Annotated in this window: 39 protein-coding genes and 1 pseudogene (1 of these 40 only partly in view); 17 read left to right on the plus strand and 23 right to left on the minus strand. The window is 71.7% G+C overall.

Features of this window, described 5'->3' with window-relative positions:
- From ACSDR0_RS29110 to ACSDR0_RS29130, 5 genes are all read left to right on the plus strand, one after another.
- Nucleotides 1-35, plus strand: the 3' end of a protein-coding gene (locus ACSDR0_RS29110) for a LysR family transcriptional regulator (RefSeq protein WP_435292089.1). Its footprint begins 865 nt before the window's first position; the window shows 35 of its 900 coding nt (coding positions 866-900); its start codon lies off the left edge, out of view; the stop codon is at nucleotides 33-35.
- Nucleotides 36-121: 86 nt separating this feature from the next.
- Nucleotides 122-1,036: a 5-dehydro-4-deoxyglucarate dehydratase gene (gene kdgD / locus ACSDR0_RS29115; protein ID WP_435292090.1), complete on the plus strand. Its 915-nt coding sequence runs from the start codon at nucleotides 122-124 to the stop codon at nucleotides 1,034-1,036.
- 6 nt (nucleotides 1,037-1,042) lie between these two features.
- Nucleotides 1,043-2,374 (plus strand): enolase C-terminal domain-like protein, encoded by a 1,332-nt coding sequence (locus ACSDR0_RS29120; protein WP_435292091.1) that lies wholly within the window; start codon nucleotides 1,043-1,045, stop codon nucleotides 2,372-2,374.
- Nucleotides 2,375-2,393: 19 nt separating this feature from the next.
- Nucleotides 2,394-3,536: an L-talarate/galactarate dehydratase gene (locus tag ACSDR0_RS29125; protein ID WP_435292092.1), complete on the plus strand. Its 1,143-nt coding sequence runs from the start codon at nucleotides 2,394-2,396 to the stop codon at nucleotides 3,534-3,536.
- Nucleotides 3,533-5,047: an aldehyde dehydrogenase (NADP(+)) gene (locus ACSDR0_RS29130; RefSeq protein WP_435292093.1), complete on the plus strand. Its 1,515-nt coding sequence runs from the start codon at nucleotides 3,533-3,535 to the stop codon at nucleotides 5,045-5,047. The genes ACSDR0_RS29125 and ACSDR0_RS29130 overlap by 4 nt, the downstream gene beginning before the upstream one ends.
- Nucleotides 5,048-5,219: 172 nt before the next feature.
- Here the strand turns inward: ACSDR0_RS29130 and ACSDR0_RS29135 are convergent, their stop codons facing one another.
- From ACSDR0_RS29135 to ACSDR0_RS29145, 3 genes are all read right to left on the minus strand, one after another.
- A complete protein-coding gene (locus ACSDR0_RS29135) occupies nucleotides 5,220-5,618 on the minus strand; it encodes a hypothetical protein (protein ID WP_435292094.1) in 399 nt (132 codons plus the stop codon).
- Between the two features lie 172 nt (nucleotides 5,619-5,790).
- Complete coding sequence (locus ACSDR0_RS29140; protein WP_435292095.1) at nucleotides 5,791-6,393, minus strand: PadR family transcriptional regulator; 603 nt, start codon at nucleotides 6,391-6,393, stop codon at nucleotides 5,791-5,793.
- Nucleotides 6,394-6,650: 257 nt separating this feature from the next.
- Nucleotides 6,651-8,081, minus strand: a complete 1,431-nt coding sequence (locus ACSDR0_RS29145) for an aldehyde dehydrogenase family protein (RefSeq protein ID WP_435292096.1) — start codon at nucleotides 8,079-8,081, stop codon at nucleotides 6,651-6,653.
- A gap of 275 nt (nucleotides 8,082-8,356) precedes the next feature.
- Between ACSDR0_RS29145 and ACSDR0_RS29150 the strand changes: the two genes are divergently transcribed.
- The 7 genes from ACSDR0_RS29150 (at nucleotide 8,357) to ACSDR0_RS29180 (ending at nucleotide 16,228) form a co-directional block, all read left to right on the plus strand.
- Entirely contained in the window at nucleotides 8,357-9,733 is a 1,377-nt protein-coding gene (locus ACSDR0_RS29150) for an MFS transporter (RefSeq protein ID WP_435292097.1), read from the plus strand.
- Nucleotides 9,734-9,824: 91 nt separating this feature from the next.
- Nucleotides 9,825-10,598 (plus strand): AraC family transcriptional regulator, encoded by a 774-nt coding sequence (locus ACSDR0_RS29155; RefSeq protein ID WP_435292098.1) that lies wholly within the window; start codon nucleotides 9,825-9,827, stop codon nucleotides 10,596-10,598.
- A 302-nt stretch (nucleotides 10,599-10,900) separates the two neighbouring features.
- Complete coding sequence (locus ACSDR0_RS29160) at nucleotides 10,901-11,959, plus strand: iron-siderophore ABC transporter substrate-binding protein (RefSeq protein WP_435292099.1); 1,059 nt, start codon at nucleotides 10,901-10,903, stop codon at nucleotides 11,957-11,959.
- The gene (locus tag ACSDR0_RS29165; protein WP_435292100.1) at nucleotides 11,956-12,999 is read left to right on the plus strand and encodes a FecCD family ABC transporter permease; all 1,044 of its coding nucleotides are present in this window, start codon (nucleotides 11,956-11,958) and stop codon (nucleotides 12,997-12,999) included. The genes ACSDR0_RS29160 and ACSDR0_RS29165 overlap by 4 nt, the downstream gene beginning before the upstream one ends.
- 58 nt (nucleotides 13,000-13,057) lie before the next feature.
- The gene (locus ACSDR0_RS29170; protein ID WP_435292101.1) at nucleotides 13,058-14,110 is read left to right on the plus strand and encodes a FecCD family ABC transporter permease; all 1,053 of its coding nucleotides are present in this window, start codon (nucleotides 13,058-13,060) and stop codon (nucleotides 14,108-14,110) included.
- On the plus strand, nucleotides 14,107-14,952 hold the full coding sequence (locus ACSDR0_RS29175; RefSeq protein WP_435292102.1) for an ABC transporter ATP-binding protein: 846 nt from the start codon (nucleotides 14,107-14,109) through the stop codon (nucleotides 14,950-14,952). The genes ACSDR0_RS29170 and ACSDR0_RS29175 overlap by 4 nt, the downstream gene beginning before the upstream one ends.
- A gap of 292 nt (nucleotides 14,953-15,244) precedes the next feature.
- On the plus strand, nucleotides 15,245-16,228 hold the full coding sequence (locus ACSDR0_RS29180) for a tetratricopeptide repeat protein (protein ID WP_435292103.1): 984 nt from the start codon (nucleotides 15,245-15,247) through the stop codon (nucleotides 16,226-16,228).
- Nucleotides 16,229-16,395: 167 nt separating this feature from the next.
- Here ACSDR0_RS29180 and ACSDR0_RS29185 read toward each other — a convergent pair whose 3' ends face one another.
- Nucleotides 16,396-17,064: a GAP family protein gene (locus tag ACSDR0_RS29185; protein WP_435292104.1), complete on the minus strand. Its 669-nt coding sequence runs from the start codon at nucleotides 17,062-17,064 to the stop codon at nucleotides 16,396-16,398.
- A gap of 82 nt (nucleotides 17,065-17,146) precedes the next feature.
- Between ACSDR0_RS29185 and ACSDR0_RS29190 the strand changes: the two genes are divergently transcribed.
- Nucleotides 17,147-17,800 (plus strand): TetR/AcrR family transcriptional regulator, encoded by a 654-nt coding sequence (locus ACSDR0_RS29190; RefSeq protein WP_435292105.1) that lies wholly within the window; start codon nucleotides 17,147-17,149, stop codon nucleotides 17,798-17,800.
- 264 nt (nucleotides 17,801-18,064) lie between these two features.
- Here the strand turns inward: ACSDR0_RS29190 and ACSDR0_RS29195 are convergent, their stop codons facing one another.
- Entirely contained in the window at nucleotides 18,065-18,724 is a 660-nt protein-coding gene (locus ACSDR0_RS29195; RefSeq protein WP_435292106.1) for a response regulator, read from the minus strand.
- Nucleotides 18,712-19,983 (minus strand): sensor histidine kinase, encoded by a 1,272-nt coding sequence (locus ACSDR0_RS29200; RefSeq protein WP_435292107.1) that lies wholly within the window; start codon nucleotides 19,981-19,983, stop codon nucleotides 18,712-18,714. Before ACSDR0_RS29200 ends, ACSDR0_RS29195 begins: the two co-directional genes overlap by 13 nt.
- Nucleotides 19,984-20,149: 166 nt before the next feature.
- On the opposite strand from ACSDR0_RS29200, the gene ACSDR0_RS29205 reads away from it, so the two are divergent.
- Nucleotides 20,150-20,389, plus strand: a complete 240-nt coding sequence (locus ACSDR0_RS29205) for a hypothetical protein (protein ID WP_435292108.1) — start codon at nucleotides 20,150-20,152, stop codon at nucleotides 20,387-20,389.
- 319 nt (nucleotides 20,390-20,708) lie between these two features.
- Nucleotides 20,709-22,265, plus strand: coding sequence for an alpha/beta hydrolase (locus tag ACSDR0_RS29210; protein WP_435292109.1), 1,557 nt, complete (start codon nucleotides 20,709-20,711; stop codon nucleotides 22,263-22,265).
- A gap of 55 nt (nucleotides 22,266-22,320) precedes the next feature.
- Here the strand turns inward: ACSDR0_RS29210 and ACSDR0_RS29215 are convergent, their stop codons facing one another.
- From ACSDR0_RS29215 to ACSDR0_RS29260, 10 genes are all read right to left on the minus strand, one after another.
- Complete coding sequence (locus tag ACSDR0_RS29215; protein WP_435292110.1) at nucleotides 22,321-22,971, minus strand: response regulator transcription factor; 651 nt, start codon at nucleotides 22,969-22,971, stop codon at nucleotides 22,321-22,323.
- Complete coding sequence (locus ACSDR0_RS29220; RefSeq protein WP_435292111.1) at nucleotides 22,956-24,206, minus strand: sensor domain-containing protein; 1,251 nt, start codon at nucleotides 24,204-24,206, stop codon at nucleotides 22,956-22,958. The genes ACSDR0_RS29215 and ACSDR0_RS29220 overlap by 16 nt, the downstream gene beginning before the upstream one ends.
- A 297-nt stretch (nucleotides 24,207-24,503) precedes the next feature.
- Entirely contained in the window at nucleotides 24,504-27,287 is a 2,784-nt protein-coding gene (locus ACSDR0_RS29225; RefSeq protein WP_435292130.1) for a DUF5682 family protein, read from the minus strand.
- Nucleotides 27,288-27,409: 122 nt separating this feature from the next.
- The gene (locus tag ACSDR0_RS29230; RefSeq protein ID WP_435292112.1) at nucleotides 27,410-28,525 is read right to left on the minus strand and encodes an ATP-binding protein; all 1,116 of its coding nucleotides are present in this window, start codon (nucleotides 28,523-28,525) and stop codon (nucleotides 27,410-27,412) included.
- Between the two features lie 9 nt (nucleotides 28,526-28,534).
- A complete protein-coding gene (locus ACSDR0_RS29235) occupies nucleotides 28,535-29,992 on the minus strand; it encodes a vWA domain-containing protein (RefSeq protein ID WP_435292113.1) in 1,458 nt (485 codons plus the stop codon).
- Complete coding sequence (locus tag ACSDR0_RS29240; protein WP_435292114.1) at nucleotides 29,989-31,437, minus strand: hypothetical protein; 1,449 nt, start codon at nucleotides 31,435-31,437, stop codon at nucleotides 29,989-29,991. The genes ACSDR0_RS29235 and ACSDR0_RS29240 overlap by 4 nt, the downstream gene beginning before the upstream one ends.
- Nucleotides 31,437-31,940, minus strand: a complete 504-nt coding sequence (locus tag ACSDR0_RS29245; protein WP_435292115.1) for a hypothetical protein — start codon at nucleotides 31,938-31,940, stop codon at nucleotides 31,437-31,439. The genes ACSDR0_RS29240 and ACSDR0_RS29245 overlap by 1 nt, the downstream gene beginning before the upstream one ends.
- Before the next feature lie 178 nt (nucleotides 31,941-32,118).
- Nucleotides 32,119-32,535 (minus strand): LuxR C-terminal-related transcriptional regulator, encoded by a 417-nt coding sequence (locus ACSDR0_RS29250; RefSeq protein WP_435292116.1) that lies wholly within the window; start codon nucleotides 32,533-32,535, stop codon nucleotides 32,119-32,121.
- Entirely contained in the window at nucleotides 32,457-33,557 is a 1,101-nt protein-coding gene (locus tag ACSDR0_RS29255; RefSeq protein WP_435292117.1) for a hypothetical protein, read from the minus strand. Before ACSDR0_RS29255 ends, ACSDR0_RS29250 begins: the two co-directional genes overlap by 79 nt.
- Nucleotides 33,558-33,639: 82 nt before the next feature.
- Nucleotides 33,640-34,560 carry an AraC family transcriptional regulator gene (locus ACSDR0_RS29260; RefSeq protein ID WP_435292118.1) on the minus strand — a complete coding sequence of 307 codons (921 nt, stop codon included), beginning with the start codon at nucleotides 34,558-34,560 and terminating at the stop codon, nucleotides 33,640-33,642.
- Nucleotides 34,561-34,691: 131 nt separating this feature from the next.
- On the opposite strand from ACSDR0_RS29260, the gene ACSDR0_RS29265 reads away from it, so the two are divergent.
- Nucleotides 34,692-35,513: an NAD(P)H-binding protein gene (locus tag ACSDR0_RS29265; protein ID WP_435292119.1), complete on the plus strand. Its 822-nt coding sequence runs from the start codon at nucleotides 34,692-34,694 to the stop codon at nucleotides 35,511-35,513.
- A 100-nt stretch (nucleotides 35,514-35,613) separates the two neighbouring features.
- Here ACSDR0_RS29265 and ACSDR0_RS29270 read toward each other — a convergent pair whose 3' ends face one another.
- The 3 genes from ACSDR0_RS29270 to ACSDR0_RS29280 all read right to left on the minus strand — a co-directional run bounded on the left by ACSDR0_RS29270 (nucleotide 35,614) and on the right by ACSDR0_RS29280 (nucleotide 38,936).
- Nucleotides 35,614-37,146, minus strand: a complete 1,533-nt coding sequence (locus ACSDR0_RS29270) for a ricin-type beta-trefoil lectin domain protein (RefSeq protein WP_435292120.1) — start codon at nucleotides 37,144-37,146, stop codon at nucleotides 35,614-35,616.
- Nucleotides 37,147-37,302: 156 nt separating this feature from the next.
- The gene (locus ACSDR0_RS29275; protein WP_435292121.1) at nucleotides 37,303-38,145 is read right to left on the minus strand and encodes a hypothetical protein; all 843 of its coding nucleotides are present in this window, start codon (nucleotides 38,143-38,145) and stop codon (nucleotides 37,303-37,305) included.
- Nucleotides 38,145-38,936 (minus strand): MerR family transcriptional regulator, encoded by a 792-nt coding sequence (locus ACSDR0_RS29280; RefSeq protein WP_435292122.1) that lies wholly within the window; start codon nucleotides 38,934-38,936, stop codon nucleotides 38,145-38,147. Before ACSDR0_RS29280 ends, ACSDR0_RS29275 begins: the two co-directional genes overlap by 1 nt.
- A 100-nt stretch (nucleotides 38,937-39,036) precedes the next feature.
- Between ACSDR0_RS29280 and ACSDR0_RS29285 the strand changes: the two genes are divergently transcribed.
- Nucleotides 39,037-39,378, plus strand: a complete 342-nt coding sequence (locus tag ACSDR0_RS29285) for an ArsR/SmtB family transcription factor (protein ID WP_435292123.1) — start codon at nucleotides 39,037-39,039, stop codon at nucleotides 39,376-39,378.
- Between the two features lie 48 nt (nucleotides 39,379-39,426).
- Here ACSDR0_RS29285 and ACSDR0_RS29290 read toward each other — a convergent pair whose 3' ends face one another.
- From ACSDR0_RS29290 to ACSDR0_RS29305, 4 genes and pseudogenes are all read right to left on the minus strand, one after another.
- The gene (locus ACSDR0_RS29290; protein ID WP_435292124.1) at nucleotides 39,427-40,068 is read right to left on the minus strand and encodes a hypothetical protein; all 642 of its coding nucleotides are present in this window, start codon (nucleotides 40,066-40,068) and stop codon (nucleotides 39,427-39,429) included.
- 145 nt (nucleotides 40,069-40,213) lie between these two features.
- Entirely contained in the window at nucleotides 40,214-41,707 is a 1,494-nt protein-coding gene (locus tag ACSDR0_RS29295) for an AI-2E family transporter (RefSeq protein WP_435292125.1), read from the minus strand.
- 111 nt (nucleotides 41,708-41,818) lie between these two features.
- Entirely contained in the window at nucleotides 41,819-43,033 is a 1,215-nt protein-coding gene (locus ACSDR0_RS29300) for a hypothetical protein (protein ID WP_435292126.1), read from the minus strand.
- Between the two features lie 110 nt (nucleotides 43,034-43,143).
- Nucleotides 43,144-43,972 (minus strand): annotated as a pseudogene (locus ACSDR0_RS29305) (phospholipid carrier-dependent glycosyltransferase); the annotation flags it as partial.

The following is a 43,972-nucleotide window of genomic DNA, read 5'->3' on the forward strand; positions in this document are numbered from 1 at the left end:
TCCTGGACGCCGAGGCGCCCGAGGAAACTCCCTGAGCTTTTCGCCGTCGATGCTCTTGAGGTATCGCGCGATACGGAAACACTCTTGGACAAGCATCGTTATTGCTTCCTACCTTGGCCACGTGACGCTGACTCCCCCTGCTGAACTCGCCGGCCGGTTGACCACCGGGCTGCTCTCGTTTCCGGTCACGCACTTCGACGACCGGCTCGCCTTCGACGAGACCAGGTACCGTGACCACCTCGCGTGGCAGGCCGGTTTCGGTGTCGCCGGACTGTTCGCCGGTGGAGGCACCGGCGAGGGCTTCTCCCTCACCTCGGCGGAGATCGACGCCGTGGTCCGTGCCGCGGTCGGCGAGGTCGGCGCCCTGGTGCCGGTCGTCGCCCCCGCCACCGGAGGCACGTCCCAGGCGATCGCCCATGCCGCCGCCGCGCAGCGAGCCGGAGCCGCCGGCCTGCTCCTCATGCCCCCGTACCTCACCGAGGCCGGCCAGGCCGGGCTGATCGCTCACATCAGCGCCGTCTGCCAGGCGACCGACCTCGGCGTCATCGTGTACAGCCGGGCCAACGCCGTGCTGGAGGACGTCACCGTCGCCGAACTCGCCGACCGCAACCCCAACCTCATCGGGCTGAAGGACGGTGTCGGCGACATCGAGCGGATGACGCGCACCTACGCCAAGGTCGGCGACCGGCTCATCTACATCGGTGGCCTGCCGACCGCCGAGACCTTCGCGCTGCCACTGCTCCAGCTCGGGGTCAACACCTACTCCTCGGCCCTGTACAACTTCGTCCCCGAGTTCGCGCTGCGATTCTTCGAGGCGGTCCGCGCCCAGGACCGGACCGTCGTCTACGGGATGATCAATGACTTCATCATCCCGTACCTCGACATCCGCGACCGCGCCCGCGGCTACGCGGTCTCCATCGTCAAGGCCGGTCTCACCGCCGTGGGACGCGACGGCGGACGGGTGCGGCCCCCGCTGACCGACCTGGCGGCCGACGAACGGGCCGACCTCGCCGCCCTGGTTGAAAAGATTAAATAGGCCATCATGAGCACGCGAACCCTCACCATCGCCCTGGTCGAGGCGATCTCCGTCGCCGGGCACGACAGCATGTTGCTCAATCTCAGCGGCGCCCACGGCCCGTTCTTCACCCGCACGATCACGATCATCACCGACAGCGCCGGCAACGTCGGCGTCGGCGAGGTCCCGGGGGGCGAGGCGATCCGCCGTACCATCGAGGCCGCCGGGGAGATGCTCGTCGGCCGGCCGATCGCCGAGTACGGAAGCCTGTTGCGCGACGTCGGAGCCAGGTACGCCGAACTCGACGTGCGGGGGCGGGGCCGGCAGACCTTCGACCTGCGCACCACCGTCCACGCCGTCACCGCGCTCGAATGCGCGCTGCTGGACCTGCTCGGACAGCACCTCGGCGTACCCGTCGCGGAACTCCTGGGCGAGGGCCGCCGGCGTGACACCGTGCCCGTGCTCGGGTACCTGTTCTACGTCGGCGACCGAACCCAGACGGATCTGCCGTATCTCGCCGAGCCGCATCCGGCCGACGACTGGCAGCGCGTGCGCCGCGACGTGGCGCTCACCCCGGACGCGATCGTCGGGCTCGCCGAGGCGGCACAGGCGCGATACGGCTTCACGGACTTCAAGCTCAAGGGCGGGGTCCTCGCCGCGGAGCAGGAGATCGACGCCGTTCGGGCGCTCGCGGCGAGATTCCCGGACGCGCGGATCACCATCGACCCCAACGGGGGCTGGCTCCTCGCCGACGCCGTCGCGCTGTGCCGCGACCTCGGCCACGTGCTCGCCTACGTCGAGGATCCCGTCGGCGCGGAAGGCGACATGTCCGGGCGCGAGACGATGGCCGAGTTCAGGCGCGCGACCGGCCTGCGCACCGCCACCAACATGATCGCCACCGACTGGCGGCAACTGGCTCACGCGGTGCGCGCCGACGCCGTCGACATCCCCCTCGCCGACCCGCACTTCTGGACCATGCGCGGCTCGGTCCGCGTCGCGCAGATCTGCCACGACTTCGGGCTCACCTGGGGTTCGCACTCCAACAACCACTTCGACATCTCGCTGGCGATGTTCACCCATGTCGGCGCCGCGGCGCCCGGGCGGATCACCGCCCTCGACACCCACTGGATCTGGCAGGACGGGCAGCACCTCACCCGTAATCCGCTTCGCATCCACGACGGCCACATCGCCGTGCCGACCGCTCCGGGCCTCGGCGTCGACCTCGACCGGGACGCGGTGGCGGCCGCCCACGAGCTCTACCTTGAGCACGGCCTCGGCGCCCGCGACGACAGCGCGGCCATGCAATACCTGCTCCCCGGATGGCGGTTCGACCCCAAACGCCCCTGCCTGGTGCGCTGACCGAAGCGAAGGATCGAACATGACCGAAGCCCAGGGCGACCGGATCGTCGAGATCGCCCTCTCCTCTGTGACGCTGCCGCTCAAAGCCGCGATCAGCGACGCCAAGGTCCTCACCGGACGGCAGCGCCCCATGACCGAGGTGGCGTTCCTGTTCGCGGAGATCCGCACTGAGAGCGGCGTCGACGGTCTCGGATTCAGCTACAGCAAAAGGGCGGGTGGCCCGGCCCAGTTCGCGCACGCCCGCCAGGTCGCCCCCGACCTCATCGGCGAGGACCCCAGCGACATCGGCCGGCTGTGGACCAAGCTCGTGTGGGCCGGCGCGTCGGTGGGCCGCAGCGGCGCCTCCACACAGGCCATCGCCGCCCTTGACGTCGCGCTCTGGGACCTCAAGGCCAGGCGCGCGGGCCTGCCCCTGGCGAAGTTGCTCGGCGCTCACCGCGACGCCGTCCGCTGCTACGACACCTCGGGCGGATTCCTGCACGAACCGATCGAGCGAGTGCTGGAGAACGCCACCGCCTCGCGCGCGGCCGGGATCGGCGGCATCAAGATAAAGGTCGGCCACCCGTCCTCTTCGGTGGATCTCAGCCGGGTCCGCGCCGTCCGCGAACACCTCGGCGACGACGTCCCGCTCATGGTCGACGCCAACCAGCAATGGGACCGTCCCACCGCCCAGCGGGTCGGCCGGGCACTTGAGGAGTTCGGCCTCACCTGGATCGAGGAGCCCCTCGACGCCTACGACGCCGAAGGCCACGCCGCGCTGGCCCGCTCGCTGGACACCGCGATCGCGTCCGGCGAGATGCTCACCAGCGTCGCCGAGCACTACGAGCTGATCCGCCATGGCGCTGTCGACATCCTGCAGCCGGACGCCCCGCGCATCGGGGGCATCACGCAGTTCCTCCGCCTGGCGACCCTCGCCGAGCATCGCAACCTGACGCTCGCCCCGCACTTCGCCATGGAGATCCACGTCCACCTGGCCGCCGCCTACCCGCACGAACCCTGGGTGGAGCACTTCGACTGGCTGCATCCGCTGTTCGACGAGCGGCTGGAGATCAGAGACGGCCGCATCCACCTGTCCGGACGGCCAGGCCTCGGCGTGACCATCAGCGACCAGGCCCGCGCCTGGACCGTCGACCGGACCGTGATCCAGGGAGCACCCAGATGACCCCCGTCCCCAGCATCGACCCCCGCACCGGCGCGACCGTCGAGGTCGTCGCCGCGGAGACCACCACGGCCGAGGTCGACGAGCGGTGCCGCGCGGCCGCCCGGGCCGCCGAAGCCCTTGAGGCCATGGGCCGAACCGGGCGGGCCACGCTCCTCGGCGCTCTCGCCGACGCCCTCGAAGCCGCGCGCGACGACATCGTCGCCGTCGCCGACCGCGAGACCGGCCTCGGCACCACCCGCCTCGCCGGCGAACTGACGCGCACCGGCTACCAGCTGCGGCTGTTCGCCGACGTCCTGCGGGACGGCGGATACCTTGAGGCCACCGTCGACCACGCCGGTGACACGCCCATGGGGGCTCGGCCCGACCTGCGCCGCATGCTCGTCCCGATCGGGCCGGTCGCCGTTTTCGGCGCGAGCAACTTCCCGCTCGCCTTCTCCGTTCCCGGCGGCGACACCGCCTCCGCCCTCGCCGCCGGCTGTCCCGTCGTCATCAAGGCCCACGGCTCGCACCCGGCGACCTCACAGCTGTGCTTCGACGTACTCTCCGCCGCCGCCGGCAAGGCCGGAGCCCCCGACGGCACTCTCGCCATGGTGCACGGCCTGCGGGCGGGCGCCGACCTGGTCGCGCACCCGGCGATCCGCGCGGTCGGCTTCACCGGATCCACGCCCGGCGCCCGCGCGCTCCTCGCCGTCATCGAACAGCGATCCGACCCCATCCCGTTCTACGGGGAACTGAGCAGCCTGAACCCGGTCATCGTCACCCGCGCCGCCTGCGCCGACCGTGGATCCCGCATCGGGGCGGAACTCGTCGCCGCGTTCACTCTCGGAGCCGGGCAGTTCTGCACCAAGCCCGGACTCGCGTTCGTCCCTGCGGGGCCTGACGGCGACGAGGTGATGGCCGCGATGCACGCCGCCGTCGCCGCCACAACGCCGATGGTCATGCTGAACGAGGGAATCGCCGCCGCCTACGAGCGGGGGACGGCCCGCCTCGGCGCGGTCGGCGGACTGACCCCCGAGGCCCGGGGCGCGGCCGGTGACGACGCGGGATTCCGCGGCACACCGCTCCTGCTGTCGGCCGACGCCGCGGACCTGCCGCCCGAGGCCACCGACGAGTGCTTCGGGCCGGTCGCCGTCGTCGCCCGCTACCGCGACGACGCCGAACTGGTCGCCGCGCTGGAGGGGCTGCCCGCCTCCCTCACGGCCACCGTGCAGCGCGGTCCCGGGGAGACCGAGCTGCCCGCGGAGCTGAGCCGCCGGTTGCGTCCCCGTGCCGGTCGCCTGATCTACGACGGCTATCCGACCGGGGTCGCCGTGTCCTGGGCCCAGCACCACGGCGGCCCGTGGCCGGCCACCAACACCCAGCACACCTCTGTCGGCACCAGCGCGATACGCCGCTTCCTGCGGCCCGTCACGTGGCAGAACGCGCCGGAGGAGATCCTGCCCGACGAGCTGCGCGACGGCTTCACCGCCGTTCCCCGGCGCGTGGACGGTGCCCTGCGCCCGGCCGGCTGACCACGCTGGAGCCCGGTCTCGTTCCCGGCGGCCTGGGCGGCGCGGCTTTTTCGCCGCAGCCCAGGCCGCCTGCCGGATCGCCTGCCGGATCGCCTGCCGGGCGACAAGGGCCACCCCTCCGAAAAGATCCGCGGACGGCCCCGGACCAGAGGGGCCCTGGACCAGACGGGTCCTAGACCAGGCGGGTCGGACAGCCCAGGCGATGTCCCATCTGGACGAGATTCTCGGTGAAACCCCGCCGCGTACTGTCGGCGAAGCCGATGAAGAAGCGGTTGGCCGGCGGTACGCCCCACCGCATCCACTGCGCGACGTTGAAGACCCGGTGCACGAGCAGCGCGCCCCGGGGGTGCGGTTCGACGCTCCACTCGCCTCGATACCACCAGCCGCCCTGAAAGGAGATGGTGTGGCCGGTGACCTCCACGGTGGAGCTGTGACCGGGCAGATCCTCGACGGTGAAGCGGCCGGTGCGCCTGCCGTCGGGCAGCAGCGCGCCGGCCAGGTCGTCGAAGACCACGGCGACCGGTGCCTCGACGATTCCGGCGACCTCGGTGATGAGTTTTCTCTCTTTCACCGGGCCACCCTGGCGAGGCGGATGAGCGGGCCGGTGATCTCCGTGTTCGCGGACATGGCGCGATTCCTCATGGTCACGGCGCCTATCCTGGAGGTCGGGAGTCCAGACAGGGCAGGCGCCTTGTTCGGATGTCCGGCTGCCGGGGTGTTGGCGCACCCCGGCAGCCGCTTTCTCATGGTTCGTCGAGCACCTGCGACAGCAGGTCCTGCCGGACGGTGCCCGACCAGGCGAGCTCCCCCGACTCCAGACGGGCGACGACGCGCCGCACCCAGGCCAGCTCGGCCTCGTTCAGCGTGCGTTCGTAGTCGACCTCGATCATCAGGATGTCGGGCAGGCCGCCGTCCTTCATGACGCGTAGGTGAGCGTTCGTCCCGGCCAGCAGTCCTTCGATCGCCGCGGCCCTGGTGCGCAGGGCGCGCAGCGCGTCGGGCACCGGCAGGGTGCCCATGAGGGAGACGGCCGCGGTGAACGTACGGCGGTCTGGGTTGGGGCTCCCAAGGAGCGCGCGGAGCCTGGTCGACAGCTCCTCGCGGCCCTCGTCGGTGATCTCGTAGACCGTACGCTCCGGTCGGCGACCGTCCCTGCTGGTCTCGACCGGGACGATCAGGTCCTCTCCCGCGAGTCTTTCGACCGCGTGGTAGAGGCTCCTGGGAAGCCCTGTCACGTAGTCCTTGTGCGTGTCGACGATGAAGCGGTGAAGCTCGTAGGGATGGCCGGCGCGCACCGAGAGCATGGCCAGCACGGTCAAGCCGACCAGATCGGGGCGTCGCGCCATGATGATGCCTTTCCCTATATTGCTTTACGCACTATAGCAAAGCTTAAGAAGGCCTGCCGGGTCCGAATCCGCAAGGAGCGACCGGCGGTGCGACTCCGCTACCGGCGAGCCGACTCTCTACCGGGGCCCTTGCCGCCGCCGTGCCAGATCCGCCACCACCTCGGCCGCCGGCCGATGCCCTCCTCACGGCCGGGGCACCCGGTCACCGAGGGTGGGTGTCGTGCATCTCCGGCACCCACCCCTCATGGACGCGCCGGCTAGCGCTGAATGGCCTTGAGCTCGGTGAACTCCTCCACCCCCGCGCGGCCCATCTCGCGTCCGTTGCCGGACTGCCGGTATCCGCCGAACGGGGCGATCGCGTTGAACTGCGCGCCGTTGATGTACACCTGTCCGACCCGCAGCCGCTTGGCGATCCGCAGGGCGTGCTCGTTCTCGCCGAATACGGCACCGGTGAGGCCGTAGATCGTGCTGTTGGCGATGTCGACCGCGTGGTCCTCGTCGTCATAGGGGATGACGGACAGTACCGGCCCGAAGATCTCCTCCTGCGCGATCACGGAGTCCGGGTCGACGTTCGCGAAGATGGTCGGCCGGATGTACGCGCCGTGCTCCAGGCCGGGGATCCGGCCTGGCCCGCCGGCGACGAGGGTCGCCCCGTCCGCGATGCCGCGTTCGATGTAGCCGTTGACACGGTCCCACTGCCGCTCCGACGCCAGGGGGCCGAGCCGGGTGGCCTCGTCGGTGGGGTCCCCGACGGTGTAGGCCTTCGCCGCCGTGACGAGCATCCGCACGATCTCGTCATGTTTGGACGCGGGGACGAGCATGCGGGCCCACGCTCCGCAGGCCTGGCCGCCGTTGGTCCAGGCGTTGACGAGCGTCTCGTTGACCGCGTGGTCCAGATCGGCGTCGTCGAGCACGAGGTTGGCGGATTTGCCGCCCAGTTCGAGTCCGACCCGCTTGACCGTGGCCGACGCGATGACCGAGACGCGTTTGCCCACCTCCGTGGAGCCGGTGAACGAGATCATGTCCACGTCGGGGTGGGACGCGATCGCCTCGCCGACGACGGACCCGGATCCGTAGACCACGTTGAACACGCCCGCCGGCATTCCCGCGGCGCCCGCGGCCTCGGCGAGCGGTCGCGCCGTCAGGGGGGCGAGTTCGGCGGGCTTGAGCACGATGGTGTTCCCGGCCAGCAGCGCGGGCGCGATCTTCGTCATGATCTGCTGGAGCGGGAAGTTCCACGGGGTGATCGCGCCGACGACACCGATGGGTTCGCGTATGACGAGGGAGTTGCCGACCTCCTCGGTCCAGGGGAAGTCGGCCGCGAGGCCGGCTGTCGCGGACGCGACCGCGACGGGGAGGCCCGCGTGTCCGAAGCGGGACAGGGCGATCGGGGCGCCCATCTCGGCGGTCACGGCCTGCGCGATCTCCTCGTTGCGCGTGGCCAGTTCGTCGGCCAGCCGCTGGATGATCGACGCTCGTCGTGCCGGTTCGGTCGCCGCCCATCCGGGGAGAGCGGCCCGTGCGGCCGCGACGGCGCGGTCGACGTCGGCCGCGGTGCCGGCCGGAATCGTCGCGACGACGTCGCCGGTGGCGGGATTGACGACATCGATCCTGTCGCCGGTCGCGTCGGCGATCGCGCCGTCGATCCAGTGACCGGTCGCACTCAGGTGCTCATGTGTATGTGTCATGGCCTCAACGATTCACCGCCTGAAGGACGACATCCAGGTCGAGAGGATCCGCGGATAACGGGGGAGAGGCTGGTCAGGACGGGGACACGTCGTCCGTGGACACACGTGGCATGGATGCCGTCGTGCGGAGGCGTGAGGCTTGCCGGGTGATTCGGAAATCCGACCCGGGGGTGCCGTGAAGACCGGAAAAGGCGCGACCCCGCCGGATTCGCCGGGAAGCCTCTTCTGACAGCCGATCATGCGTCGCCTCGCGAGCGCATCCCTGGAGTCGTCCCATGTCCGCAACATCCTCCGGGCGCTCGACACCGCTCGTCGCCGTTCTCGCCGGTGCGGCCTTCGTCGCGTCGCTCACCCAGACACTTGTCGTGCCGGTTCTTCCCACGCTTCCCGCCGGGCTGGGAATCACCGGAACGCAGGCCAGCTGGCTCGTCACGGTCACCGTGATCGTCGGAGCCGTCGCGAACCCGCTCCTGGGACGGCTGGGAGATCAGTTCGGCCGTCGGCGGATCCTGCTCGCCGCCATCGCCGCCTTCGTCGCCGGCTCGCTCGTCGTCGCGCTGAGCGGCGACATCGTCGTCCTCATCCTCGGCCGGGGCGTACAGGGGATCTCCACCGCCGCGATTCCACTCGGCATCAGCGTCATCGCCTCGGCCGTCCCGTACCGGCGACGAGCGCACGGCGTGGCGATGGTCAGCGCCATGCTCGGCATCGGAGGGGCGGTCGGCCTTCCCCTGGCCGGGGTCATCTCCGACGCCTGGGGCTTTCACGGCCTGTTCCGGTTCGCCGCCGTCACCGGGCTCGTCGTCCTCGCCGCCGCGTGGAGCGTCGTCCCGGAGGTCGCCCCCTCGCGCGAACGAGGCGGCATCGACTATCTCGGTACGACGCTGCTGGTCGCAGGACTCTCGGCCCTTCTCCTGGCGATCGGTCAGGGACAGGGCTGGGGCTGGGGATCCGCGCTCACCCTGGGCACGCTGGGCTCGTCCACGGTGATGCTGGTCGCCTTCGGGGTGGTCGAGCTCGGGAGACGGCATCCCGTCGTCGACCTACGCCTGGCGGCGTCGCGCCCGATCCTGCTGACCAATGTCGCCGGCGTCCTCATCGGGTTCGCGTTGTTCACCGGAATGCTCGGCCCCATCACGATCGCGCAGCTCCCGCCGGGGGTCGGCTTCGGGCTCACCGTCACGGCCGCCGGGCTGTGCATGCTTCCCGGAGGCGTTCTCATGGGGATGCTCTCCCCTTTCGCGGCCCGCCTGATCGGGCGGATCGGGGGACGCGCGGCGCTCCTGATCGCGACCGTCGTCATCCTCGCGGGCTTCGGCTTCCGGTTCGTGTTCGACGAGCGACTGTGGCAGCTGGTGTCCGCGACGACCGTCATCTTCGGTGGTGCCGCCATCGCCTACGCCGCCATGCCCTCCCTCATCCTTCACGCCACCCCCCACCACCAGGCGGGTGCCGCCAACGGGCTCAACGCGCTGGCACGAGGCCTCGGCACCGCTCTCGCCAGCGCGGTCTTCGGCGCGATCTCCTCGACCGGCACCCCGGCCGCGAGCGGATTCACGGCCTTCTTCGCCCTTGGCGCCGGTGCGACGATCATCGCATTCGTCGTTGTCGCGCTGCTCCCGGCAGGCGGACGCGCGGGGCCGGCGCTGTGACCGGCGGTTCCTCTCAAGGCGCCGTCCTGTCATCGCGATACTAAGGTGGGGAAATGCTCCTCGCGTCCCCTCGCGCCGACCGCGTCATGCCATGACCAGGGAGACCCGCACGCTGCCGGCCCTCGCGGCGGGATCGGTCGAGATGCCGTTCGTGATCCTGGGCTGGAGCGAGACCATCGCCCGCGACACCACCTGGAACGAGCACTCCCACCCCTTCCACGAGCTGCTCTGGAACGAGCGGGGCGCGTCCACGGCCGTGGTGGGGGCGCGGGTCTGGACGGTCACCCCCGCCCTGGGCCTGTGGATGCCCGCCGGGACGCTGCACTCCGGCTCGGCGACCGTCGGCACCTGGTGCCGCGCCAACTTCTTCGGCTTCGGCACCATGACCTCGATCTCCCCCACGCCCGTCGGCGTCGAGATCACCCCGCTGCTCCGGCTGCTGCTGGAGCGGCTCGCCGACACGGAGCTGTCCTCCGGCTCGCGGGCGGTGACCGAGGCGATGGTGCTCGACGTCCTCACCCCCTCCTCGCGCGAGTTGCTCCTGCAGGTGCCCACCTCCGACCTGCTGCGCCCGATCGTTGACGCGGTCCGCGACAACCCGGGCAGTTCGCGGACGCTGGAGGGGTGGGCGTCCCACCTCGGCGTGAGCGCCCGCACGATCACCCGTGCCTTCAACGCGGAGACGGGAACCAGCTTCGCGCGCTGGGTCGCGGCGGTGCGCGCCCAGCACGCGGTCGCGCTGCTCACCCGGGGCTGGGAGGTCGACGTCGTGGCCGAGGAGGTCGGCTACCGCTCGGCGAGCGCGTTCGGCGCGGCCTTCCGGCGGACGACCGGGCTGACCCCGGGAGCGTTCCGGGCGCGTTGAGGCTCCGGGACGCCGGAGGCCACTTTTCCCGCGCGGGGCGGGTCTCGCGGACGTGTCGCCGCGTCCGTACACGCGCCGCAGGAAGGTCCTCCCTCGGCCTGTGTGTCCTGATCTCGACAACGGGTGTCTCAAAAGCTTGATTGCGACAACTCGGTCATTTCTCCTAAGGTGCAAGCGAAGGCAAGCCTTACCTAACTAGATCAAAGTTTGCGGCGGTCACGGTGCGCCGCCTCCACGGACGCGTACCGCGATCCAGGCGTGCGAGGGCCGGCACCAGCGAAATTCTCGAAAGTGGAGTACGGATGAAGCGTCCACGTAGCCTTTGCATCCTCGCCGTGACGGCTGTCCTGCTGGGCATCGCGGGCTGCGGTGGCCAATCGGAGACCAAGACCGAGAGCGCGAGCGCGACCGGCGACCCGAGCGCGAGCAGCAGCGCCGGCGCCTTCCCCATGACGATCGAGCACGCGCTGGGCACGACCACCATCCAGGCGAAGCCGGAGCGGGTGGCCACGGTCAACTGGGCCAACCACGAAGCGCCGCTGGCCCTCGGCGTCGTCCCGGTCGGCATGGCCGCCGCGAACTTCGGCGACGACGACGGCGACGAGCTCCTGCCCTGGGTGAAGAAGCGTCTGGAGGAGCTCCAGGCCAAGACGCCCGTTCTGTTCGACGAGACCGACGGCATCGACTTCGAGGCCGTCGCCGACACGAAGCCGGACGTGATCCTGGCCGCCTACTCGGGCCTGACCAAGCAGGACTACGAGACCCTGAGCGACATCGCTCCCGTGGTGGCCTACCCGGACGCCGCGTGGGCGACCCCGTGGCGCGAGATCATCAAGATGAACAGCAAGGCCATCGGGCTCGCCGGCGAGGGCGAGAAGCTCATCACCGGCATCGAGGGCGACATCAGCGAGGTCGTCGCGAAGTACCCGCAGCTCAAGGGCAAGTCGACGATGTTCATGACGCACGTCGACCCCAGCGACGTGAGCGAGATCGGCTTCTACACGACGCACGACACCCGCACGCTGTTCTTCGAGGACCTCGGGCTGACGATCCCGGGCAGCATCGCCAAGGCGTCCGAGGGCACGGACAAGTTCGCCCTGACGCGGAGCGCGGAACAGGTCGACCTGTTCAACGACGTCGACATCATCACCGGATACGGTGACGAGAAGGGCGAGCTGCTCGAAAAGCTCCGCAAGGACCCGCTGCTGTCGAAGATCCCCGCCGTCAAGCGCGGCTCGGTGTATCTCCTGCCCGGCAGCACGCCCCTGGGCACCGCCGCGAACCCGACCCCCCTGTCGATCTCATGGGTGCTGGAGGACTACGTCAAGGCGCTCGCCGAGGCCGCGGACAAGGTCAAGTGACATCGGTCGACACCGACCGCGCGCCGGACGCCGTCCTCGTACGGCGTCCGGCGCGCGTCCGGGTCCTGTGGCTGCTCGTCGCGGTCCTGGTGCTGGCCGCGCTCACGGTGGTCTCCGTCGCCCTCGGCTCGCGCGACGTCGACTGGGCCGACGTCTGGGCCGCCCTCGGTGGCGCGGACGACTCCCTCGAACAGGCGGCGGTCGCCAAGCGGATACCGCGCACCCTGCTCGCGATGGTCATCGGCGCCGCACTCGGTCTCGCCGGTGGCGTCATGCAGGGCGTGACCCGCAACCCGCTGGCCGACCCGGGAATCCTGGGCGTCAACATGGGCGCGTCGCTCTCCGTCGTCACCGCCGTCGCGTTCTTCGGGCTCACGTCGCCGACCGGGTACATCTGGGTCGCGATGGCGGGGGCCGCCGTCTCGGCAGGGTTCGTGTACACCGTCGGGTCCCTCGGGCGCAGCGGGGCCACGCCCCTCAAACTCGCGCTCGCCGGCGTCGCCACGTCGGCGGCCTTCGCGTCCCTGGTCAGCGCCGTCGTCCTGCCCCGCAACGACATCGCCGGGAGCTTCCGGCTCTGGCAGATCGGCGGGGTGGGCGGCGCGTCGTACGAGCGCATCGGGCAGATCCTGCCGTTCCTCGCCGTCGGCTTCGCCCTGTGCCTGCTGTCCGCGCGGGCGCTGAACTCGCTCGCCCTGGGCGACGAACTCGCGGCCGGGCTCGGTGAGCGCGTCGCCGTCATCCGGGCCACGGCCGCCCTCGGCGTCGTCGTGCTGTGCGGCGCGTCGACGGCCGTCGCCGGGCCGATCGGCTTCGTCGGACTCGTCGTCCCGCACGCGTGCCGCCTGCTCGTCGGCGTGGACCACCGCTGGCTGCTGCCGTTCTCCACCCTGGTCGGCGCGTCGCTGCTCACCGCGGCCGACGTCGTCGGCCGCGTGGTGGCGCGCCCCGAGGACGTCGAGGTGGGCATCGTGACGGCGCTGATCGGCGCCCCGTTCTTCATCCACATCGTCCGCAGTCAGAAGGTACGTGACCTGTGAGCGAGCGAACCAGCAAGCACAGCAGCGCCGCGCTCGCGGCTCCGACGAAGGAGGAGTCGTGAGCGCCCCCGCCGTCACCCGGCCGCCCGTCGTCCAGGTCGTCGTCCGAGGCCGCCGTCGGCGCGCCTCCCGCCGCCTCCTCGTCATCCTGACGCTGGCGGTGCTCGTCGTCGCAGGGTTCGCCGTGACCCTGATGGCCGGGCAGACGTTCTACCCGCCCCGCGACGTGGTCCGCGTCATCCTCGGCGAGCAGGTCCCGGGGGCGTCCTTCACGGTCGGGCGGCTCCGGCTGCCGCGGGCCGTCCTCGCCGTGATCGCGGGATTCAGCTTCGGCCTGTCCGGCGTCACCTTCCAGACGATGCTCCGCAACCCGCTGGCCAGCCCAGACATCATCGGCATCAGCTGGGCGGCGAGCGCCGCGGCGGCCATCGCGATCGTGTCGCTCTCCCTCGGCGGGCTCCAGGTGTCGGCCCTCGCCATCGTCTCCACCCTCGCCGTCGCCCTGCTGGTGTACACCCTGGCGTTCCGGGACGGCGTCGTCGGCACGCGGCTCATCCTGATCGGCATCGGGATCGCCGCGATCCTCGAAAGCATCACCTCCTATGTCCTGTCCCAGGCCGCCGAATGGGACCTCCAGGAGGCCCTGCGCTGGCTGACCGGCAGCCTCAACGGCACGACCTGGGAACAGGTCCTGCCCGTCCTCGTCGCGCTGGTCGTCCTCACTCCCGTCCTGCTGTCCCAGGCGCGCGACCTGTCGGCGATGCGGCTCGGCGACGACACCGCCTCCGCCCTCGGGGTCCGCGTCGAACGCACCCGCCTCATAGTGATCGTCGCCGCCGTCGGCCTGATCGCCTTCGCCACGTCGGCGGCCGGGCCGATCGCGTTCGTGGCGTTCCTGTCCGGCCCCATCGCGGCCCGGCTCGTCGGCGCGGACGGCTCCCTGCTCGTGCCCGCGGGGCTCGTCGGCGCCCTCCTGGTCCTCGTCGCCGACTTCGCCGGCCAGTTCGCGTTCGACCTTCGCTACCCGGTCGGCGTCGTCACCGGTGTCCTCGGCGCGCCGTATCTCGTCTATCTGATCGTCCGCACCCATCGGGCCGGAGGCTCGCTGTGACCACGTCCCACTCTCTCGCGGCCGAGGGCCTCACGCTCGGCTACGGCGACCGCGTCGTCGTCGAGTCCCTCGACCTGATCGTGCCGCCCGGCGAGATCACGGTCATCGTCGGCGCGAACGCCTGCGGGAAGTCGACGCTCCTGCGCTCGCTGTCCCGGCTGCTCAGGCCCCGTGAGGGTCGTGTCGTCCTGGACGGCAAGGAGGTGCACCGCATGCCCGCCAAGGAACTGGCCCGCACGCTCGGGCTGCTGCCCCAGTCGCCGGTCGCGCCCGAGGGCATCACCGTGCTCGACCTCGTCGGCCGCGGCCGCCATCCCCACCAGGGGATCTTCTCCCGGTGGAACGACAGGGACGACGCCGCGGTGGCCGCCGCCCTGGAGGCCACGCAGACGACGGATCTGGCGGATCGTGCCGTCGACGAGCTGTCCGGCGGTCAGCGCCAACGGGTCTGGATCGCCATGGCCCTGGCCCAGCAGACCGACCTGCTCCTTCTCGACGAGCCCACCACGTTCCTCGACGCCAGCCACCAGGTCGAAGTCCTCGACCTGCTGACCGACCTGAACCGCACCCGCGGCACCACCATCGTGATGGTCCTGCACGACCTCAACCTCGCGGCCCGCTACGCCGACCACCTCATCGCCCTCGCCGACGGCCGCCTCCACGCCTCCGGCCCCCCGGCCGAGGTCCTCACCGAAGACAGCGTCCGCACCGTCTTCGGCCTCGACAGCCGCATCATCGAGGACCCCGTCTCCGGCCGCCCCCTGATGCTCCCCATCGGCCGTCACCACATCCGGCCCCGGCCTTCCGTGCCGCCGGGCGACTCGGCGCCGCCGGCGCGATGAGGTGAGGGGAGCGGGGCGAGAACGAGCCCCGTTCCCCTCGGTTCGGGTGCGCCGGTGACCAGACGAACCGGCCCTTTCCAAGTGACCTCCAAGCGACCGCCTCCATGATGCGGTGCATGCACGCCGGGAAGATCGCATGGTTCGCAGTTTTCGCGTGTCCTCGCGGCGGCTGGACATGGAGGTGGACGGCATGAGCCCGGTGAGCGGTTTTCCGTGCTTGGATCGCTGGTTTCGCACGCTCGGCCGTGCCGGAGGGCTCGTCCGCGGGCTCCTGCCGCCGCGATCGGTTCCGGTGACCGCGACAGACCCCCCGACGCCGCCCGCGCCGGCCGCTTCCCGGTTTCTCAGCGACGAGGAAGCGGCGCTGTGGACGGTGGAGGAGCTGCGGGCGCGGGCCGCGGGCGGAGACGAGTCCGCCTGCTACCACCTGGCGAAGCTGCTGGCCGACCAGGGGCGGGCGGGAGAGGCGATCGCTCTGCTGCGGCCTCGGGCCGTCGCGCACATGTACGCCCCCGGCACCGTGTACGCCGCCGACTTGACGGTCGAGATCATGCTCGGGCACGGGCAGGCGGACGAGGCGATCGCTCTGCTGCACGCACGGCTTTCAGCGGGTGATGTCGCCGTCACCAGCTGGTTGGTGGAGATTCTGGCCGAGCACGGGCGGATGAACGAGGCGCTGGCGCTCTTCCACCGGGCCGAGGACGTCTACTGGCTCACCACGAATCGGCTGGCGCGAGCGCTGGTCGAGCAGGACCGGACCGAGGAGGGGATCGCCCTGCTGCGGGCACGGGTCGAGGCGGGCTACGAGTCCGCCAAGTTCGGGTTGGTCGATCTGCTGACCGGGCTGGGGCGGGTCGAGGAGGCCATCGCGTTCCTGCGGGCATGGGCCGACGCCGGCGACAACGACTCCGCCTACAAGCTGGCGCAGGTGCTCGCCGGGCTGGGACGGGTCGAGGAGGCGATCGCGTTGCTGCGGGCACGGGCCGAGGCGGGAGACTGGGCGGCCGCCGACCGGCTGGCGCAACTGCCCGGCCAGGGGCTGGCCGGCATCGAGGGCGAATCCGTCGCCAACCGGCTGGGGCCGCGACCCGGGCAGGGGCGGCTGGACGCGTTACGTGAGCTGGCCGACGCCGGCAGCGCGTACGCCGCCGACCGGCTGGCGCGGTTGCTGGCCGAGCAGGGGCGGCTGGAGGAACTGCGGGCGCGGGCCGAGGCCGGGGACCGGCATGCCGCCCTCCGGTTGCGCGAAGCGCTCGACGGTGGTGAAGACGGTTGACGAAAACAGCGGCGAAGACGGCGGTGAAGACGGCTGACGAATCCGTGTGCGGATGGCCACCGGGGGCCGGGTCACCGCATGCCCCCACCACGCCGTGCCGGTGGAGTTTCCGGCCGAGGAGCAGGCCGCAACGTACGCGAGCTTCGTCGAGGTGCCGATGCGGGCGGTCACGGACCCATCGTGACGGTGATCTGGTCTGGTGCCGCGTCCAGGAGGATCAGTAATCCCGCTATCCCGACGATCCAGCGCAGTGTCGTGCGGGATCCCGAGGAGAGCTTTTTCTGCCACCGCTCAGACCGTTCACGCATCCGTTCGCCCAGGGCCGCCCATGCGGCGAGGAGCAGGACGCCCGGCATCACCATGATGGTCACGTACACGCCGAGGAGCGGCGACCATTGGACGGCGGGCAGGCCGGCCGAGGTCATGACGCCGATCGCGGCGAAGTACGGCACGGCGGTGGCGAACTCGAACAGCCAGGTCCCCAGCCCCAGCAGCAGCATCGAGCGCAGGGTGAAGGTCCGGGCCCGGATGGACGCACGTTCGGGGTTCTTGTCGGGGATGAAGTAGCTCCCCACCATGAGCGCCACGCCGAGGACGGCCTGTCCCCAGGTCCACACGCTGTCATCGACGATCGGCACGACGGCGCCCAGGCCGAGCATGAGCAGCGCGCCCAAGGCGAAGTACGCGATCGCGACCGATCCGAGGTACACGCCGAGCAGCGCGCCCACGCGGTGCGGCCTGGCCAGCAGCAGATAGAGGGTTATCCCGATCACGGTGGGGCTCAGCGTGTCGAGCAGGGCCAGCGCGAGCACCGCCCCGATCGTCTCGATCGACAACCCGGCCTCCTTACGGAAGTCAACGAGTCGTAATAATACGCCCGTGTCAGTTAAAATAACACGGGCGTGTTAGCATGTGAAGGTGCCGCGACTCGTTGATCATGACCAGCGACGGGCCGAGCTCGGCGAGGCCGCCATCCGGGTGATCCTGCGCGAAGGCCTCGCCGGTGTGAGCGTCCGCGGAGTCGCCGCCGAAGCCGGCTGGTCCACCGGGTCCCTGCGGCATTACTTCAGCAATCAGCACGAATTGCAGGCCTACGTCGTGCGGGCCACCACCGACACCCTCCGTCGACGGGTCCTCCCACGCGTCCAGCGGCCCCACACCCAAGGTTCGGTGGTCGAACGGATCGCCACGATCGTGGAGGAGATGCTGCCGCTCGATGCCGAGCGGCGCGAGGAATACGCGCTGTGGTCGGCGATCGTGGAATGGGAACGTCAACACCCTCCGGAAGGAGGCTCTACGACGTGGAACGACCAACGGGCGCTGTACCGTCAGTGCATCGCCTCCATACGCGGATACGAGACGACCCGCGAAGTGAGCCAGGCCACGCTCCCGCACCCTGATGCCCAGGTCGAGCTCTGGGCGGCGCTCCTGCACACGTTCGTCGACGGACTCGCCGCCCAGATCGTGAACACACCCGGCGAAGTGTCCGCCGACACCGCCGCGCGACTGCTGCGTTCACTGCTACAAGCCGTACCTTGTGCGCGGCCGGATCGGGACGCGCACCAACCGTGAGTCGAAAGCGCGGCGCAGGCCGCGCGGGTTCGACGATGCCGGGACTGACGGGTCGGACGACCGGCCCCCGGGGCGGTCGTGAACGGCGCGTCACCGCGGCGGAGCGTTCCGCGCTCGTCGCGCCGCTCTCCCTCGTCGTTCGGTGCGGCCGGCGGAGATGACATGCTGGCCGGCGGAGATGACGTGCTGGTCGGCGGAGATGACGTGCTGGTCGGCGGAGAGCCGGGCGAGGGCGCGTGGCGGGCCGGGCCGGACGGCCGGCGGTCAGGCTCGGCGCTGGGCGTCTTCGAGATAGCGCAGGACGGCGGTGACGCGCCGGTCCGCCCGGTCGGCGGGCGCCAGGTCGAGCTTGGCGAAGATGCTGCGGATGTGCTTGTGAACGGCGCCGTCGGTGACGAAGAGCCGTTCGGCGATGGCGGTGTTGCCCAGTCCCTCGGCCATCAGGGCCAGTACGTCGCGTTCGCGGGGGCTGAGGCGCTCCAGCCTGGTGTCGGGCCGGGTACGGGCGAAAAGCTGCGCGACGACCTCGGGATCGATGGCCGTGCCTCCGGCCGCCACCCGGCGCAGCGCGTTCATGAACTCCTCGACGCGTCCGACCCTCTCCTTGAGGAGGTATCCGAGGCGGGCGCTGCCCTGGGCGAGCAGTTCGGTGGCGAAGGCCTGCTCGACGTACGCGGACAGCACGAGAACGGCCAGGTCAGGCTGGCGGCGCCTGGCCTCGACGGCCGCGGTGATCCCCTCGTCGGTGTGGGTCGGCGGCATCCGGACGTCGACGATGGCGACATCCGGCTCGTGGGCGTCGACGGCGGCCAGGAAGCCGTCGGCGTCGGCGGCGGTCGCCACGACGTCGAGTGACTCCGCGCGCAGCAGCAGCGCGAGGCCCTCGCGCAGGAGCGGGTCGTCCTCGGCGATCACAATCCGCATGGCAGGCTCACATCGAGGGTGGTGGGCCCGCCGGGAGGGCTGGTCAGCATGAGCGTCCCGTCATGTGCTTCGGTACGGCGGCGGATGCCGACGAGCCCGGACCCGCCGTGCTCGTCCGCTCCTCCGTGGCCGTCGTCGGTGATCTGAAGGTGTAAGCGGTCGTCGCGGCGGCGGACCGTGACCGTGGCGTGCCGGGCATGGCTGTGCCGGGCGATGTTGGTGAGCGCCTCGGCCACCACGAAGTAGGCGGTGGCCTCGACGGACGCGGCGCACCGGTCGGGGATGTCGGCCTCGATCCGGCAGGACACCGGGCAGGTGGTGGCCAGCCCGGTCAGCGCGTCCGAGAGGCTCCGGTCGGTCAGTACCGGAGGCAGGATGCTGCGGGCGACCGCGCGAAGCTCGGCGAGTGCCTGCTCGGCGGCGTCCTGCGCGCGTTCGAGAATGGCCTCGGCGCCGGACGGGTCGCGGGCCAGCGCGCGGCGGGCCGCGCCGAGCAGGATGGAGACGGCGACGATCCGGTTCTGGGTCCCGTCGTGCAGCGACCGTTCGATCCGCCGCAGCTCGGCGGCGTGCGCGTCCAGCGCGGCGGCGCGGGTCGCGGTGAGCTGCGCGACACGTAGCGCGAGGTCGGTGCCGGGGTCGGCGGACAGGAGTCGCCGGCCGGGCCACGCCTGCAGCCGCGCCATGCCCGGTGCGAGGAGCATGGTGACGACGATCCATCCCAAGCCGAGCAGGCCGACCCCGAGGGCGCTGGGCAGGTCCCGCACGGTCCACAGCCCCATGGCCGAGCTGGACGCCTCCTCCGGCGGTAGCAGCCGCCACCACAGCGGGAAGGTGGTGTTGGTCACCGCGCTGAAGGACATCGTGAGACCGATCAGGCTGAGGAACAGCCCGAGCGTGGCGTGGGTGACCACCCAGCCCAGCTCCCGGCGCGTGGTCGGATCGGTGAGGGCGTCGCGCAGCCCGGCCGGCACCGGATCCGGGCCGATGATCTCCGGGCCCCAGCGGGAGAGCCGCGCGCGCTCCCGGTCGGCGACGGCGCGCAGCCCGCGCAGCGCGGCGGGCACCAGGAGCACGCCCACGCCGACGAGGCAGGCCAGTGCGGTGGCGGCCACCAGCAGGAGCGCGACCAGCGCCAGGACCGTGGTGCCCAGCCCGCCGACGAGGTGTTCGAACGCGTCCAGGGTGGTGCGGGCGCGGGCGAACACGTCCCACCGACGTGCCGGTTTCCGCCCGGCCGGGGGGTCATGAGTCGGCATCCGCACCTCCTGAACCAGACCATAGGGCACCATCCGGGCCGTCGTCAGATCGCCGGTCAAGGAGTACAGCCTGCTGTACCTCGCCCGTCTCGTTGGCGGGATCGCCGGCGTCCGCGGTGGTCCGTAGCGTCGGCGGGTGACGAACGGTTCGAGTGAGGAGCACGCCGTGACCGACCCCCACCGCGTTCCCGGGAACTTCGAGACGCCACCTTCGGCACGTCCCGCCGGCGCTCGGGACGGGATGGTACGTCCCGTGCTGTGGCTCCTGCTGGCGGCCGGCGCGCTCTGCGTCATGGTGGCCTTCTCCGCCGATGCCGGCGTGCTCGCCGGAATCGGGGCCGGGCTGCTCACCCTGGCGTGCGCCGCCGCGCTGATCATCCACCACTACCTGCGCCTGCGTCGGTGAGGTCCTTCACGGCGACGACGGCTCGCGGCCCACGGGCGGGAGAGGCGCTTTCGACAGGGCCCGATCTTCTTACGGGCCTGTCCAACGATCTCCTACGGGCCTGTCCGACGAGCACGGCCACCTCGTCCTCGCCGGCCGGTGGCGGGGACGTCGTCGCGGTCGACGTAGTGCCCGGTCTACCCCGGGACACCCGGGAACACCACCACGCGTGCGGCAGGCTACGCCATCGCGTCGGCGAGGTGGGCGTTCGTAGGGTCGATCCGGATCGACCGCCGGGGTCCTGGCCCGGCGGCGACATCATCCGGAGGAGAAGAATTCCGTGCGTGGACGAAGGATCGTCACGGCCGTCGCCGCGGGCGCGGCACTGGTGGCCGGTATCCCGGCCACCGGTCAGGCGTCGGCCGGTGCCGTCGACCACACCGGGGCCGACGGGCCGGCCCTGTCCCAGCAGCGGCCGATCGACTGGCACGGCTGCCGGACAGGGCCGGCCGACGAACTCGGCGGGGCCCTGGACGCGGCCAAGGCCCGGTGTGGCACGATCACCGTTCCGCTGGACTACCGCCTGCCCGGCGGGCGGACCATCACGATCGCGATATCGCGGATCAAGGCCACCGATCCCGGCCGCCGCCGTGGCGCCCTGCTGATCAATCCCGGAGGCCCGGGGGCCACCGGAGTGGAACAGGTGCTTCTCAACCAGAACATGCCCGCCGTCGCGGCCCGCTACGACCTGATCGGGATGGATCCGCGCTTCGTGGGCCGCAGCACGCCGATGCGCTGCCGGTGGACGACCGACACCTTCCTGCGGTCGGCCGGCCCGAACCGCCGCACCTTCGACGACGGCGTGGCCCTGATGAGGAAGCTGGCGGCCGGATGCGCCCAGGGCGACCGTGACCTGCTGCCGCATGCCTCCACCCGCAACACCGCCCGCGACATGGACGTGATCCGCGCCGCCCTCGGCGAGCCGAAACTGTCCTACCTCGGGTACTCGTACGGCACCTATCTGGGCGCCGTCTACACGCAGATGTTCGGCGCGCGGGCGGACCGGGTCGTGCTGGACAGCGCGGTCGACCCGGGCGTCTACGGCCCCGGCCTGATCTCGCGGAACGCTCCGGCCATCACCGCCGCTCTCAGGCGCTGGGCGGGCTGGGCCGCCGATCATGACGACGAGTACGGCCTGGGCGACACGACGGCCGAGGTCCTGGCCACCGTGGACCGGATCGACCGGGCCGCGGCCCGGCGTCCGCTGCGGGTGGGCGCGTACCGGATCGACGCGCACGTCGTCCCGTACCTCCTGTTCGTCCGCCTCTATGACGACAGCGCGGAGGCGTACGCCGGCCTTGCCGCGGAGGCGCGGGTGCTGGCCGCCGCCGCCCGCGGTGCCGCCAGCGTGCCCCCGCCGTCGCTGAAGGAGTTCCTCGCCGGACTGTTCACCGGTGCCGGCGCGGCCACCGACAGGGCGGGAGCCCCGATCCTCTGCGCCGACCGAGCCGTCTCGCGCGACCCCGGGACCTACTTCCGCGACATCCAGGCGCACCGCGCCGACGAACCGCTGTTCGGGCCGCTGACCCGCAACATCACCCCGTGCGCGTTCTGGCCGACCGCGCCGGCGGAACCGGCCACCACGGTCGGCAACCACGTCCCGATGCTGATCGTCGGTGCCGACGGCGACCCCGCCACCCCCTACCCGGGCCAGCGGGCCATGCGCCGGGCGCTGACCGGCTCCCGCATGGTCACCCTGTCCGGCGCCTTCCGCCACGGCGTCTACCTCGCGGCCGGCAACACCTGCGTCGACGCCACTGTCGACCGGTATCTGGTCGACGGCGTTCTGCCCGGCGGCGATGTCACCTGCGGCACGCCCGGCGGAACCACCGGGTGACAGCGCGCCGTTCCGGTGACCCGCGAACCGCGAGGGCGGTACGCGGGTCACCGGGTCAGCTCCGCAGGTAGGTGAGGACGGCCAGCACCCGGCGGTGGCCGTCCTCGGCGGGCAGGTCCAGTTTCATGAAGATGTTGCCGATGTGCTTGGCGACCGCGGCGTCGCCGACGCCGAGCGTGCGGGCGATCGACGGGTTGGAGCGGCCCTCGGCCATCTGGCCGAGCACCTCCCGCTCCCGAGGGGTGAGCCGGTCGAGCGGATCGGTGACGCGCTGCCGCGCCAGCAATTGCCGGACCACGTCGGGGTCGATGACGGTCTCGCCCGCCGCGACCCGGGTCACCGCGTCGGCGAAGTCGGCGATCTCCCCGATACGGTCCTTGAGCAGGTACCCGACCCCGGCCTGGCCGGTGGGCGCGAGAAGTTCCGCCGCGTAGGCGGTCGCGGCGTACTGCGACAGCACCAGCACCGCCGCGCCCGGGTCGGTGGCCCGCAGCTCCACCGCCGCGCGCAGCCCCTCGTCGGTGTAGCCGGGCGGCATCCGCACGTCGGTGACGACCAGGTCGGGGCGGTGAGCCCGAGCCGCGGCCCTCAGGGCGTCGGCGTCGCCCACGGCCGCTACGACAGTGTGCCCGAAACGCTCCAGCAGGCCGACCAGACCGGCGCGCATTAGCGCGGAGTCCTCGGCGAGCACTATTCGCAACGACATGGCAGTTCGGTCCGCACTGTGGTGGGTCCCCCCTCGGGGCTGCTGACTACCAGGGTGCCATCCAGCACGGCGACCCGGTCCGCCAGGCCCCGCAGGCCGCTGCCCCGGGCCGGGTCGGCGCCGCCACGGCCGTCGTCGGTGATCGTCACGAGCAGGCGTCCGCCCGCGAGCCCGCCGCCGACCGTGATCCGGCCGGCCGCGGCGTGTTTGACCACGTTGGTCATCGCCTCGGAGACGACGAAGTACGCGGTGGACTCCACCGCGGCGGGCAGGCGCCGCGCCAGGGCGAGGTCGACCTCGACCGGGACCGGACAGCGCTCGGCGAGCTCGCCGACGGCCGCCACCAGCCCGAGGTCGGTCAGAACCTGGGGATGGATGCCGCGGATCTGCTCGCGGAGCACCTCCAGGGCCTGCCGCGCCTGCCGGCGGGCCTCGCCCACCAGCTCGCCCATCCGCGGGTCCTCCCCGGCGATCTCGGCTTCCAGCAGCCCCAGATTCATGTTCAGCAACACCAGGTGCTGCTGCGCCCCGTCGTGCAGGTCCCGCTCGATGCGGCGGCGCTCGGCCTCGAAGGCGTCGACCAGCCGCGTCCGCGACGTCGAGAGCTCCTCCACCCGCCGGTCCAGCTCGGCCCGCGCCGGGCCGAGCAGCCACCGGGCGAACGCCGCCTGGGCCCCGGCGAGGACGCACAGCGCGTAGACCGTGAGGACCGTGCCGGGCAGGCCGGCCACGGCGGCGACGGCCCATGCCTCGCCCATCGTGTCGACGACCAGCCCGCCCAGCCGGATGTCCACCTGGACCGCGGCCCCGGCCGCGATCAGCAGCGGGAGGACCAGCAGGAGGAGGAAGACGAACAGGACGGAGAGAGCGATGAGATCGACGACGAACAGAACGGACAGCAGGCACAACGTGTAGCCCAGTTCCCGCCACGTCGCGCTCTCACCCAGCCGCAGCCGCAGCCAGGCACCCACACCATCGGGCGCGGTGGCGTGCGGGCTTCTCACCGGAACCCGCTCAAGCGGGACGAGCCGGCGCCGTTCCAGCATCCCGACCGGCATCCCCATGAGGACGAGCACGGGCGGGAGTGGCAGCAGCAGGAGCATCACCGGCCACGCCGCCATGGCGAGCACGACCGTACCGAACAGGTAGGCCAGGCATCGCAACGGCCACCAGGACAGGAGGAAGCGCGACGGGTTGCCCGCCATCACCCGCCACACAGAGCCACCGTTCGTCACCCGGACAACCTTAGGAGCAGCGGGTTCCTCGCGAACGGGCTCGCGGTGGAGGAGCGATGGTAGACCTGGCCCTACCGTGACGGCGCTGGCGCTCGTACGGACCGCGGCACTGTGGAAACGCGCACCGTGCCCGGATGCGCCGCCGGGCGGGGCGCCGGTGAGCGCGGTCCGGGAACGGCGAGAATCCCGCCCGATCGGCATGATCGGGCGGGATTCTCGCCGTTCCCCCGGGGCGGCGCCCCCGCCGGTCCTCAACCGGAGAGCGGTGCCGCGTCCCCGCCGGTCCTCAGTCGGCCCTCAGCCGGAGAGCAGTGCCACGACCGCGCCGGTCGTCGCCGGGTGCCGGGCGAGCAGCTCGCCCGCCGCCGTTCCGCCGGTGCCCGCCGCCGTGCCACCGGCGGGCACCGGCCACTCCGCCGGGTAGCCGAGCAGCATGGCCACGGCGTCGCACGCCTGCGGGTGTCCGGCCAGCAGGCCGGCCACCGGCCCGCTCGGCCCGCTCGGCGCGCGCCGGACCGCTTTCGCGGGCGCGGACGCCGGTCCCGCCCACGGCGGAGTCCACGCGTCGAGCTCGGCCAGCCCCGCGGGGAAGGTCCGGCCCGCCTCGCGGACGAGGACCGGCACCAGCTCCAGCGCGTGCCGCCGCAGCGTCGTGATCAGCGTCGGCAGCCACGGCAGCAGGACCGGGTCGGGCAACCGGGCGAACGCCTTGGACAGCACCTCGACCACGAACGGCGCGAGGGCGGGAACCGGCTCCAGCGCTTGGACGAACCCGCTCAGATAGAGAGGGAAGGAGGGGATGACGAGCGGGTTGGCCAGCAGCTCGTCACACCGGGCACGCAGCTCGGCCCGTGGGAGCAGGCCCAGCTGGGTTTTGGCCGCCCACAGCAGCGCCACCTTGGCGGGAGCCTCCGGGTGCGACTGCCGCACCGCCAGCTCCAGCTGGGCCCGATCGCAGCCCAGCGACAGCGCGAGGTTCTCCATGGTGAACAGGAAGCCGAGCGTCGCGCCGACCTGGCGGACACCGGTGTCCTCGTCCACGAAGGCGGTCGGCAGCAGCGTGCAGTAGTGCGCGTAGCCTGCCGTGACGAACGCCTCGCACCAGGCCGGCAGGTCCGGCTGGGTGGCCCGGTAGTGGGCCAGCAACCGGCGGATCCGGTGCAGCACCTCGGGAGCGTCGTCCACGGTGCGTTCGGAGGCCAGCAGTTCCACCGCGCGGTTGCCGAGCTCGTCGGCGAGGCGGCGGCCGCCCAGGTAGAGGATGGCGTCCTCCACGGCCGCGAGGGCGATCCCCGCGGTGGCCCGAGGCTCCCACACCTTGCGGCGCAGCCGCTGTTCCAGCACCTGCTCGACGGTGACGCCCTCGTAGCCCAGCTCGATGATCGACCGCTGGTGGCGGCCGATCGCGATGTCCCAGCTCTCCTGAATCGGCCGCTCGCCCAGGCGGCGCGTCCCCATGATGGGCCGGACCGCGCCCTCGGGCAGCAGGTAGCGCAGCTTCCACAGCAGATCCGAGCACGGCACCAGCTCAGGATCGGCGGTGAGGTCGAGCAGCGCCCGCTGCTGGGTGCGCTTGCCCAGGTCGAGCCCGAGCGGTTCCAGCCGGTCGTACACGTCGCGGGCCAGCGGCGGGAGCGCGTTGTAGCCAACCTGGCCGATCCGGTCGCCGCCCAGCAGGATCTCGCACAGGCGGCGGATGTCGCGGCGGCCCGGCACCGCGTCCTTCTCGATGCACGTGACGGCGGCGTCCTGGAAGTCGTACGGCGTCGGCCTGGCCCGGTTGCGCAGCCCCGCGAGCAGGATCGACGTCTCGAACACGGAGATGGCGTCGGCCGTACTGGCCAGGTAGCCGTTGCGGCGGGCCAGCCGCACGATGTCGACGCACCATCCGCGCAGCTCGGCCTCGTCCAGGCCGTCCAGCACGGGCGGGGTGGCCAGGAATCCCGACAGCCGGTCGGCCACCGGCTCCGGCGGTGCCGGCTCCACGGCCCGCGCGGTCCGCGAGCGCGAGCGGGTGCCCTGCTGTCCTCCCAGCCGGTACGGGGTGACGCCGCCGCGCGTCGCGGCCTTGGCCCAGGTCGCCGCGGCGATCGACACCGACCCCTGGGCCAGCCCGAACTGGGCCTCGATGGCCGAGTGACTGGAGGGGATGAGCCCGTACAGCCAGCGGGTGGCCGTGCGGGGGGTGATGACGTAGTCCCGCGCGCCGGACGCGAGCCCGAACTCGGGCACCGTGCTGACCGCGTGGAAGGCGCCGCACACGTACAGGCAGTGCGCGGGGTCGGCGCCGGAGGAGGCGAGGTGCCCGTGGATCCGGGTCCACATGTAGCGCTCGCGCTCCTCGTCGTCGGCCAGCCGGTCGCCCCCCGGGCTCAGCCGCCGGAACAGGCTGCCGACCAGCGCCATGGCCTGCCGGTAGGTGTCGTAGTCGGCGCCGGTCAGCGGCTGCTCGACGTACTGGTCCCACCACTCCGACCAGTGCCGGACCTTGCCGTGGCGCAGCAGGTGCTCCTCCAGCTCGGCGAAGCGCGGGCGCAGGTCACCCACCTCGACGCCCACGGCGTCGCCGTGCAGGTCGCCCTCGCGGTCGGCGGCGACCGGCTCGGACGGCTCCTGGGGAAGCCACTGGAAGACGTGGTCCGACGAGCGGTCGACCAGCACCAGCTCGACGTCCGGGGTCTCCAGGGCGTAGGCGATGGCCTGGTACTCCGCCGACGCCTCGGTGACCGGCGCCACGACGCTGAGCGGGCCGGAGCCGGGCGGGAAACCGTCGAGCTCGGTGGCGAACGCCTGCAGCGCCACCGGCAGCCGGCAGTTGCGCAGCTCCTCCAGCAACGGCCGCAGGTCCTCGCACAGCTCCAGGTAGATCACCTTGGGCCGCTTCTCGCGCAGCCGTCGCGTCATGGCCAGCGCGGAGGCCGGTGAGTGGTGGCACACCGGGAAGATCTCAAGCTCCTCGCGCAGCGCCCGGTCGACGTCGTCGACCAGGCCCGCCAGGATCTCGGGCAGCGCCTCCGGGCCGTCGGTGAAGGCGGCGGCGGCGCCGAGGAGCTGCTCGCGCAGAGCGGTGAAGGTGCTCATGCCCGTGCCCGTGCCCGTGCTTGTGCTCGTGCCGGTGCCGGTGCCGGTGCCCGTGCCCGTGCCCGTGCCCGTGTCAGTGCCGGTGCCGGTGCTCGTGCCCGTGTCAGTGCTCATGCCGGTGCTCATGACAGGGTGGAGATGGCTTGGCGGCCGCCTTCGAGGAAGTCCGTCCACTCCCCGCCCTCCTTCTGGCTGCGCGGCTCGACGACCCCGTGCCAGTACTTGTTCAGGATGGCCAGGTCCTCGGGGGCGCGCCTGGCCAGCGAGCCCACCAGGGCGCCGGCCAGCGTCTGGGCGCGCAGGGTGCGGTCGCCGAAGAAGTTGCTGTGCAGGATGGCGTCCTCCAGCACGCCGATCTGCTCGGCGGTGGACAGCGCCGACTCCAGCTTCTCGTCCTCGCTGCCCGCCGAGGCCGCCGCGGCGCGCAGGTCGGCGAAGCTCCGCAGCAGGATGTCCAGCAGCGTGGGCGGCAGGTCCAGCTCGATCCGGTGGCGGCGCAGCAACTCCTCGGTGCGGAAACGAACGATCTCCGCCTCGGCGGCCTTGCTCGTCACGACCGGGATCCTGACGAAGTTGAACCGGCGCTTCAGCGCCGAGGACAGGTCGTTCACCCCCCGGTCGCGGCTGTTGGCCGTGGCGATGATGGAGAACCCGGGCCGGGCGAACACGATGTTGTCGGTGTCGAGTTCGGGGATGGACATGTACTTCTCGGACAGGATCGAGATCAGGGCGTCCTGCACGTCGCTGGTCGAGCGGGTCAGCTCCTCGAAGCGCCCGATCACGCCCTGCTCCATCGCCGTCATGATCGGCGAGGGGATCATCGACGCGCGGGACTGGCCCTTGGCGATCACCATGGAGACGTTCCACGAGTACTTGATGTGGTCCTCGGTCGTCCCGGCCGTGCCCTGGACGCCCAGGGTGGAGTTGCGGCAGATGGCCGCGGAGAGCAGCTCGGCCAGCCAGCTCTTGCCGGTCCCGGGATCGCCGATCAACAGCAGGCCGCGGTCGGAGGCCAGCGTCACGATGCTGCGCTCGACGAAGCTACGCTCACCGAACCACTTCTGCGGGATCTCCCGCTCCAGCCCGTCGGAGCGCTCGGAGCCGAGCACGAACAGCCGTACCATCCGTGGGCTGAGCCGCCAGGAGAACGGCTTGGGACCGTCGTCGACCGACTCCAGCCAGTCGAGTTCCTCGGCGTACTTCACCTCGGCGGGGGCGCGCAACATCTCGTTGGTCATGGGGGGCTCCTAAGCGAGGAAGTTCTTCAGTTCGAGTACGAGCTTGCGGATGTGGCCGGAGATCACCGGCGTGCCCTGGTCCTTGAGCTTCTGCCGGAACCACGGGTTGACGCTCTGCTGGCCGCCGCTGTTCACCGAGCCCACCGGGATGAGCCGGACGCCGGAGCGGTGCAGTGCCTCCATACCGGCGAAGACGGCGTCGGACCGCCATTCGTAGAAGTCCGAGATCCACACGACCACGGTGTTGCGCGGGTCGGCGACCTTGGGCTGGGCCAGGGTCAGGGCGGCCGTGCCGTCGGTGCCGCCGCCGAGCTGGGTGCGCAGCAGCACCTCGAACGGGTCGTGCACCCACGGGGTGAGGTCGAGCGCGCGGGTGTCGTAGGCGATCAGGTGCACGTCCACCTTGGGCAGCCCGGCGAAGATCGACGCCAGGATGGTGCAGTTGACCATCGCGTCGACCATCGAGCCCGACTGGTCGACGACCACGATCATCCGGGCCGGTGTGGTGCGCCTGGCGGTGCGCCGGTAGTACAGCCGGTCGACGTAGAGCCGCTGGTCCTCGGGATTCCAGTTGACGAGGTTCTTCCAGATCGTGCGTTCGACGTCGAGGTTGCGGAAGACCCGCTTGGGCGGCACCGACCGGTCGATGACACCCGCACTGGCCTTCTCGACCTGCGTGCGGAGCACCTCGGCGACCTCGTCGACGAACCTGCGGATCAGCGCCTTGGCGTTGGCCAGCGCCACCCCCGAGAGGTTGGACTTGTCGCGCAGCAGCTGCTCGACGAGCGACATGCTCGGGGTGAGCTGCCTGGCCAGCACCGGGTCGGCCAGCACCTCGCGCAACCGCATGCGGCTGACCAGGTCGGCCTCCAGACCGGCCAGCACCCCGGCCAGCTCGCGGTCGCTCTCGGTGCCGCCGCCGCGGCCGCTCTCGCTGCCCGCCTCGGGGTTGTCCCGGTAGCCGGTCCCGCGGCCGGGCGTACCGCCCAGGGCCTGCTTGAACCAGCCCGCGTCCTGCTGCCAGGCCGCGAGCCGGGTGGCGGTCACCTCTCCCGCCCCGGTGGCGAAGACGTTGAGCAGCAGTTTCGACACCAGGGCCGCCCTGCGCACCTCCTGAGCGGCCTCACCGGCTTGAGTCGTCTCACCGGTTTGAGCGGTCTCACCGGTTTGAGCGGTCTCACCGGCCTGCCCGGTCTCACCGGACTGCCCGGCCGTGTGCTCCGGGGGTGTCGTCAGGGTCTGGAACTCGGCGGCCAGCTCGGGGAAGCGCTGCACCAGGGTGTCGACCGATACCGAGGGGTCGAGCAACGCCGCGGGCAGGCCGAGGTCGTCGAGGATGGCCGCGCTCGCGGTCTCCAGCGCGGGCTGCTCGTCGTTGTCGAAGAGGCGGGCGAGCAGCCGCCAGTAAAGCACCTGGCGCCGGTTCTGCTCGGCGGTCGTCACAGTGTCCTGACTGTTCTCGCTCATCGTCGCAGCAACCGTCCGGCCCGCTCGCGCAGGATGGTGACCGCGTCCCCGGTCCTGGCCTCGGCCTTCACCACCTTGGGGTCGGTGGGCCCCAGTGCCCAGTCGCCGGTGTGCACATCGAGCGTCTCGCGTTTGACCTTGGTCTGGACGGCCAGCGGCTGCAGCAGCCAGCGGCCGTCGTCCCAGCGGACCAGCCCGACGCACGCCGAGGAGCCCGCCACCAGCTTCGGAGTGAGCGGTCCGCAGGCGGGCAGCAGGCCGGCGTCGACGGTGAGCACGACGTCGCCCAGGTCGAACGAGCCGTCGGCGGTGACCTTGTAGCCCTCCACCAGCACGGGCTCGGCGATGCGCACCGGATGGCGGTCGAGGGGCGGCACCGCCGGCGCGAGCACCCCGGCGAGCCGGAGCCTGGCCACGGCGAAGGGGTCGGCCGGCTCTCCGGCCCGCGCCCGGCTGTCGTCCCACACCAGGTCGCCACCCGCCAGCACGGGCATGTCGGTGATGTCCAGGCCGCGCCGTTCGGCCAGCGCGCCCAGCAGCCGGGGGTGGCGGTGCAGCAGCTTCCACACGGCGGGGCCGGCGATGGTGTCCACCTTGGCGGCGGCGACGCTGACGCGTACCAGCCGGACCCGGCCGCCGCCCGCGGGTTCCAGCACCCCGTGCACCTGCGCCTGGACGGCGGTGGAGTGCTCGTGCACGTCGACGCCGAGGATCAGCAGCCGTCCCGACAGTTTCGACGGCCCCGACGGCCCCGACAACTCAGACGGCTCAGACGGCTCGGACGGCTCGAACGGCTCCGGCTGACGGGCGCCCGCCCCGGTCAGCAGGAGGGCTCTGGTCCACAGGTCGGCCCAGCGCCGTACCGGCAGCCGCTCCATCGTGCCGACCGGGCAGGAGGCGCGCAACTCGGCCGCGAGGCCGTCGAGCAGCACCGCCGGCCTGCGGTGCCCCGGCACGGTGAGCAGCGCCTCGATGACCTGGTCCGCGGCGGAGACGAGACCGTGGTCGACACCGCGCCAGCCGGTGATGGCCAGCTCGCACAGCCAGGACCGGGCGGCGCCGAGCGGGTTGCCGGTGTCGTCCGCCCCGGCGGCCGGCGCGGCCTCCTGCCACGTGTCGCGCTCGCGCCCCAGAGCCGCGTCCAGGTCGGTCAGCAGGGCGTCGTGCACGGCGCCGAGCAGCGCGGCCCGGCCGCCGGCCAGCGTCGTCAGCGACTCCTCGGTGATCGAGCCAGCGGTGATCTTGGCCGTGGCCTCCGCCAGCCCCTCGCCCAGCGGGGTGAGCGCGAAGGCGTCGGCGAGGGCGGTCAGCGCCGCGGCGCGCTCCTCGGCGAGCCGGGCCAGCCCGTGCACCAGTGCCTCGTCGAGGCCGGTCACCAGCTCCAGCGCCTCACCGAGGCCCGCCGGGTCGCCGTCGAGCAGCCGTGTCAGCTGCACGGGGAGCATCAGCGCACCGCCCCCGTGGCCGGGAACCAGTGGAGCTCGGGGATCGGCGCGGTGGTGTCTGGCAGCTCCAGGTAGGCCAGGTGGCGCAGGAAGCGGCTGAACACCATGGCCGCGGGGGCGGGCTCGTGGCCGCCCCGCAGGCAGTCGATCAGCTCGGCCCCCTCGGAGACCTCCGCCCGCAGGTAACGGGCCACCCGGTCGACGCCGTACTGCAGGACGGCCTCGGCGGCGAGGGCCCGCAGATGCTTGCACGGCGAGCCGTACAGGCCGCCGCACGGGCGGTTGTTGTTGGTGCTGCAGTTGTAGGCGTGGGTGGCGGCGGCGATGGAGGAGACGTAGACGCGGCTGATGTCCGAGCCGCTCGACACGACGCCCTGCAACCGTCCGTCCGCCAGCTCGACGAAGGGGACCTTCGCCAGTTTGCGGGGCTGGACGGGTGGCACCACCCGCACCCTGCTGCACTGCTCCCATGCGGCCCTGCCGGCCGCTGAACGGTCGATCATGAACCTGGAACCTAGCGGCGCGCACCGACAGAAACACCGATCCGTGCGGGCGACGAGCCGGTCGCAGTGCGCGCAGGGCACGAGCGTTCGCGTTCACCGGGTGCCCTCGGTTTCGCCGAGACGGGAGGACCCGCGGGGTCACCGAGAGCCGGAGTCCCCGGCACGGGGGCTCACAGGATCACCGAGAGCCGGAGTCGCGGATGAGGAGGGCGATCTGGACGCGGTTGGTCAGCCCGAGCTTGGCGAGCGAGCGGCTGACGTGAGCCTTGACCGTGGTCTCGCTCATGCCGAGTTCGCGGGCGATCTCGTTGTTGGCCAGCCCCCGGGCGACGGCACCGGCGACCTGCCTCTCCTTGCCGGTGAGGACGGCCAGCCGCTCCCGGGCGGCGTGGGTGTCCGGTGACCGCCGGTCGGCGAACGCGTCGATCAGCCGTCTGGTGACCGTCGGGGCGAGCATGGCGTTGCCCTCGGCCACCGTGCGGATGGCCGTGATCAGGTCGCGAGGCGCGGTGTCCTTCAGCAGGAATCCGGCCGCTCCCAGCCGCAGGGCGGTGTGACGTAGTCGTCGAGGTCGAAGGTGGTCAGCAGCGGCCACACCCGCCTCGGCGCCACCGCGACCCCGGACGCGGCCAGCAGTCCGACCACCGCCGCCAGCACGTAGTCGTGCACCAGGGACAGCTGCAGAAGATTCTGGAGATACCGCGACCCGCTGACGACGGGGAAGAACGCGGCGCAGAAGGCGAGGGCGGGGGGCACGCGAGGAGCCAGGCGATCGCGTAGCGACCACACCCATGACGTATCCACCACGGAGCCCAGCGTAGGCGGGCCCGTCACCAGCTGAAGAGCCGCGGCGGTACGAGGTCGGCCCGCTCCGTCCACGTCCGGACGTCCGGAAGGCGGCCGCGCAGCACCTGGAAGCCGAGAGGGACGAACGCGAGGCAGGCGAGGCCGGCCCCGACGACGTCGGAGAGAAGGCTCTCCTTGAGCACTCCTCCCCACAGCGTCCCCCACCCGAGCACCAGAAGGCACCGGGCCCGGCCCGAACGTCCCCGACCGGTAGGCGCCCACGGCCAGGAGCAGCGTTCCCGGGTACGCCCCGGCGGAGCAGAGGACGGGAACCAGCCACGGCCCGTAGGAGATGTCCACGTAGGTGTCCATCGCCACCCCGGTCGTCTGTTCGAGGCCCAGCCGCCCCGTCAGCTGGAACAGGGTCTGCTCGACACCGGTGAAGTACAGCCGCGAGAACAGGCCGAGGACGAAGAGCCCGGCACCCCAGAACGCGAGCCCGGGACACCGGGTGGCGATGACGCGCGCGAGCGTGATGATCGCGGGACACAACAGCACGGCCCCCGCGCAGAAAACGGCGTAACCGGCCGTGACCAGCGCCGGATCACGCGCGTACGCGGCCAGCTGCGCGGGGGCGGCGAACGGCTGCTCGCCGAACCGGGCGAGCTGCTCGGAGGTGAAGGTCCCCGAGTGAAGGATCAGGTGGCGCAGCAGCAGACCCGCGAACCACACGACCGGCCCGACGACGAGCGCCACCCCTCCGATCACGTGGCCCGGAAACCACGCGTTACGGTGCACGGTGCCAGGGGTGGCTCGTCTTTCCCTCGTCATGCGGAGCATCCTCGCCGCGCGCACGGCGGGGTCACATCGTCCGATCGATACGGCCGGACGTCTCTTTGGAGAGGCGTCCCCGTCAGGCGTTCCGCGAGGAGAGGCGGGCCTGAGCGGTGACGGCGCCATCGCCGGTGCCGTCGCGGTAGGCGCTCGGGCTCACGCCCAGGACGCGCTTGAACGCCGAGCTGAAGCCGAACGCGTCGGAGTACCCCACCCTGCGCGCCACCGTGGCGACCGTCGCGGCGGGCTCGGCGAGCATGTCGGCGGCGAGCGCCATCCGCCACTCCGTCAGGTACGTCATCGGCGGCTCGCCCACGAGTTCGGTGAACCGCCTGGCCAGGGTGGTGCGCGAGACGCTCGCGGCGGTCGCGAGGGAGGCGAGCGTCCACGGCCTGGACGGGTCGTCGTGGATGGCGCGTAGGGCCGGTCCGGCCACGTCGTCGCTCAGGGCGGCGTACCAGCCGGGACTGACCGCCTCGGGCCGGTCGAACCAGTCGCGCAGCGTGCACACCAGCAGCCAGTCGAGCAGCCGGTCCAGCACGATCTGGTGCCCCGGGCGGCCGGAGAGGAGCTGCGCCTCAAGGTAGGCGCCCATGCTGCTGCAGTCATGGTCGTCCGGCACCACGAGAACGGGGGGCAACACCCTGACCAGGCGGCGCGCGACCTCGCCGTTGACCCGGTACGACCCGGCCAGCAGGATGGTCCGACCGGTCAGGTCCCCGGCGACGGCGCCGTCACGGCGGACGTCCAGCGCCGGACGCGGTGTCTCGGTGTCGGCGAAGACGAAGGGCTCCGGCCCGCGCACGATCGCCGCCTCGCCCAGCCGCACCCGCCGGGCGTCGTCCCCCTGGACGATCCACCCCTCGCCGCGCAGGGGGGCGACGAGTGTCAGTGAGGGGCCGTCGGCGAACCTGAGCGCCCACGGCGGCGACAGCACCGACGCGCCGAAGACGGAGCCCTCGCCGCGCACCCCTCGCAACAGGTCGTCGTACGGGTCCATGCCGTCACGATAACGGGAGGATCGGGCAGGCGCGGCGTACGCCCGGGGCGCCACGACAACGGGACGATCGGACAGGCGCGGCGTACGCCCGGCCATGGGCGTACGGCTCCCCGGGCGGTTGGCTCTATGACATGAACGAGATCCTGATTTTGGGCGCGCCGGGCAAGACCGGCCGCCGGGTGGTGCGGCTGCTGCGCGCGGAGGGGGAGGGGGAGCGGGTACGGCCCGCGTCCCGTTCCAGCGAGGTGCGTTTCGACTGGTCGGAGCCCGGCACCTGGGAGAACGCGCTGCGAGGCGCCGAAGCGGTATATCTGGTGGCGCCCGACGACCCCGCCCCGGTCCACGACTTCGTCAAGCGGGCCGCGGACGTCAAGCGCTTCGTGGTGCTGTCCGGCCGGGGCCTGGACCTGGTTGGCGAGGACTTCGGGCAGGGCATGGCCGTCGCGGAGCGGGCCGTGCGCGACTCGGGGGCTGAATGGACGATCCTGCGGGCGAACAACTTCAACCAGAACTTCGACGAGGACCTGTGGCACGCGCCGCTGCGGGCGGGGCGGCTGGCGTTGCCGATCGGCGACGTGCCCGAGCCGTTCGTCGACGTCGACGACGTCGCCGCGGTCGCCGTGGCGGCACTGACGCGTGACGGGCACGCGGGACGAACGTACGACCTGTCGGGTCCGCGCGGCGTGACCTTCGGCGAGGCCGTCGAGATCATCGCGCGGGCCGCGGGCCGATCCATCGAGTACGTCGAGCTGACCCCGGAGGCCTACCGGGCCGAGCTGCTCGCCCAGGGGTACCCGGTGGTGGCGGTCGACGCGCTGAGCGCCCTGTTCGCCCTGCACCGCGCCGGTCACACGGCCGAGCTGGCCGACGGGGTCCAGCGGGTGCTCGGCCGTCCTCCGGTCGCGTTCGAGGACTACGTGGCCCAGGTCGCCGCCACCGGCGCCTGGTCGTGACACCCTCTCAAGCCTGGTCGTGACACCTCGTCGAGCCTGGTCGTGACACCCCGCCGGGGCGGTGAGGACGCTCACCGCCCCGGCGGTGTCGCACGGACGGTCAGCCGCGCCGCCACTTCTGGTTGGCGCCGCCGTTGCACTCCCACTGCTGCAGCGGCGTGCCGCCGCCGCCGAAGCCGGTGACGTCCACGCACTTGTTGGCCTGCGGGTTGACCAGGTCACCGGCGCCGCTGAGGACGAACTGCTGCGCCGGGTTTCCGCTGCAGGTGGCGAGCTGGATGGCGGCGCCGTTGGCGGTGGAGCCCCAGGCCACGTCCATGCAGAGGCCGAGGGCGCGGACGGTGCCGTCGCCGGGGAAGGTCCAGTTCTGCGCGGCGGTGCCGTTGCAGTCCCACAGCTGCAGGCGCTGCCCGTCGACGGCGTTGCTGTTGGGCACGTCGATGCACCTGTCCTGCCAGCCGATGAGCCGGCCGCCGCCGCCCCCTCCGGTGGTGGTCAGGGTCAGGCCGTACGCGCCGAGGATCTCGTTGACCGGCTGGTAGAAGGTGTTGCCGCCGGTCGTGCAGTTGCCGGAGCCGCCGGAGGTGACGCCCTGGGCCTGGTCGCCGGTGATCCAGGCGCCGCCCGAGTCGCCGCCCTGGGCGCAGGCGGAGGTCTGGGTCAGCCCATGGACCAGCGAGCCGGAGTAGTTGACGGTCACGTTCTTGGCCTGGATGACGCCGCAGCGCCAGCCGGTGGTGCGCCCGGACCGGCAGATGGAGGCGCCGACCACGGCCTCCTGGGAGCCCGCCACGGGGACGTTGCCGCCGCCGTAGTTGTTGACCCACGGGCGGGGCGTCCAGTTTCCGTTGGTACGGACCCAGGCGTAGTCGTTTCCGGGGAACGACGAGCCGGCGAAGGTGCCCTGGCTGACGTTGTTGTAGCCGAGGGTGGGGCTGCCGGTGCCGCCGCAGTGCCCGGCAGTGACGAAGCCGCCGTTGTTGACCGCGAAGCCCACCGAGCAGAGCGTGTTGCCGTTGATGACGTACTGGTCGCCGCCGCGGATGTCGTACAGGGGCTTGGGCGCCTGGCTGACGGAGATCCGTACCTCGGCGGCGTCGACGGCACCCGCCCTGACGAAACGCTCGGCGGCGGCGTGGTCGGCCGCCGACACCACCACGGTGTTCGCGGCGACGTCCACGTACCAGCTGTGGACGTCCTTGCCCGCGGAGCCCGCGGCGTCGGCGGCGTCGGCGGCGCGGTCGAGCGTGGCCTTCGTGGCGGCCAGCTGCTTCTCGCTCCGGGGTACGAGCACCGGCAGCGCGCCCGCCGCCCGAACGACGTCGGCGTCCCCGCCGTTCAGGACGCCGACGCTCAGCCGTCCCTCGTCGGGGGTGAACCACGCGCCGGCGAACCGGTCGGCGAGACGGGTGCGAAGCCGCCGCTCCACCACGGCCGCCCCGGCCTCGTGGGCCTGGCGGACGCGAGCCTGCGCGGGGGTCAGGCCGAGGTCTCGCCGCATCGCCTGCTCGGCTGTGGCCGTCCTGGACGGGTCGGGGCTGGGATCGGGTACCGCGGCGGCCTGTGCCGTCGCGGATGGGACGACGAGCGCGGCGGCTAGCACCGCCACGCTGGTCAGCATGCTGAATCTCACGGCTGGTCCTTGGGGGACTGGGGGGTGGACGAGGCGTGAGAGCGCTCTCTCGAAAGAAACTTTTCATTTACCGCGTTCGAAGTCAATACAGATTCTGACTGAACCTGACTGAATCTGATCAGATCAGTCCGGCGTCGAGAACGGACCGGTCGCGGGTCAGGGGGCGCTGTGGTGCGGGGAGGGCCGCAGGGCGTTCAGCAGGGCGTCCGGGGTGTCGGTGAAGAAGCGGATCGTGCGGGCTTCGGCGCGGCGGCCGAGGGGGCGGACCAGGGGGACCGGCTCGGTCAGCTCGACGACCACGTTGGTCTGCGAGGACACCACCACGCCGAGCCGCCCGTCCGCCACGGTGATCATGCCGCTCTCGTTGTAGTTGCGCGACAGCCGCACCGAGGCGATCAGGTCACGGGAGACCCGCAGGTCGAAGTACACGCCGGAGCGGACGCGCAGCTCCGTGGCGGTCACGACGTGGGGCCGGGTGACGCTCGCCGCGGCGAGTATCAGCACGTACACGATCCCGTAGACGTCGGCCACCAGCACCGCGACGCGCAGCCCGTCCGGTACGTCGAGCGCCTGCAGCAGCAGCTCGATCCCCACCGTCTCCACGACCATCACGAACAGGAACACCAGCAGGATCGGCGACTGCTCCCGCGCGTACGGCACGGCGGTGGCGCCGGGCGGCACGCCGTCGCGGCGGCGAGCGATCCACAGGGCGACGCTCACCAGGCCCTTCATCTCGAACCCCACGAGCTTGCGCACCTGCACGGGCACCAGGAGGTGAAAGGTCGTCAGGAGCGCCGCCCGCCGGTCGGCGCCGCCCCGGCGTTCGGCCCTGAACAGCCGGTACGCGGTCACCGCCTCCAGGACGAGCATCGACGCGACGGTCAGCTCCGCCACCACGATCACCGGGCCGGGGAGCGACACCCCCGACACGAGCAGGACCACGAACAGCATCTCCAGGGGGATGACGGCGAACAGTGCGGCGCGGGCGGCCCTGAGCATCAGGTTCTCTCCTTGAGTGTCGTCATGACCAGTCGGAACACCTCGGCCTGGGTGGGGGACACCTCGGCGTACATCGTCTCCAGCCACCGCCCGCCGTCCACGTCCTCCGCCGGGCCGGGGCCGGATGGGCGTACGTGGTCGGGGGCCGGCCTCGCGGTCATCACCGCGGCCATCTCGTCGGGGATGTGGGCGACGAGGTCGGCGGCGAGCGCGGCGACGCGGGGATCGCCGGGGTCCGCGTCCGCGAGCTCGTCCAGCCGCCGGTAGAGGGCGTGTCCCCGCACGAGCGCGTCAGGTTCGGCGAGCGGGCGCATCAGGTCGAGCATCTGCGCCCGGCCCGACGGGTCGGCCACGGTGTCCACCAGCGCCAGCAGCTCGCGGTCGATCTCGGCGAACCTCGAACCCGCGGCGGGGAGGTCGCGCAGCACCGCCGCCATGCCGGGGGAGACCATCGAGTCGGGACGCGGGTCCGCCTCCGCCAGCAGCCCGGCCAGCCGTTCCCGCCTGGCGCCGATCGCCTCCTGCTGCCTGGCCAGGTCCGCGTCCAGCTCCAGAAGCACCTCGCGCAGCTCCTTGCCCCGGTCGTCGGCGAGTACGTCGCGGATCTCGTCCAGCGACAGGCCGAGTTCGGCCAGCCGTCGCACCCGGGCGAGGGTGACCGCGTCGCGCAGCCCGTACTCCCGGTAGCCGTTGGCCAGGCGTACGGGTTCGGGGAGAAGGTCCAGGTGGTGGTAGTGGCGCACGGTCCGGGCGGACACCCCGACCAGCGCGGCAAGTTCGCCGATCCGCATGCCCTCATTAGAAACGTTGACGCTACGGCAAGGTCAAACCCGGGGTCGATGCTTGAGTGGCTGCCTTACTGTCGCCGCTCCGCTCCCAAAACTTAAGGACATGCTCAACCAAGATGGTTCGCCGGACCGGGTGCTCCAGGCGCCGGCGGACGCGACGCGGCGCGAGATGGTCGAGCGGCTGGTCCGCGGGCCCGTGTCGGTCAGCGAGCTCGCCCGGCCTCTGGCGATGTCGCTGCCGGCGGTGATGCAGCACCTGCGGGTGCTTGAGTCGTGCGGCCTGGTCAGGACCGAGAAGGCCGGAAGGGTTCGCACCTGTCACATCGAGCCCGGCGCGCCGCGGATGGCCGAGGGCTGGATCACCGGGCGGCGCACCACCTGGGAGCGGGGCGCCGGCGAGTGGCTCGACGCGCTGGAGGGGGAGTCGCGGCGGCCGGGCTCGTGACCGCGAGAGTGGCCGGGGCCGCCCGAGGGGCCCCGGCCGGGTGGTGGGTTAGAGGTTGCCGTTCTCGATGGCCTGCTTCAGGCCCGCCTGCGTCGCCTCGTGGGAGGAGACACCGCCCGCGACGACGAAGTCGATCAGCGTGGTGTCCGCGTCGAAGGTGAGGTACTCGGTGACCTGGGTCTTGCTGTTGCTCAGCTTCTTGAAGACGATCTTCTGGTGCGTGACGACGTTGGGCACCGACCAGGTGTCGGTCTCGTAGTAGAACTCGTCGAGGTCGATGCGCTGCTGCGCGTGCGTGTTGCTGACGACGATCGAGCCCTCGTACGGGATCTCCTCGACCGCGGTGAAGTTGACGTTGCGCTTACCGAACTTGGTCCAGGCATCGTGGGTGACGACCCGCTTCAGGAACGAGTGCATGCCGAGGTGGTTGTTGATGTTCGAGTACGCCGAGAACACTTGCTGGATGGGGGCGTCGATCGTAATGGAGATGCAGTCCTGCGCCCGGCTTCGTCCCGACCCCGGGAGGGGAGGCACGTCCTTGTAGAACTCGTGGGTGTCCCACGCGGTCTGCCACTCGGCGGCGAGCTGGGCGTCGCCCTCGGGGGTGTCCGCGCGGGCGGGGCCGGAGAAGGCGGTAAGAACGAGGACCGCCGCGAGCAGCTGGGCCGCGAGGAGTCGAAGGTGCTTCACGTGTACCCCAAGAAGAGACAGTAGGTGCAAGTGATCTTTTATCGCATGCTGTCGTGCTTTATGTCTTTTTCGGGGCGAAGAGGGGAAAAAATCTTTTTGTGGCGTTGTGTACGGATGAGTGGATGCCGCTCCCGTCCCGCGACGGTCAGGCGCGTTCCTGCCGGGGTAGGACCACCTCCCGCAGGATGAGCAGGATGGCCGCGACCAGCGGGATGCCCAGCAACGCGCCCACCACGCCGAGCAGCGCGCCACCCAGCAGGGCGCCGACGATCGTGGCCAGCGGCGGCACGTCGACCGAGCTCTTCATCACGGTCGGGGCGATCCAGTAGTTCTCGATCTGCTGGTAGATGGTGAAGAAGATGAGGCAGACGATGCCGACGGTCGGGGAGACGAAGAACCCCACCAGCGAGGCGACTCCCGCGCCGATGAAGGCGCCGACCAGCGGGATGAGGTCGGTGAGCGCCACGATCAGGGCGAGCGCCAGGGCGTACGGGACCTGCATGATGCTCAGGAAGAAGAAGGTCGTCACACCGGCGATGAGCGAGATGATCAGGTTGCCCGCGACGTAGCCGCCGATGCTGTCGATGATCTGGTCGCCGAGCAGGGTCGCGCGGGTCCGGCGGGACCGGGGGACGAGGCGGTAGGCCATCTTCTTGAGCGACTTCAGCGAGCCCAGGAAGTAGAGCGTCAGCACCAGCACCGTCAGCGAGTTGAAGACCGCCCCGATGAGAACCGACCCGATGCCGAGCACGCCGCCGAACATCTGGGTGCCGAAGTCGCCGCTCGTCACGTACTTCTGAAGCTTTTCCAGCAGCTGGAAGCGCTGGTCCAGGTCGCGGATCACCGGGTTGTTCTGCAGCTCCTGGACGTACTGCGGGAGCTGGTCGACGAACTGGGTCGACTGCGCGGTCAGCGGGGGCACCACGGCCAGGCCGAAGCCGACGAAGACGAGGATGACGCTCAGGAAGACGACGGTGATGGCGACCACGCGCGGGACGTTGCGCCGCTGGAGGACCTCGACGGCCGGGTTCAGGCCGATGGCCAGGAAGAGCGAGACGACGATGAGGATCAGCACCGAGCTCGCGCTCGCGACGGCCTGCACCAGCCACCAGGCGGTGAGCACGCCGAGGGCGGCGGTGAAGCCGAACACGAACGGGTTGTTGCTCATCGAGCGCCCGGGACGGCCGAACGGGAGGCTCGACGCGGCACCCGGGGGCGGGGCCGCACCAGGGGCCGCACCGGAGGGCGCGACGGCCGCGCCCGCGGGGACGGGCGCCGCGCTCGCGGAGCCGTCGAGGCTCGCGGGCGGGGTGTCCGGCAGGACCAGGGGGCCCGCGGAGGTCAGGATCGGCTCGGGCTCCGCGGGCTCCGCGAGCTCGGCGGCCGGTCCGGCTCCGGCTCCGGCGGGTGAATCCGGCCCCGCCGATCCGGTCCGCTCGGCCGGGCGGGTGGATCCGGTCGAGCCGGGCGACGTGGCGGATCCGGGCGATGTGGCGGATCCGGTCGAGCCGGGCGACGTGCTGGATCCTGCGGTTCCGGCCGGTGAAGCCGGTGCGGACGCCTCCGACAACGGAACGCCGGGGGCGGGCGGGAACGGTGCCGCCGCTGTGGCGCGGTCAGCGGAGATGGGGTCGGGCACCAGCGGCCACTGCCCTTTCCGGGGAGAGATAGTCGGCTTCGGCTCACCATACTTTCCCTGGTCGACGCACGGTTCGATGCGCGGGAGGCGCGGGAGACAGGGGAGGCGCCCTCAGGTCATGTTGACGTACTGGCGGGGGCGCAGGGCGTGGCTGCGAAGGGCGGCCAGGGCGGCGGAGCGGCCGGCGGGGGTGAGGCGGCCGTCGACGCGCAGGCCGAAGGCGTCCAGGCGCCTGCCCAGCTCGGTGAGCGAGGCGTCGACCTCCAGGGTCTGCCACTCCGCGCAGTCGATCACGGCGGTGACGTGGTCGCGGTCGGCGGGGGCGCCGTCGGCGAGCAGCATCAGCGCCACCTCTCTGGCCGAGGCGCGGAAGCCGTTCTCCCCCGACGCGGGGGCGAGCAGGGCGGCGGCCGCGGTCTCCCAGAGCAGGTCGGCGTCGCCCAGCAGGCGCTCGCCCGCCGGGGTGGTCACCAGGCGCCTGCCGGTCTGGCGCAGCGCGCCCATCTGGTCCTGGGCCACCTCGCGGACGGCCGCGAGCTCCGCGCCGCTCCAGGTGCTCTCGGCGAGCACGGAACGCGCGAGGTTGTGCCGCTGGGTCAACGGGATGCCTCCGGGGCGGCGGCCCACGGTCAGCAGCCAGCGCAGCGCTCCCAGGTGGGCCTCGTCCGGCGCGGGGATGGGCGCGTGCAGCCGCACCTCGAAGGGCTGGGCGAGCTCGCGCCAGGCGGTGCCCCGGCCGAGGACCCAGCGGTTGAGCCGCTCGCCCTGGACCCGGTGCAGCCAGTTGTCGCCGCCCAGCTCGGGCCGGGGCGTGGTGAGCCAGTGGCTGGTGAGCCTCTGCCGCTCGGCGGGGCCGGGGACGAGCTCACCGGAGACGATGGCCAGCTCCAGCGCGGCCGAGCAGGCACCGTGCGCGCCCAGCTCCTCGGGACCCATGATCGAGCTCCACCGCAGCTCGGGCACGTCGGGCGGGAGCACGCCCGTCGCGTCCAGGGCGGTCTGGTACGCGGCCATCCCCGCGTCCTCGCCCAGGCGGGCGTAGGTGCGCAGGATCTGGGTGGTCGTGGACGACGAGCAGAGGGCGGCGTAGCGTTCAAGGCCGCCCAGCAGCAGCAACCGGCCCAGCGCGCGGGCGATCGCCGGGCGGTCTCCGGTGACCTTGGAGGGCAGGGTGTACCAGAGAAACTCGCACACGTTGAGCTCGGTGATCGTTTCCAGTGGCTCGCCGCCGGTCAGCCAGTCGATCGCGCTGCGGGCATGCTCGGCGGAGGCGGGCTCGGAACGCTCCAGCTCCGACAGGAGTGCGGCCACGTCCGGTGCAGGCATGCTTCGAAGTCTGCCGTATGCGGGCCTGCTCTGACGATGAACGTGACGTAATGGATCCTGCACGGTGCCTACCCTAGGAAATGTCTTCTAAGTGGCTCATATGCGGACGCTCAGATCCAGCCCTTCTTGAAAAGCATTCGTGAACTCCATTCGGCGTACGGGATGATCTCGGCGGTGAGCACCGGGTAGAGCCACCAGAAGTTGACGAGCGCCAGCAGGACGAAGGCTCCCACGACCGCGGCGCCGACGGTCCGGCGCCCCTGCGGGGCGCTCGCCGGGCCGATGATCAGCCCGGCCGCGAGCACGATCGCCAGGATCATGAAGGGGACCATGGGGATCGCGTAGAACAGGAACATGGTCCGGTTGTCGGCGATCGCCCAGTAGAACCAGGGGAGCCAGCCGGCGGCGTAGGCGAGGAGCACGGCCCCGGCGCGCCAGTCGCGGGTGGCGACGTACCAGGCGATCATGGCGATGAGGGCGGCCAGGCCGCCGTACCAGATGACCGGGGTGCCCACCCCGAGGACGGCCTGAGAGCAGCTGTCGGCGCCGCAGGCGCTCTTGGGGCTCTCGTAGAAGAAGGCCACCGGGCGCAGCAGCAGCGGCCAGCTCCAGGGGTCGGACTCGTAGTTGTGCGGCGTCGCCAGCCCGGTGTGGAAGCCGAGCACCTGGAAGTGGTAGCTCAGCCACGACCGGAACGAGTCGAAGACGAAGAACACCGGACCCTGCGAGGTCGCCTGGGCCCAGTTGCGGCCCCAGCCGCCGGCGGAGGCGAACCAGCCGCTCCAGGAGACGATGTAGGTGACCGCGGGCAGCAGGGCCATGGCCGGCAGGGCGCCCGGCAGGTCCTTGCCGAAGAAGCCGCCGTACGGCCTGCGCAGGCCGATCGCCCTGCGGGCGCCCGCGTCCCAGACCAGGGACATCACCGCGAAGGCGACCAGG

This window comes from Streptosporangium sp. G11, assembly GCF_051192615.1.
GTDB lineage: Bacteria > Actinomycetota > Actinomycetes > Streptosporangiales > Streptosporangiaceae > Streptosporangium.

Bases quoted from the DNA above. Each gene is read 5' to 3' on its own strand.
- ACSDR0_RS29120 (WP_435292091.1), top strand. From the start codon at position 1,043: ATGAGCACGCGAACCCTCACCATCGCCCTGGTCGAGGCGATCTCCGTC.
- ACSDR0_RS29125 (WP_435292092.1), top strand. From the start codon at position 2,394: ATGACCGAAGCCCAGGGCGACCGGATCGTCGAGATCGCCCTCTCCTCT.
- ACSDR0_RS29130 (WP_435292093.1), top strand. From the start codon at position 3,533: ATGACCCCCGTCCCCAGCATCGACCCCCGCACCGGCGCGACCGTCGAG.
- ACSDR0_RS29140 (WP_435292095.1), bottom strand. From the start codon at position 6,393: ATGGCGCGACGCCCCGATCTGGTCGGCTTGACCGTGCTGGCCATGCTC.
- ACSDR0_RS29145 (WP_435292096.1), bottom strand. From the start codon at position 8,081: ATGACACATACACATGAGCACCTGAGTGCGACCGGTCACTGGATCGAC.
- ACSDR0_RS29150 (WP_435292097.1), top strand. From the start codon at position 8,357: ATGTCCGCAACATCCTCCGGGCGCTCGACACCGCTCGTCGCCGTTCTC.
- ACSDR0_RS29155 (WP_435292098.1), top strand. From the start codon at position 9,825: ATGACCAGGGAGACCCGCACGCTGCCGGCCCTCGCGGCGGGATCGGTC.
- ACSDR0_RS29160 (WP_435292099.1), top strand. From the start codon at position 10,901: ATGAAGCGTCCACGTAGCCTTTGCATCCTCGCCGTGACGGCTGTCCTG.
- ACSDR0_RS29195 (WP_435292106.1), bottom strand. From the start codon at position 18,724: ATGCGGATTGTGATCGCCGAGGACGACCCGCTCCTGCGCGAGGGCCTC.
- ACSDR0_RS29200 (WP_435292107.1), bottom strand. From the start codon at position 19,983: ATGCCGACTCATGACCCCCCGGCCGGGCGGAAACCGGCACGTCGGTGG.
- ACSDR0_RS29215 (WP_435292110.1), bottom strand. From the start codon at position 22,971: ATGTCGTTGCGAATAGTGCTCGCCGAGGACTCCGCGCTAATGCGCGCC.
- ACSDR0_RS29225 (WP_435292130.1), bottom strand. From the start codon at position 27,287: ATGAGCACCTTCACCGCTCTGCGCGAGCAGCTCCTCGGCGCCGCCGCC.
- ACSDR0_RS29230 (WP_435292112.1), bottom strand. From the start codon at position 28,525: ATGACCAACGAGATGTTGCGCGCCCCCGCCGAGGTGAAGTACGCCGAG.
- ACSDR0_RS29235 (WP_435292113.1), bottom strand. From the start codon at position 29,992: ATGAGCGAGAACAGTCAGGACACTGTGACGACCGCCGAGCAGAACCGG.
- ACSDR0_RS29240 (WP_435292114.1), bottom strand. From the start codon at position 31,437: ATGCTCCCCGTGCAGCTGACACGGCTGCTCGACGGCGACCCGGCGGGC.
- ACSDR0_RS29245 (WP_435292115.1), bottom strand. From the start codon at position 31,940: ATGATCGACCGTTCAGCGGCCGGCAGGGCCGCATGGGAGCAGTGCAGC.
- ACSDR0_RS29255 (WP_435292117.1), bottom strand. From the start codon at position 33,557: ATGACGAGGGAAAGACGAGCCACCCCTGGCACCGTGCACCGTAACGCG.
- ACSDR0_RS29260 (WP_435292118.1), bottom strand. From the start codon at position 34,560: ATGGACCCGTACGACGACCTGTTGCGAGGGGTGCGCGGCGAGGGCTCC.
- ACSDR0_RS29265 (WP_435292119.1), top strand. From the start codon at position 34,692: ATGAACGAGATCCTGATTTTGGGCGCGCCGGGCAAGACCGGCCGCCGG.
- ACSDR0_RS29275 (WP_435292121.1), bottom strand. From the start codon at position 38,145: ATGCTCAGGGCCGCCCGCGCCGCACTGTTCGCCGTCATCCCCCTGGAG.
- ACSDR0_RS29280 (WP_435292122.1), bottom strand. From the start codon at position 38,936: ATGCGGATCGGCGAACTTGCCGCGCTGGTCGGGGTGTCCGCCCGGACC.
- ACSDR0_RS29285 (WP_435292123.1), top strand. From the start codon at position 39,037: ATGCTCAACCAAGATGGTTCGCCGGACCGGGTGCTCCAGGCGCCGGCG.
- ACSDR0_RS29300 (WP_435292126.1), bottom strand. From the start codon at position 43,033: ATGCCTGCACCGGACGTGGCCGCACTCCTGTCGGAGCTGGAGCGTTCC.